Below are 57,671 nucleotides of genomic sequence, written 5' to 3'. Positions count from 1 at the left end.
AAAAATTGTCTGCCTTACCGCCTACGATGCCACCTTTGCCCACGTAGAGAGTGTTGCCGGCGTTGAAGTGATGCTGGTGGGCGACTCCCTCGGCATGGTGCTGCAAGGACACGACAGTACGCTACCCGTCAGTGTTGACGATATGGCCTATCACACCCAGGCCGTCAAACGCGGTAACCGTGGCGCGCTGATCATGGCTGACTTGCCCTTTATGGCCTACGCCACCCTGCAAGACGCCTTACGCAACAGTGCCCAGCTGATGCAGGCCGGCGCGCATATGGTCAAGCTCGAGGGCGCAGGCTGGCTCGCCGAGAACGTCAGTATGCTCAGCCGCAACGGCATCCCTGTTTGTGCGCATTTGGGGCTGACCCCACAAACCGTCAACATTCTCGGCGGTTATAAGGTGCAGGGGCGTGAAGAGGCTCAGGCCAAAGCCTTGCTGGATGATGCGGTGGCGTTGGAAGCAGCCGGCGCCAGCATGCTATTGCTTGAATGTGTCCCTTCCGCGCTGGCCAATCAGATTACCGCCGCCGTCAAGGTGCCGGTGATTGGCATTGGCGCTGGCAGCGGAACTGACGGCCAGGTGCTGGTAGTACACGATATGCTTGGCCTGTCGATCAGCGGGCGCTTGCCACGTTTTGTGAAAAACTTCATGATCGGGCAGACAGACATAGCCGGCGCAATCAGCGCCTATGTCACAGCCGTCAAACAGGTTGAATTCCCAGCAGCTGAACACGAGTTCTGAATCAATGAACACACTGCACACCATTGCGCAGCTGCGTGCTGCGGTCAGTCGTGCCCGCCAGGAAGGCAAGCGCATAGGTCTGGTTCCCACCATGGGGAATCTGCACGCCGGTCATATCGCGCTAGTCGAGAAAGCGCTGCAACGCACCGATTACGTGGTAGTCAGCATTTTCGTCAATCCACTGCAGTTCGGGGCCGGCGAAGACCTAGACAGCTATCCCCGGACGCTGCCAGAAGATCAAGCCAAGCTGCACGAGATCGGCACTCACATGATTTTCGCGCCCAGCGTCAGTGATATATACCCCGAAGGCATGGAAGGCCACACCCGGGTCGCCGTGCCCGTGGTTTCCGAAGGACTATGCGGCTCCAGCCGTCCCGGCCACTTCGAGGGCGTTGCCACTGTAGTCAATAAACTGCTGAACATTGTTCAGCCTGATCTGGCTATCTTCGGTCAGAAAGACTTTCAACAACTGGCAGTCATTCGCAAGATGGCACACGACCTCTGCATGCCGGTACAGATCATGGGCGAGCCCACTGTACGCGCGGCAGATGGGTTGGCCTTGTCATCGCGCAATGGCTATCTGAATGCGGAGCAACGCGCCTGCGCACCTGTGTTGTACCGGACTCTGCAGCAGATCGCCGAAAAGCTTCAGGCCGGTCGGCAAGACTTTGCGACCGTGATTGATGAGGCGCAGGCGCAACTAGTCGACGCGGGGCTAACGCCCGACTACCTTGACCTGCGCGATGCCCACAGCCTGCAACCCGTCACGACCGCAACCCGCGAGCTAGTCGCGCTGGCCGCTGCCTACCTTGGTAAAACCCGTCTTATCGACAACCTGCAATTCTCCCTCGCCTGATCTGACCTGCGCGGCGCTGCCCATGGCAACGCCGCGCAGGCTGTTTTGAGTCCGTTACCCAGTCGCGCGTTCCCCAGCCCCTTCTCATACCAAAGAAGGGTTGAATTGGGCGCGTCGATATCCGACGCTGTATGTCATGAACTGAGCGCCTGCCTATACTTTCCAGCGGCACTCGGGTCGTGACGACGCCGTGCTTGCTCAGGGTGACTGTCGCGACCGCCCCGACTTCAATAACAACAGGGAACCACCCATGTACAAGATCGAAAACCACAAGGTATCCGCTGCCGCGCGCGTCGGTAGTCATCTGGACGAAGCTGGCTATGAACGTATGTATCGCCAGTCACTGGAGCAGCCCGATCAGTTCTGGGCAGAGCAAGCCGAGCGTTTTCTGACATGGGATCAGCCCTGGAGCAAGGTTCACCAAAGCGACTTGAGCAAGGGTGAAGCCGCCTGGTTTATTGATGGCAAGCTGAACGTTAGCGTCAATTGCATCGACCGCCACCTCGCCGAACGTGGCGATACGACCGCCATCATCTGGGAAGGCGACGACCCGCAAGACGCAACACACATCAGCTACCGCCAACTGCATGAGAAGGTCTGCCGCCTGGCCAACGTGCTCAAGGCCCGTGGGGTGAAGAAAGGCGACCGCGTATGCCTGTATATGCCGATGATTCCCGAAGCCGCCTATGCCATGCTGGCCTGCGCGCGCATCGGCGCAGTGCACTCGGTGGTGTTCGGCGGTTTCTCCCCCGATGCCGTACGTGACCGCATTCTCGACTCCGACTGTCAGGCAGTCATTACCGCCGATGAAGGTGTGCGCGGCGGTAAAGCCGTAGCGCTCAAAACCAGCGTAGAAAAAGCCCTGAAGGAATGCCCCAACGTACACACGGTGGTTACCGTACGGCGCACCGGTGCTGATATTCCCTGGACTGAAAACCGCGATATCTGGTACCACGAAGCCATCGAAGCCGTCAGTGCCGATTGCCCAGCCGAGCCCATGGATAGCGAGGATCCGCTGTTTATCCTCTACACCTCAGGCTCTACCGGCAAGCCCAAGGGCGTACTGCACACCACGGGCGGTTACTTGCTGATGGCCTCCATGACCCACCACTACGTATTCGACTATCACCCCGGTGAGGTCTACTGGTGCACTGCAGACGTCGGCTGGATTACCGGCCACTCCTACATCGTTTACGGTCCGCTGTGCAACGGCGCGACTACCTTGCTGTTTGAAGGGGTGCCAACCTACCCCGATGCGTCGCGCTGCTGGCAAGTGATCGACAAGCATCAGGTAAACATCTTCTACACCGCCCCTACTGCCCTGCGCGCGCTTATGGCCAAGGGCAACAAACCGGTAGAAAGTAGTTCACGTGCCAGTCTGAGACTGCTGGGGACTGTGGGTGAACCGATCAACCCGGAGGCCTGGGAGTGGTATTTCCACGTTGTCGGCGAGAGCCGCTGCCCCATCGTCGATACCTGGTGGCAGACCGAAACAGGCGCCGCCATGATCACCCCCCTGCCCGGCTGCACTGATCTGAAACCCGGCTCTGCAACTCGCCCGTTCTTCGGCGTGGAACCGGCGCTGTATGACCCCGAAGGCAATGAACTGGAAGGTGCCGCCAGCGGCAACCTGGTCATCAAGCGCTCATGGCCGAGCCAGATCCGCACCGTCTACGGCGATCATCAGCGCCTGATCGACACCTACTTCAGTACCTACAAGAACGTCTACTTCACCGGCGACGGCGCACGCCGCGACGAGGATGGCTATTACTGGATTACCGGCCGCGTGGACGACGTACTCAACGTCTCCGGCCACCGCATCGGCACAGCCGAGGTCGAAAGCGCCTTGGTGCTGCATGATGCGGTTGCAGAGGCTGCGGTAGTCGGCTGTCCGCACGATATCAAGGGCCAGTGCCTGTATGTCTATGTTTCCCCCATGAACGGTATTACACCCTCGGATGAGCTGGTGACCGAGCTAAAGAGCTTTGTCGCCGATCAGGTAGGTGCGTTTGCCCGTCCGGAATACATCCAGTGGGCTCCCGGACTGCCCAAGACGCGCTCCGGCAAGATCATGCGCCGTATCTTGCGCAAGATTGCCTGCGACGAGCTGGATACTCTGGGTGACACCTCGACCCTGGCCGATCCATCGGTAGTGGATGAACTTATCGCTAACCGATTGAATCAAGCCTGAGACAACTTGTCCTGAACACGAGGCGCCTCTATGCTTGTGCACTCAAAAAAGTGCCGCATAGAGGAGTTCGTTCATGCAAGAGGTCGTGATTGTCGCCGCCACCCGTACTGCCGTTGGCAGCTTTGGGGGCCAGTTCGCCCATGTTCCCGCCCACGAACTGGGTGCGACTGTGATCCGCGCGCTACTGGATCAAACCAAAATTGACCCCGCCATCGTCGACGAAGTCATCCTCGGCCAGGTACTTACCGCCGGTTGCGGCCAAAACCCGGCGCGTCAGGCAGCAATTCACGGCGGCCTGCCGCACGCGGTCCCTGCACTGACGCTGAACAAGGTCTGTGGCTCAGGCCTCAAAGCCTTGCACCTGGCTGCTCAAGCCATTCGCTGCGGCGATGCCGAGGTTATGATTGCCGGTGGCCAGGAGTCCATGAGCCTGTCACCGCACCTGATTCCGACCTCCCGTACCGGCCAGCGTATGGGCCACGGCAAGATGATCGACAGCATGATTCAGGACGGTCTGTGGGATGCCTTCAACGACTATCACATGGGCATCACCGCCGAGAATCTGGTCGACAAATACAACATCAGCCGTGAGGAGCAGGATGCCTTCTCCGCTGGCTCACAGCAGAAAGCCGTCGCCGCGCAGAAAGCCGGCCGCTTCCAGCGTGAAATCACCCCAGTGAGTATCGCGCAGCGCAAAGGCGACCCGATTATCGTCAGCGAGGACGAGCAACCCCGCGATGGCACCACCACAGAGAGCCTCAGTCGCCTCAAGCCCGCGTTCAAGAAAGAGGGTTCGGTCACTGCCGGTAACGCCTCCAGCCTGAACGACGGCGCTGCTGCTGTCATGCTGATGAGCGCAGACAAGGCCAAGGCGCTGGGCTTACCCGTACTCGCCAAGATCGCAGCCTACGCCAATGCCGGGGTGGATCCGGCCATTATGGGTATTGCTCCGGTATCGGCTACCCGCAATTGTCTGGCCAAGGCCAACTGGCAAATCGCCGATCTGGACCTGATCGAAGCCAACGAAGCCTTTGCCGCACAGGCGCTGGCCGTCAGCAAAGAACTGCAGTGGGATATGGATAAGGTTAACGTCAACGGTGGCGCCATCGCCCTTGGCCATCCGATCGGCGCCTCCGGCTGCCGGGTCCTGGTGACCCTGCTGTACAGCATGCTGGAGCGCGATGCCAAGAAAGGTCTGGCGACCCTCTGCATCGGCGGCGGTCAGGGTGTGGCACTGGCGCTGGAACGCGACTGACAGGTTGCTGCAGTCCTGGGGCGCTGAACAAAGTGCCCCAGGACTGCAAGCCAATCGCCTGAGCATTCATCTCATTTTACCCCTATCTGCAACCGCCCCCCACGCAGTGAACTGAACCCCGCCGATCCTGTCCTATGCTTGATCAAAGCGCAGCCGCGAGGCCAGCGCTATATTCCTACTCTGTGAATCATCAAGACAAGGGCTCCTCATGGATAGCCAGCCGCCTTCTATCGCTCCCAGCCACCAGCCGGTCTATATCGTTGACGGTGCCCGTACGCCCTTTCTCAAAGCACGCGGAAAACCCGGTCCGTTCACCCCGGTAGATCTCGCAGTGCAGTGCGGCCGTCCGCTGCTGATGCGTCAGGGACTGGCGCCGGACGCCTTCGATCAGGTGATTCTTGGCTGCGTCAACGTAGTCTCGGACGAAATGAACCCGGCGCGCGTCGCCGCTCTGCGCCTCGGCATGGGCGCAGAGATGCCCGCCTTCAGCGTACAAATCAACTGCGGCTCGGGCATGCAATCGATCGATACCGGTTACCGCTATATTCGTGACGGCGGCGCCGACTTGATTCTGGCCGGCGGCGCCGAAGCGCTAAGCCATGCTCCCTTGCTGTTCAAGCAGAGCGCCGTTAACTGGTTTGCCCAACTCAATCAGGCGCGAAGCCTGCCAGCCAAGCTCAAAGCACTCAGCCGCTTTCGACCTAGCCTGTTCAAGCCAGTGATCGGCCTGCAACGCGGCCTGACTGACCCGATCGCCGGCCTCAACATGGGACAAACCGCCGAACTGGTGGCGCAGCTGTTCGATATTCAACGTGAATCCGCCGACGCCTACGCGCTGATGAGTCATCAGCGCCTGGCCGCTGCCCAGGAAGGCGGCTGGCTGAAGGACGAAGTGATACCGCTATTTGATCGGCACGGGAAGCAGTACGGTCAGGACGACGGCGTGCGCCCGGATAATTCGATCGAGGCCCTGAGCCAGCTGAAGCCGGTGTTTGAAAAGCCCTACGGTCAGGTCACCGCTGGCAACAGCTCGCAGATTACCGATGGCGCCAGCTGGGTAATCCTCGCCTCTGAGCAGGCGCTGATCAAGCATAACCTCACCCCGCTGGCCGTTATTGTCGACAGCCAGTGGTCAGCCCTGGAACCCGAGATAATGGGGCTGGGGCCCGTGCTCAGCAGCACCGCGTTGCTGCAGCGCCAAGGCCATCAGCTAGCCGACATTGACCTCTGGGAGATCAACGAGGCCTTTGCTGCCCAGGTACTCGCCTGCCTTGAAGCCTGGCAGGATGCAGCGTTTTGCAAACAGGTGCTGGGGCTCGACCATCCACTGGGGAGGCTGGACCCTGCCCGCCTGAATATCGATGGCGGCGCCATCAGCCTCGGCCATCCGGTCGGTACCAGTGGTAACCGTATCGTGCTGCATTTGGTCAAGGCGCTGCAGCGCCACGGCCTGCGTCGCGGGATCGCCACGGAATGCATTGGCGGCGGCCAGTCGGGCGCCATGCTGATTGAAACACTTTAGGGAGACTGACCCGATGACCGCCTCCGTCCTTTCTGCTCTGGCAGCCCGGCGCATGGAAATAGGCCCCTTCAGCCCAGCCGAGCTTAAGGTCAGCCCACGCCGCTGGCAGCATTGGCACCTGAAACGTGACGAGCAAAACGTCGCCTGGTTACTGATGGACAAGGCCGACAGCAGCGCCAACGTGCTTTCCGAATCGGTACTGCGTGAATTCAGCGAAATTATCGCCGCGCTCAAGAGTGACATGCCCAGCGCACTGGTCATCCGCTCGGCCAAACCCGGCAGCTTTTGCGTAGGCGCCGACATCAGCGAGTTCCGTGAGCTGCACACCGAACCCGACGTCATCAACAAGCTGGTCGAGGCACATTTGCTGGCTCAGCACCTGGTTGATCTGAGCTGTCCAACCATCGCCATCATCCACGGCGCAGCGCTCGGCGGCGGGCTGGAACTGGCGTTGTGCTGCGACTACCGGCTGGCGGTCAAAGGAGCCACCTTTGGCGTACCTGAAGTGCTGCTGGGGCTGCACCCCGGTCTCGGCGGAACCGCGCGTTTACCGGATTTGATTGATCCGTTGGTGGCCATGGACATGATGCTTACCGGTCGCACTATTCACGACGCGCAGGCCAGCCAGCTCGGGCTGATCGATCAGCTGCTGGAAGAACGCCACATAGGCAAGGCGGTCACCGCAGTGCTGGATAAGCAGATAACGGTCGACAGACGCAACCTGCGCGCGCGCCCCTTCCGCCTTGACTGGGTTCGACGCCTGGCGGCCTGGCGCATGCGCAAACAGGCAGACGCCAAGGTCGCGCCCCAGCAATACCCGGCACCGCAGGCACTGATCAAGCTCTGGGAACGCCACGGCAATAGTCCGGATCAGGTATTACACCGCGAGATCTATTCGTTCGCCCATCTGCTGAATACACCCAGCTCACGTAACCTGGTACGCGTATTCTTTCTGCGCGAACAGCTCAAGGCGCTGGGCGATCCAGGCAAGGGCAGGCACAAACCCGCACCGGTCCAGCATGTGCATGTTATCGGTGCCGGTGCCATGGGCGGCGATATTGCCGGCTGGTGCGCACTACAGGGGCTGCGCGTCAGCCTGTTTGATACCGAACCTAAAGCCATTGGCAAAGCGCTCAGCAACCTGACTGAACTCTGCCGCAAGAAGCACCGCAGCGCGGCACAAACCCGCGATATCCTCGACCGCCTGATTCCCGATCCGGACAATAGCGGCGTGGCAGTAGCTGATCTGGTGCTGGAAGCGGTACCCGAAGATCTGCAGCTAAAGCGGCAGGTGTATGCCGAGATAGAGCCGCGCATGAAACCGGATGCGATTCTGGCGACTAACACCTCAAGTATCGCCCTGGACAAGCTGCGCAGCGGGCTGGCTGATGCGGGCCGACTGGTCGGCATTCACTTTTTCAATCCGGTGGCGCAGATGCAACTGGTAGAGGTAGTTGCCCACTCTACCGCGCGCAGCAGTGCACTGGAGCGCGCCAGCACCTTTGTTGGCCAGATCAACCGCCTGCCAGCCCCGGTTAGCAGCGATCCCGGCTTTCTGGTCAACCGCGCCCTCACACCTTATCTGGTAGAAGCCATCGGCCTGCTGGATGAGGGACTGAGCGCCGAAGCTATTGACCAGGTAGCTATCGATTTTGGTATGCCGATGGGGCCGCTAGAGCTGGCCGACCAGGTTGGGCTGGATATCTGCCTGGGGGTGGCCGATATGTTGCGCGAGCAACTCGACAGCAACCTGCCCGAAGCACCTGAGTGGCTGCGCAGCAAAGTGAGCAAAGGCGAGTTGGGCCGCAAGACCGGTAAAGGCATATACCGCTGGAAACACGGCAAAGTGCAGAAAAAATACCGCCGTAAGCAGGCCCCGCGCGGCACCCAGGAGCGCCTGCTGCTACCCATGCTCAATGCATGCATGGCCTGCCTGCGCGAAAAGGTAATTGACGATGCCGACCAGCTCGACGGAGCGATGATCTTCGCCACCGGCTTCCCTCCCTTCCGCGGCGGCCCCATGCAGTACGCCGAGCAGTTGGGCTTTGATACCATTGAGCAGCAATTGCAGCAGTTAAGTGAAAAACACGGCCCCCGCTTCACGCCAGACGCAGGCTGGACTGCTCCGGGCTGGACGGCCGCACCGGATGAGTGAAGTGCCGCAGCGCTTTGACAAAGCCGAAGCGCTGGTCGATGAAATCCTCAAGCGCCTCGGCAATGAGCTGGTGGTGGGCCTGCCACTCGGGCTGGGCAAAGCCAATCACCTGATCAACGCCTTGTATCATCGGGCGCGGGCCAACCCTGATATATCCCTGACCATCTGTACCGCCCTGACGCTAGAAAAACCCAGCGCCAAGAGCGAGCTGGAACAACGCTTTATCGGTCCTTTGTCTGCACGGCTGTTTGCTGGCTATCCCGATCTTGAATACGCCAGAGCGCTGCGCAGCGGGGAGCTACCCAGCAATATCACCGTCCGTGAGTTCTTTTTGCAGCCTGGCGGTTGGCTGGGCGTGCCGCTAGCGCAACAGCAATACACCAGTCTCAATTACACCCACGCGCTGGCAACGCTGCTGCGCTGGAAGGTAAACCTGATTCTGCAGCTGGTCACACCCGGTGAGACCTTAACTGACGGGCAGCCCGCTCGCTATAGTCTCAGCTGCAACCCGGACATCAGCGCCGATTTGCTCGAACAGCGCCAACGTGGCGAGCTACGCATGCTCAGCGTGGGACAGGTCAACCACGCGCTACCTTTCATGGGCGGCTCTGCCGATCGCCCTGCCAGCGACTTCGATCTACTGCTGCAGGGCGAAGAGTACGAGTTTGCGCTATTCACCCCGCCGCACAGCCCGGCAGCTACCAAGCACCACGCCATCGGCCTGCGGGTCGCTAGCCTGATCGTCGATGGCGGCACCTTGCAAATTGGCATCGGCTCGATTGGCGATGCCATCGCCTATGCCTTGCGTCTGCGCCAGCAGCAACCAGAGCGCTTCCGCGCATTACTGCAAAGACTGGAGCAACAAGACAGTCTGCAGGATCGCCACTGCCATCCCTTTGAACAGGGGCTCTATGGCGTTACCGAGATGCTGGTCGAAGGCTTTCTAACGCTTATTGAGGCAGGCGTCATCAAGCGCGAGGTAGAGGGCAAACTGATTCATGCCGGCTTTTTCATCGGCAGCCCCGTGCTCTATCAGATCCTGCAGCGCCTGCCAGCAAGTACGCGCGCCAAGATCGCCATGATGCCGGTCTCTTACACCAACAGCCTATACGGCGATGAACCTGGCAAGCGCCAGGCGCGCAAACACGCGCGCTTCATCAATAGCGCCCTGATGGTCACGCTGACCGGCTCAGTGGTATCCGACGGCCTGGCCGATGCGCAGGTGATCAGCGGTGTCGGCGGCCAATACAACTTTGTGGCCCAGGCGTTCGCATTGGACGATGCGCGCTCGATCATCACACTACCCGCAACACGTACTCAGGCCGGCAAGGTCTCCTCCAACATTTGCTGGCAGTATCCGCACACCACTATTCCACGGCACTTGCGCGACCTGGTCGTGACCGAGTACGGCGTCGCTGACCTGCGTGACAAAAGTGATGCCGAGGTAATTGATGCCATGCTGTCGATCAGCGATGCGCGTTTTCAACCGGCGTTAATGAAACAGGCTAAGCAGGCGGGCAAGCTGCCCCCAGCTTACCGATTGCCGGAGCATTACCGCCGCAATACCCCTGCGCAGCTTGAGTCCAGCTTGCGCACAATGCAGCAACCGGGTGAGCTACCCGCCTTTCCGCTGGGCAGCGGAATGAGTGTAGAAGAAGAGGATTTGGCGCAGGCACTGAGCGCATTAAAAACCCAGATCGGCAGCAAGCGAGCACTATTACAGTTAACTTGGCAAGGTTGGCGGGTCAGCGCCAGCAGCCGCCAGCAAGTGGCGCTAAAGCGTATGAAGTTGAGCAAGACTGGCGGCCTACGTGAAGGCATCTATCGGGCACTATTGCTGGCCACGCTGCCACGCTAGTGCGTTCAACGCACCAGGCGAGCAGAACTCAAAGCCCTGGCAGCTGGCCCGTCGCCTTTTCCGCCGCAGACCTGCGCTCCTCCATCTCTACTCGCATCTTTTCTGCGACAGGCGATTGTAGCACCCGCTGTACAAAGTCCAGGTTATGCCCCTTGGAATGGCAGTAGCGAAACACCTCGTTAATGGTCGGATAGATTACATCCGCCTGGATTACCGTCAGCGTTTCGCCCGCCTCAATGCTGCCCGGTTGCAACACACGCGCATAAGCCCCACAGCGCTCGGCCTTAGCGAAAGCTTTAACAAATAGCTTGTCGTCGACCCGGGCCGCCAGCGTAGAACAGGGAATACGTGGCGCGGTAATTTCCAGCAGCAACTCACCCGCCTGCAGACGGTCACCGATTCGCAGTGTTGGCCACCAATGCGAAACTGTCAGATTCTCACCAAAGAAACCCGGTTCAAGATCACGCTGCAATTGCTGCTTCCACCAGTCGATATCTTCCTGGCTATAAATATAGAGTGCCTGATCCGGGCCGCCGTGATGCTTGAGGTCGGCAATAAAGTCACCTTCGATGCCCTGTGCGCCTATAGCAACCACACCCTGCAACGGTTGCTTGAAATGACCGGTACGGGTATGCCGATTGCCTATCTGCAAAGGCTGCGCTGAGCCAGCATTGATAGAGAGCAAACGGGGTTCGTGGGTATAGGAAGACATGACAGCAGCAGACTCCGAGAAGAGAAAACAAAGTTTGTAGTCGACCGGATCAGCCTGCAGCTGTCAACTAAAGGTCAGCGCTTACGCACCAGGTAATCGCGGCCCAAAAATAGAAAATGCGCACTCCCCAGCAACGGCAGCACTACCAACATCATGGTGGCAGCCCGCGACAAGGCCATCAATTGATGAAACAACAATAGTGCTGCTATACCCAGCAGCAGGGTAATCACTATCGCCTGCGGCTTGGCCACCTGACGCTGCGGATAAGCCACCTTGAGCACCAGCTGGGTTGCTCCCCACAGGCCAATAAACCCGAGCGCCAGCATCGCTACCAGCTGCCAGGCAAACTGCGGATCGGCTCCCTCGGCAAATGCCATCGGCAATGCCACCAACCCCATCCCCAGCAACAGTACCAAGCTGCCGAAGCAGAGTACCGCCTCCAGCAGGTACACGCGGCCTCGACCGCGCAGCAAATCCATAAACCCGGCCATCAGCCAATCACCAACACCCAGGCAGCCAGCGCAGTCATCAACATGAGCACGACACAACCAAAGGTGAATAGGCGGCGGCGCAGAGGTACCTGATTGGTTCCGGTATGCACCAGGGTATGAGCGATCCGACTGAGTACAAATAACCAGGCCAGCAACTGCGTCAACCAGCCCACTGCCCCCAGGTTCAGTAGCACCAGGACCAGCACGTAGAAGAGCACCGGCGTCTCAAACTGGTTACGGATATTGTTATTGATCTTGATAACGCTGTCGGGCCATGCGTCGCTGTGTAACGCCCGCCGAACCTCGTCAACCTGACCCAAGGCCAGCGCCTTGCTTTTGGCCCGAGCCAGCGCAACATAGCTTGCCAGCGTCAGAGCGATCTGCAGCAGCACTGGCAGCAAAATGAGTTGGGCATTCATATTGTTATTCCCTTAAACCTGAAGGCACAAAGATAGCGGTACGCTGGTAGCAATGCCAAGCAGCTTGCCACCTCAATCCAGTATTTTTTGCATGCGATAACGCAGTAGCGTTACCCCTTCGCCGCGCTGCACTTCTTCCTGTGCAATCACGCTGAAGCCCTGCTGGTGAAAGAATGGCTTCGCCAGCATGCTGGCTTCGGTAAACAGCCTCGTCACGCCTTGCGCGACAAGGCGCTGCTCTGCTGCCAGGTAAAGTGTGCTGGCCACGCCACTGCGTGCAGCGCGCGGCGCGCGGCGCGCAATACAGCAGGTCGATGTGCCCATCATGGGCATAACCAATAAAGCCCAGCAGCCTCTGAGCGTCTTCGGCCAACAGCAACTCCAGACTGCCCAGGTGCTTCTGCCAGCGTGTTACATCCGGTTTAAGCGGCGCCCAGGCTTCGCATTGTTGCGGGTTATAGTGACTGGATGCCAACTGGTGCACTGCTGCGGTAAATAACGCAGCGCAGGCAGCACTATCCGCTGCGGTCCCATAACGGAGCCGCATTGACTTAGCGCTCAAGCTGATCCGCATAAAGCGCAGCCTTACCGTGCCTCGCTTCCAGCCCCAAACGCTGCGCCCGCGTCAGTCCTCGCACAACCAACGCGTAGGAATGATCAACCATGCGCTGCAACTCCCCCGCTGGAACCGAACCATCATCTCGGACCGTATTCCAGTGGCGTTTGTTCATGTGATAGCCGGGAGTAACCGCCGGAAACAGATCGCGCAGTCCGATCGCCTGTTCAGGGTCGCATTTCAGGTTGATACTGGCGACACCTGCACGCTCGACCAGCAGAGCAAACATCTTGCCCTGGATTTTGAATACCGCCGCTTCCGGGCCAAAAGGAAAGTCTTCCTGCACCTCTGGCTTGCCAAGCAAATAGTTGCGTAAATCCATGCCTTATTGGCTCACAGGTTCTGGCCTATACGCCAAAGCACACCACTAGGATCAGTCAGCGTGAAGTCAAGCATACCACAGGGCTGCTCAACCAATTCAGAGAGCTGCACATCATACCGTGCTGTCAGATCTGCCTTGTCTAAATGAATATGCCAGGCCCGTGCATCGTCAACCAACAGATGCATCATGAAATTGTCAGCCAGCGCCGGCTGGTAAAAATCCTGCAGCAGAAAGCTGCATTCGCCAAGACGAAAGTAGGCTACATCGCCCATATCAGAGGCCATTTCAAAGCCCACATCACGATAAAACGCCTTGCTTTTCACATAGTCTTGCGCGGGTACAAACGCCTTTATTTCCTTGACTGTCAATTTGCTATGCATCACCCCTCCCTGCACTAAATACACTTGCCTCGATCACGCTGGCGTCTCAATACCGGTTGAATCCGTCAAAGCCGGCATCAACACATAAAAACAGGTTCCGGCATCCGAACTGGTGAAGCCGATCTCCCCGCCCATCTGCTCTACCAGCCCGCGCGTAATAGCCAGTCCCAGCCCGGTTCCGCCCGCCCGGCGCTGCGAGCTGCTGTCAGCCTGAGTGAAACGCTCGAACACCTTATCCTGAAAGCCCAGCGGCATACCGCCGCCATGGTCTCTCACCTCTATTCGCCAGCGCGCACCATCCTCTACGCTCCTGACCTGCACCATAATGACTGCGCCTGGCGGCGAAAACTTGATAGCGTTGGATAGCAGGTTATCCAGTACCTGCTTAAACCGCGTAGGGTCAACTCGGACACGCGCATGACTAAAAGGGTTCTCGTACTGAATACTCAGATCACGCTGACGCACAACCCCGTCCAGCTCCTGGACAGCGCGCGGTAGAATCTGATCAAGCTCCAAGTCCTGCAGCTCAAGTTGCATGCTGCCAGCCACGAGTTTGTCGATATCCAGTAGATCGTTGATCAGTTTGAGCAAATGCTCGCCGTTACGTTTGGCGAGCAGCACCATGCGTTCCGCGTCTTTGGATAGCGCCCCCACGACACCGCCCTGCAGCAAGCTCAAAGTGCCAAGAATGCTCGTCAGCGGCGTACGCAACTCGTGATTAATGGTAGAGATGAATTCGCTTTTCATCTTTTCCGACTCGGCGCGCAACATTTCACGCTCGCGCCGCTGCCGAATATGAGCGGCACTGGTGTACCCCACAGCCAGCAGGATAAGCAATAGCAGCCCGTAAAAACCAATACGGTAGAGCACAGCATGTGTGCGCTCAGCGCGCAGCTGCACAATCAAACGCCAAGTGACACTCGGTAATTCGATCAACATGGCCTGCTGCGGCAAGCCCGGTATCAGATCCGCGCCCCATATACGGGTAAAGGTTTCTGCACGCCTGTCTTGCCCGCGCTGAAGCTGCACGTTGAGATCCTGCCAGCGCGGTTCGGTGTCAAGGATGCCAAGCAAAGCGGACGCATCCATCACCGTACTGACCAGCCCCCAGTAACGACCATCGAGATAGACCGGCGAGCGATACACTAACCCGCTGCCGCCCTGAACCAGATTCAGAGGTCCGGCCAGAACGGGCTTACCTGTGCGCATGATCTCTTGCACTGCACTCCACTGCGCGGGCACATCACTATAGGCAAGACCTAACGCCGCCTCATTACCCTCGCGAGGATAAATCAACTCGATGCGGTTATTCGGCGCAATACCAATATTGATCAGGTAATCGACTTCCTCCAGCATACTGGCCAGCCAGTCTTCGACGTTCTCCTGATCACGCAATCCTTGCTGACTATGCAGGAAGGACACCAGCCCTCGGGTTAAATAGATACCGTCGCGCAGCCTGGTTTCCAGCACGCTGCGCACGTCTGCGCCGCGAGACAATAGCTGCTGGGCAGACTGACTGCGGGCAGAGACATCGATCTGCCACATCAATACCTCGACCACCAGAATCCCGATCAGCAGCATCGCAAACAAAGACTGTAGCAATGAGCGGTAATAAGTCAGCATTCAACCAATCCACCAGAAAGGAGAAACCTGCTTCGAGTCTAGTGCAGTCAGCACGACAAAGCTCAGGACAAGAGCACAAGAACCAGCGCGAGTGCTGCTGGAGCCGCTTGTACATAAAGAATCTTGCGGCTAGCGGTCAGGGCACCAAATACCCCGGCGATGATTACGCAGCCAAGGCAGAACAGCTTGATGCCGTCGCCCGCCGGTCCCAGGGCCACGCCCCAAATCAGACCCGCGGCCAGAAACCCGTTATACAAGCCCTGATTTGCTGCCATCACCTTGGTCGCGGCGGCACTCTCAGGTGTTTGGCCAAAGGATTTGAGTCCCAGCGGTTTGTCCCAGAAAAACATTTCCAACAGCAGGAAGTAAGCGTGTAAAAGGGCAACCAGAAGTGTTGCTAAAGAGGCGATGGCGTACATAGGTAATCCTTGATTAACGTTACGATACTGTAACGCCATCAGTCCGTCCGCAACAGCCTGCGACGCGCACTCAAAGGCGTTTCACCACTCCAGCGACGAAACGCTCGGTTGAACGCACTTTGCTCGGAAAACCCCAGCAGCAGCGCAACATCACTGAGCAGCAAGCCAGGATCGGCCAGATATTGCTTTGCCAACTGTTGCCGCAGATCATCCAGCAACCCGCGCCAGCTCTGACCCCGCGACTCCAGGCGTCGTTGTAGATGACGAACCGACATATGCAGCTCTGCCGCCACCCGCGGCAAGTTCAAGCTACCCTCTGATAACAATCGCAGCATGCATTGCTGCAAAGCGCGAGCAAATGCATCAGATTCCGGCAGCGCCAGGAGCGCCGCCTGTGCCTGCCGGTCGAGTAGCTGGCGCACACTGGGATCGCTATGCGGTAACGTCAGCGTTAACACGCTGGACGGAAAAACCACCTCGGTGCAGGCGGCCGAAAAAAGTACAGGGCATGCGAAGAACTGCTCGTAGGCAGCAACTACCTGCGCATCACCCGGCGCTGGAAAAGCAAAACTCACTCTCAGAGGCACCGGTGGCATCGTCAGCAAATGTCGCAGCAGGCTAAGCAGAGCAGCAATGGCGACGCTGTCTGCGAGCTCGCCGGTCGAGGCGTGTGCTGGCCAGACCAGTGCCATCTCGTTAGTCGAGGCACTTACCTGCACCAGGTCTTCGCCGTAAAACAAGCGCTCATAACGCTGATAAGCAGCCACACCTTCAGCAAGATTGTTACAAGCCAGCAGCAGGTAACCCAGCACCCCTACATGCCTCGGTTTAGCCTGCGCGCCTATATTCAGCGCAACTGCTGGCTCGCTTGGTCGAAGCGCCACCGCTTGCGCCAGCATGGACTGCCACAACGGCATAGGCACCAGATCTGCACCAGTTCGACTGTCCAGCAATAGGCGCAACTCCGGCGCGGGCAGTTGCTGGGCATCGAGCCAGTCAGTCAACAGCTGCACCCAGGCACCGGTGACTCGCAATGGTGTCGCCATAATGCACCTCTACTTTTGTCGTCTAGAGTCAAAAACCCGGCATATAAAGTCAAGAGGCAAGCTCCCGTTAGGTTCAGTATTACAACTATAACCAAGCTAAAAAGCAGGGAGTAACGGCCTCATGGGCTTGTTCGAGATGATGCAACAGATGCTCGCGGACAGCGGCTTAAGCTGGCTGGCGATGGATGAGCGCCAACTGGTATTTCTGCTGGCAACACCGGTATTCATTGCCGTGTTTGCCTGGGAGTACCTGAAGATTCGTCACGACCCAGCTCTGGTTGATGGTCGTGAGGCCATACGCAACTTTGCGCTGGGCGCGGGTTATCAAACCACCGAACTACTCTTTGCCGGGCTTATCGCCTTTCCGGTTTACGCCTTGGCCTATCATCACCGGCTGCTCGACATTCCGCTGAACCTGCTCACTGCGCTGGCGCTCTGGTTGCTGACTGACTTCTGCTTTTACTGGATGCACCGCAGCTCGCACCGCGTGCGCTGGTTATGGGCTGCCCACGTAACGCACCACTCCTCCGAGCGCATGAACTTTTCGACCGCGATGCGCCAGAACGCGACCAATATCTTCAACGGCGGCTGGCTGTTTTACGTGCCACTGGCGCTGATTGGCTTCAATCCAGTGTGGATAGGCGTTTGTTACGCGCTATCCCTGGTTTACCAGTTTTTTATTCACACCACCCTGGTTGGTCGCCTGCACCCGGTTATCGAGTACATCTTCAATACCCCTAATCACCACCGGGTACATCACGCGCGTAATCCAGGCTATGTCGATACCAACTATGGCGGTGTATTTATTATCTTTGATCGCCTGTTCGGCAGCTTCACCCGCGAACGAGCGGACCAGCCCATCGAGTACGGCATTACGCGGCCGCCAGAGCACAACAATCGATTATGGATGCACTGGCTGCACGAGTATCGTGACCTGGCGCGTGATATGCGCCAGCCGGGGCCGCTGCGTCAGCGACTGGCGCATCTGTGGCGACCGCCGGAATGGAAGCGTGGCAACGATTGACCCTCGGCCTGGGCGCGGCAGGTATAATCGCCCCCATGAAACTCGATCGTTTTATCAGCAACCACACCGCCCATAGCCGGCAGGCCGCGCGTCTGCTGATCGCCAGCGGCCATGTGCAGGTAGGCGGACAACTGACCCACGATCCGCGTCACCAAGTCGATCAGTTCGTGCCCATCAGCCTGGATGGCGAGCTGCTGCAGGCCCGCGAAGCGCACTTTGTAATGCTGCACAAGCCGGTCGGTTACCTTAGTGCGACCACTGACCCACAACATCCCACCGTGATGGAACTGCTGCCCTCGCCCTTGCGTGAGGAGCTGCACATTGGCGGTCGCCTTGATCGCGGCAGCTCGGGGCTACTGATCCTCACCAACGATGGCCTCTGGTCACGACGTCTGACCGAGCCCCGCATCAAGCTGCCCAAGACCTACCGCGTCACGACCTTACGCCCGATCAGCGCGGAAACAACCGAGCGCTTTGCCAACGGCATCTATATGACCACCGAACAGCTAACTACCTCGCCCGCAGAATTGGAGCGACTGGGCCCCTGCGAAGCCCGGCTGACCATCTATGAAGGGCGCTACCATCAGGTCAAACGGATGTTCCATGCAGTCGGTAACCAGGTGGTGGCACTGCACCGTGAAAGCATGGGTGCCATCGTGCTTGACCCGGCACTGCAGCCGGGCCAGTATCGCGCTCTGACGCAGGAAGAGATCAACTCGGTCGACCAGCCTGGCTAAGACTCCAGATCCTGATAGCATTGCGGCTGAAAACGCGGTGAGCAAATAGCCAGAAACACCAACTCATCGTCGCCGGTATTACCAATACGCTGCGCGCAACCCGCCGGAATCAATACCACGTCGCCTGCCGAGACCCGCTGCGGTGCCAGCGTATCGAGATAGACCTCGCCCTGCCCCGCCTCAATCAGGTAACGCTCCACCACGCCAGTCAAGGCATGCCAGCGGGTAGTCACGCCCACCGGAACGCGCGCACGCGCGATCGACACCGCTGGATCGTGCTCAGCATTCGATAGCTCGTTGATATAGCAGCCTTCTGCAAAATAATATTCTCTCTCTGGTTCAAGGCGCTTGATCAGGGGCGTCATCAGACATCTCCACAGGCAGGGTACTGGGATAACGCGCTATTACGCGGTAACGCGAGCCATTGTCACTCGCTTCACTGGTAAACAGACATATCTCGCTTACCCTCCAGGACGGCAACTTCAGCTGTCGATGCCGCGCAAGAAAGCGGCCCGGATGACCGGCGCCGCTGCCGCAACGCGCCAGGGTCACATGTGGCACAAAGTGCTGAGAATCAGGTGCCAGCAGCGTCGCCAACAACAGGTCCAGTTTAGCTCGCAACGCATGCAGCGGGGCGTTATCGGCAACGCCAGCCCAGAGTATGCTCGGTCTTGCTGGTGGGCCGAAATACCCGACACCGCTGACCTGCACATCAAGCGCCTGCCAACAAAGAACGGACAGAGACTGCTGCACCTCGCAGCTCTGAGCGTTACTCATCTCGCCAAGAAAGCGCAGGGTCAGATGCAGTTGCGCCGGAGTTTGCCACCGCAGAGCAGGGGCGGGCTCAGCCAGTGCGGCCAAGGCATCAGCCTGCACCCTGGGCAACTCAAACCCGATGAACAATCGCGGCATCAGCCTGATCTCCGCTATGGTAACGCGCCACGTAGGTGGCCTCGGCCAACTGCCCGGGGCTCCGCCGCTATCGATTAACCGGCAGAGCGGCGGTCCAATTTGAACTGCAGCGACTTGCGCACCGACGGCCACTCGCTATCAAGAATAGAAAACACCACGGTGTCGCGTAGCGCGCCATCCGGCTCCAGTCGGTGGTTACGCAGGACGCCATCCTGCTTGGCTCCGAGCCGTGCGATGGCCGCGCGCGAGGCCTGATTGTGCCAATGGGTGCGAAACTCTACTGCGATTGCGCCCAATTGCTCGAAGGCATGAGTCAACAGCGCCAGTTTGCACTGTGTGTTGACGGCACTGCGCTGTACCCGGCTCGCGTACCAGGTGTAACCAATCTCCAACCTTCGACTCTCCGGTTCAGCATTACAGTAGCGGGTAGTGCCTATGACCTCCCCACTACTGCGCTCAACCACCACAAAAGGTAAAGCACGGCCGGCAGCCTGCTCCCGCAGGGCATACCCCACATAATCGTCAATGGTCTCGGTGCCAGGCACTTGGGTGTACCACAACTCCCAAAGTCGGCCGTCTGCTGCCGCCTTCACCAACGCAGAGCTATCCGCCGCACGCAGGGGTCTCAGCTGCACCAGATCGGTTTCCAGTATCACCTCATCAAACCAACTCATGAATGTCCCTCGGTCACAGCAGGCGAATTCACCCCGTCGCCTTTCTTCATAACACGGTAATGCAGCCGCGCGAATAGGTAATACAGCACCCACTGCAGCAAAAGAGCCATGCACAAGTACGCAAACACCAGCAAGCCCGCATAGAGCAAGCCTGTACGATCAAAGAGCGCGAGATAACCACGCAGGTCGTCGCGCAACAGCAGCAGCGCGACTATCAGCGCTACGAAAAGGAGCGTCATTAGTACCGAGCACAGCGACAGCTTGAACGCGTCAGCGCTCGTCAAAGCTGAGGCTCGCCGACGGACGACCCAAAACGCCACATAACAGCTGGCACCGGCAAGCGTAGCCAAGGTAGCAAGCGCGCCCAGGGTTAAATCAAACCATACCTGAATGAAGCCAAAGCACACCGCCAATAACAGGTAGATGGCAATGTAACGCAGCGAACACTGTAACAATGGAAGCGATGCAGCCATCCGTTTCTCCTGAATTAGCTCAGCGCAAATTGACGCGGCGACACCGGGCATTATGGGTAAATTGGCGCGCATGCCAAGACAGGCATAATGCCCGGGACTTCAACGGCGCTGGGCGAAAATCTCAACACAATGATCAATAAAAGCGCGTACTGGCGGCAACATCCCTTTGGGGGTCGTAAAGACCATATGAATATTCCCCTCAACGGCATGCCACTCTGGCAGGATATGGACCAACCTGCCCCGCTTCAGTTCAGGGCCACAGACATGCTCTGGCAGCAACACCACCCCCAAGCCGGCAACCGCGGAGTCACACAGCAACTGCATGTCGCCACAGCTGAAATGCGGCACATGCGCATGCGCGCGGGTCTCACCGTTGTCGTTGGCAAACTCCCAGCGATCACGCTCCAGCATCTCACCCACCGACAGCGTCGGAAACTGGGCCAACTCCTCCAGCTGCATAGGCTTACCACCGTGGTCCGCCAGCAGTTGGGGGCTGGCCACCAAAATCCGCGAGCTAACGCCAATTGAGCGCATCGCCAGAGACTGATCCGTATCGAAACGAGTCGCGACCCGAAAGGCGACGTCGATACGCTCCTTGATCAAATCTACCCGCTGACTGGACAGCAGTAACTGCAGACGCACCTCAGGGTAGCGCCGCATGAATTCAACCAGCGCTTCGCGTCCCAAATACTCCATCATCCCGGAAGAGCAGCTCACACGAACGATTCCGCGCACCTCATCCTTGGCCGTCATAGCCAGAGCCTCAGTCGCCTCCAGCCGATCAACAATGGCCTCACACTGGCGATACACCTCTCGTCCCATATCGGTAACCCGAAAGCTACGGGTTGAGCGTTCGATAAGGCGCGTACCAAAGTACTGCTCCAAGCGTGTCACCCGTTTACTGAGCTTGGACTTTCGCTCACCGGTAGCGCGCTCCGCTGCCGCAAAACCGCCAAAACGAACTACACGGGCAAAGCAAATAAGATCATTCAAATCCTGCACCGCGCACCTCTCGTTGCGAAAATGGAAACACTGCGTAGGGATATCCCGGGCTACCGGCACTATAACCAGGGTAATAAAATAACCACTAAAGGCCACCCAGCGCGGCTTTAAAAGAAAGCACTGCTTTTAATGCTAGTTCAGCTTTGGAAACAGTAAAGCGCACCACCTCAAGCATTTTCCGTCCTTCGCCCCACCAGGAGAAATACCATGAGAAGTTTATCCGCTTTAGTTATCGCATCCTTTATTGCCACTAGCCCGCTTGCTCTGGCAGAAGATGGCAGCGAACACTACGACCAAATGCTGCAGCGCGTAGCAGGTCAATCCAGCGCAGCAACGACTGAACATCAAGCAAAAACCGCTGCAGAAGAAGAGCGAAAAAATAGCTAATGCCACCAGAAAGGATAAAACTGTTTCCAAAAAAGAAACGGTGTGTAGCGTAAAATAGAGCTACTGCGACACTATGCCGCCCCCCTATAGTGGACATCAACGGCCTATCGAACATGGCCTTAGCGGTGAAATGACTGACAGCCCTGAATCCTATCACGGGAAACAGTTTCATAATATTTCAAGCTAGCGCCATGCTCAGAAGACGCCAACTGAAACCATTAGGAGAGCATCATGAGAAATCTTTCTGCACTGATCGTTGCGTCTTTCCTTGCTTCAAGCCCGATCGCACAAGCAGATGACAGCAAGCAGCGAACCAACAACCTGCAAGGCAGCAGCACTAGCCAGAGCAGCACCGCCAGCGCAAGTGCTGGCGAGAAAACCGAGCAGGCAAAAGACAACAAGCCAGCTTAAACAAGCCTACAGCAGCAGGCGACAACTCACATCAGAGCAGTATGCCAGCGTAAAACGCTGGCAGCTCTTGGGCAGTCTCTCACCCATACCCAGCCGCAGGTAAAGGCTTGTGTTCGCTTGCAATGAAGGGGAGAAACTAGCGCCACGCAACGTCCTCCTGCTCCAAGGCAACCAGGCAATTGTTTAGCGTAATCATCGGTCACGGCAGACACTTGGGCTGCAAAGCTAATCGCACACCCAAGGCAAAACAGCCACTACCCAATTGATCGCCTCGCGGCAATAGGAGACCAAGGGTATTCGGTCATCAGCTATACGGTCTTTTTCCTCTTCACGCGCAGCTCGATAAAACTCTCAACCTTCTTTCATCGGCAACAATGCAGCGACAAGACCCAAACTTCGAGCCGAGACATGACGCAAGCGAAGGTATCCACCCAAGAGCCAGGCCGATGATTTTTACTAGCGCCAATTACAAGGCGAACCCGAGCGCTTGGCTCCAGTTATTGAAAACCATACTTAACCGTTAAACAAAGCGCACAAAAAAACCGGCCTAAGCCGGTTTTTTTACTACTGAGAAGCTGCGCTTATACGCCGCTGGTCTCAGCAGACTCTACGTCTTTCATCGACAGCTTGATACGGCCGCGATTATCAACATCGAGCACCAGGACCTTCACTTCCTGACCTTCTTGCAGCACGTCGGTCACTTTCTCAATGCGCTCGTTGGCGATCTGAGAAATGTGCACCAAGCCGTCCTTGCCAGGCAGGATGCTGACGAAAGCGCCGAAGTCGACGATGCGCTCAACCTTACCAGTGTAGACCTTGCCGATCTCTGCTTCAGCAGTGATGCCATCAACGCGAGCCTTGGCGGCGTCTGCGGCTTCCTTGCTGGCAGCGAAGATTTTCACGGTGCCGTCGTCAGTGATATCGATAGATGCGCCAGTCTCGTCGCAGATACTGCGAATGGTCGCACCACCCTTGCCGATAACGTCGCGAATCTTGTCGGAGTCGATTTTCATGCTGATCATGGTCGGCGCGTTGGAAGAGATTTCCTTGCGCGACGCTGGCAGCACTTCGTTCATCTGCTTGAGGATGCACAGACGAGCATCGTGTGCCTGATGCAGAGCGATTTCCATGATCTCTTCGGTGATACCGTTGATCTTGATATCCATCTGCAGTGCAGTGATGCCCTTCTCGGTACCAGCGACCTTGAAGTCCATGTCGCCGAGGTGATCTTCGTCACCCAGGATATCGGTCAGAACCGCGAACTTCTCGCCTTCCTTAACCAGACCCATGGCAATACCGGCTACCGGTGCTTTCATAGGTACACCAGCGTCCATCAGTGCCAGAGAAGCACCACACACGGAAGCCATAGAGCTTGAACCGTTGGATTCAGTGATCTCGGAAACTACGCGGATGGAGTAAGGGAACTGCTCCATATCAGGCATAACTGCCTGAATACCACGACGGGCCAAACGGCCGTGACCGATTTCGCGACGACCAGTGCCGCCCATACGACCACACTCACCTACCGAGTAGGGAGGGAAGTTGTAATGGAACATGAAGGGCTCTTTACGTTCGCCTTCCAGCTGGTCAAGCAACTGCGAGTCACGTGCAGTACCCAGGGTGGTAACCACCAGGGCCTGAGTCTCACCACGGGTAAACAGCGCGGAGCCGTGAGTACGGCCCAGCACGCCCACTTCAATGTTCAGCGGACGGACGGTCTTGGTGTCACGACCGTCGATACGCGGGTTACCATCGACAATGCTTTGACGCACAGTACGGTATTCAATTTCTTTGAAGCCGTCTTTGACTTCACCGGCTGAGAACTTACCAGCTTCATCACCCGACAACGCGGCAACGGCAGCATCACGCAGCTCGCCCAAACGGTTGTAACGGGCTTGCTTGTCGGTAGTGGTATAGCCTTCGGCGATACCGGCACCAAACTGGCCTTTGATAGCGTCCAGCAGCGCGGTATTTTCCGGCTCTGGCTGCCAATCCCACTTTGGCTTGCCAGCTTCGGCAGCCAGTTCCTTGATCGCTTGAATAGCAGGCTGGAATTCCATGTGGGCAAACAAAACCGCGCCCAGCATCTGGTCTTCGGTCAGCTCTTTAGCTTCAGATTCAACCATCAGCACGGCGTCTTCAGTACCAGCGACGACCATGTCCAGGCGTGAGCCTTTCAGTTGCTCGTAGTTGGGGTTGAGTACATAACCCTTTTCATCATCGAACGCGACGCGGGCACAACCGATGGGGCCGTTGAAGGGCGCACCGGAAATGGCCAGAGCGGCGGAGGTACCCAGCATGGCAGCCATGTCAGGATCGGTAGTCTTGTCGGTAGACACTACGGTACAAACGACCTGAACTTCGTTCATGAAGCCATCCGCGAACAGCGGACGAATCGGACGGTCGATCAGACGCGAGGTCAGGGTTTCTTTTTCGGAAGGACGACCTTCGCGCTTGAAGAAACCGCCGGGAATGCGGCCGGCTGCGTAAGTCTTTTCGATGTAGTGAACAGACAGAGGGAAAAAGTCACGACCTGCGTCGGCCTGCTTGGCGGCAACGACTGTGACCAGAACGCTGACAGCATCATCGATGCTGACCAATACGGCACCAGTTGCCTGGCGGGCGATACGACCCGTTTCCAGGGTGATAGTACTGTTGCCTAATTTAAACTGTTTGATAACCGGTTTCACGGTGTCTTCTCTCTCTTTATTTGCCTTTGGGGGAAACTCTGGGCATGGCCGGGTTTCGGACCCGACCATGTCCAAACGGGGCTGGTCTTAGCGACGCAGACCCAGACTGCTGATCAAAGCGCTGTAACGAGACAGGTCTTTCGACTTCAGATAGTCCAGCAGCTTGCGACGCTGGTTAACCATACGAATCAGACCGCGACGTGAATGGTGATCCTTCTTGTTGTCCTTGAAGTGACCCTGCAGCTTGTTGATGTTTGCAGTCAACAGAGCTACCTGAACTTCAGGAGAACCGGTATCGCCTTCGGCGCGCTTGTACTCGGCAACGATTGCAGCTTTTTCTTCAACACTCAGTGACATCTCGTATTTCCTCTGAGGTAACAGGCCGGGACCAGTGTCCCGTGTTTTAAATCGAGGTATGACCGTGCCTGTTAACAGCCACCCTCGTGGTGACCCGCAATCGGGTCAACTCTTGGACTGAATCACGGCCGCAAGGTTCGCAGCGCCTGACTCAGTCATATATACGGTATTTACCTGCCAGCAGCAGGCAACGAAACATCATGCATTGAAGCGCAATAGTCGCTTGGGCGCCACCCTGGCGTCTTCGGTCATTTCGCCGATACCCAGGAAGCGGCCGCTAGCGTCACGCAACCTTACCTTGCCAAAGGCCGGGCTGCCGGGTACGCGCACCGCCTGTCCATGATTAAGGTAATAAGCGGTCTGCTCGGTCAATTCAAGAATGGGCCAATCTTGCAGACCGCTATCCATTGGTAACAGCAGGTGATCAAGCGACTCGGCACCACCCTCGGCGTGCAGCGCTTCCAGTGCTTCCAAGGTAACCGACTGGCTCAAATCAAAGGGCCCGGCCACAGTACGCCGCAGCGAAGCCACATGGGCGCCACACCCCAGCGCTGCACCAAGATCTTCGACCAGGGTACGAATATAAGTCCCCTTGCTACAGTGCACTTCCAACTGCAGGCGATCACCCTCGAGCCCCAATATCTTGAGCACAGAGATGGTCACAGCACGAGGCTTGCGTTCGACCGTCTCGCCGGCACGAGCAAGCTTGTACAGCGGCTGACCTTCGTGCTTTAGCGCCGAATACATGGGGGGGATCTGCTCGATATCACCGGTAAACTGCGCAAGATTCGCTTCCACGTCTGCCAGACTGATATTGACCGGCTTCATCTCGAGCACATCGCCTTCGGCATCGCCGGTGGTCGTCGTCATACCCAGACGCGCTTCAGTGATATAGGCCTTATCAGCATCGAGCAAGTACTGGGAGAACTTGGTCGCTTCACCCAGGCACAAGGGCAATACACCACTCGCCAGCGGATCAAGACTGCCAGTGTGGCCGCCTTTATTGGCATTAAACAGCCAACGCACCTTCTGTAGAGCCTGGTTAGAGCTCATACCCAGCGGCTTATCGAAAATCAGAATGCCGTCAATACTGCGACGTTTAATCTTGACACCTGCCACGCCTCAGACCTCTTTATCGTCGGGGTGCTGGCTATCTTCGGCCACCGCCCGCTCAATAAGCGAAGAAAGATGCGCACCACGACGAACGCTCTCGTCATAGTGAAAGTGCAGTGAGGGCACGCTGCGCAGCTTCATGGAGCGGCCTAGCAACATGCGCAGATAACCCGCTGAATCCTTGAGGATCTCCAGGTTCAGTGCGATATCCTCAGCACTATCCTTGTTCATCAGCGTAACGAACACCTTGGCGTGCGCCAGATCGCGGCTAACTTCGACCGCGGTTACCGTGACCATACCAAGACGCGGGTCGCGCACTTCACGCTGGATAAGTAGTGCCAGCTCGCGCTGCATTTGATCAGCTACTCGTTGGGTACGACTGTATTCTTTTGCCATATTACCTATCTCAAGCAACAAACTCCGGACTGCTGAGCAGGCCGGAGTTCGTCACAAATTTCAGGCGATGACCGGGCTCGGTCATCGCTATCGGATTACAGGCTACGCTGAACCTGTACACGCTCGAACACTTCGATACGGTCGCCGCTGCGAACATCGTTGTAGTTCTTCACGCCGATACCGCACTCCATGCCATTACGCACTTCAGCGATGTCATCCTTGAAGCGACGCAGGGATTCCAGCTCACCTTCATAAATGACCACGTCTTCGCGCAGTACACGGATGGGGCGGTTACGGAACACAGTCCCTTCAATCACCATACAACCAGCGATCGCACCGAACTTCGGTGAACGGAATACGTCACGCACCTCGGCAACACCGAGAATCTGCTCACGAACATCGCTACCCAACATACCGCCAAGCGCTTTCTTCACATCGTCGATGATCTCGTAGATGACGCTGTAGTAGCGCAAATCAAGACCTTCGTTTTCGATGATTTTACGCGCGGCTGCATCAGCACGAACGTTGAAGCCGAATACGACGGCGTTGGACGCGAGTGCCAGGTTGGCGTCGGTCTCGGTGATACCACCGACACCACCAGAAACGATCTTGACCTGAACTTCGTCGTTGCCCAGCTCGGTAAGCGAGGCTTGCAGCGCTTCCAGCGAGCCACGAACGTCGGCCTTGAGCACCACGTTGAGCGTCTTCTTCTCGTCCTGCCCCATGTTCTCGAACATGTTTTCCAGCTTGGCAGACTGTTGGCGCGCCAGTTTGATCTCGCGGAACTTGCCCTGACGGAAGAGAGCGATCTCGCGCGCCTTCTTCTCGTCCGGAACGACGGTGAGTTCGTCACCGGCATCAGGCGTGCCGTCCAGACCAAGAATCTCGACCGGAATCGATGGGCCCGCGCCCTTGATGGGCTTGCCGTTCTCATCCAGCATGGCGCGAACGCGACCGTAGTTGACACCGGCAAGCACGATATCGCCTTGGCGCAAGGTACCATTCTGTACCAGTACGGTTGCTACGGGACCACGCCCCTTGTCCAGGCGCGACTCAACGACAACACCACGACCGGGAGCAGAAGGCTGCGCTTTAAGCTCGAGCACTTCAGCTTGCAAAAGTACTGCTTCCAGCAGTTCTTCGACGCCCGTACCGACCTTGGCCGACACGTGCATGAACATGGTATCGCCGCCCCACTCTTCCGGAATCACATCGAGCGCCGCCAGGGCGTTCTTGATGCGGTCAGGATCAGCATCTTCCTTATCGATCTTGTTAACCGCGACAACCAAAGGCACACCGGCAGCCTTGGCGTGAGCCACGGCTTCTTCGGTCTGCGGCATCACGCCGTCATCGGCAGCCACGACCAGGATAACGATATCGGTCGCCTTGGCACCGCGTGCACGCATCGCAGTAAAGGCCGCGTGACCGGGGGTGTCGAGGAAGGTAACCATGCCACGATCGGTTTCAACGTGATAAGCACCGATGTGCTGGGTAATACCACCCGCCTCACCGGAAGCAACCTTGGCACGACGAATATAATCAAGCAGCGAGGTCTTACCGTGGTCAACGTGACCCATAACGGTAACGACTGGCGCACGGCTCATTTCTTCGCCTTCGTGCGTCATGGATTCGACCAGACTGTCTTCCAGCGCACTTTCGTTAACCTGCTTGACCTTATGCCCCATATCTTCTGCAAGAATGGTCGCGGTATCCTGGTCAAGCACCTGGTTGATCGTCACCATGTTACCGTTCTTGAACATGTACTTGATGACCTCGGCGGCCTTCACCGACATCTTCTGAGCCAGTTCGGCTACGGTGATGGTTTCGCCAATTACAACTTCTCGCACAAGCGGTCCTGTCGGCTTCTCGAAGCCGTGCTGGTTACGTTTCTTGTTGGCCTTGAGCTTGCCACCGCCACCGCGGCGACGAGAGGCCTCGTCTTCGTCATTGATACGCGGCGTGTGGCGCCCCTTATCCTTACCATGACCACCCGCACGCTTGCGACCACGCTCTTCTTCGTCTTCGCGCGCCTTACGGCGATTCTCTTCTTTCTTTTTGTGCTGCTCAGCAGGTGCCGGAGCGGGCTCAACAACAGGTGCGATCGGCTCAGCCGGAGCAACTGGCTCAGCCGGTGCTGCCGCTGGCTTAACCTCTTCAGTCGCAACCGCTTGCTCAGCAGCCTTCGCGCTCTCTTCCTGCGCTTTCTTGGCCGCTTCTTCAGCTTGACGCGCGGCTTCAGCCTCAGTGGCCTTCTGGCGCGCCTCTTCTGCCGCACGCAGCTCTTCAAGCTCGCGCTGACGCTCGGCTTCCAGATCTGCCGGTTCACGCTTAACGTAGGTACGCTTCTTGCGCACTTCAACATTGACCGTCTTGCTACCCGCTACCTTCAGGGTGCTAACTGTCTTACGCTTGAGCGTGATCTTTTTCGGCTCGGAGCCGGAATCACCATGTGAGCTCTTGAGGAACGTCAACAAGGTCTGCTTCTCGTCATCACTCACTGCCTGCTCAGCAGCGGTATGGGACAAGCCAGCTTCGCGCATCTGTTGCAACAGGCGCTCCACAGGCGTACCAACCACTTGAGCCAATTCTTTGACCGTCACTTCCGCCATTCACTTCTCTCCTCAGTCGGGTCCCTGCGTCTACGCAGGGCGGTGTTGCTTAGTCCGACCGGTTATTCAAACCAGGGGGCACGGGCAGCCATAATCAGGGTGCCGGCGCGGGCTTCGTCGATGCCTGCGATATCGAGCAGGTCGTCAACAGATTGTTCAGCCAGGTCTTCCATTGTCAGGATGCCTTTGCTCGCAAGCTGGAAAGCCAACGCGCGGTCCATACCATCCATGTTCAAAAGGTCATCAGCAGGCTGTGCTTCTTCCAGTTTCTCCTCGCTGGCGATCGCCTTGGTTAGCAAGCGATCCTTGGCTCTAGCGCGCAGCTCATTGACGATGTCTTCGTCAAAGCCGTCGATATCGAGCATTTCTTCCATCGGCACGTAGGCGATTTCTTCCAGCGTGGTGAAACCTTCCTCTACCAGCATCTGCGCGACTTCTTCCTCAACATCCAGCTCGTCAACAAAGTTACGCAAAATGTCGCCAGTCTCGGCTTCCTGCTTGGCGCGGATGTCGTCTTCAGTCATCACGTTCAAGGTCCAACCAGTCAACTGACTGGCCAAACGTACGTTCTGACCATTACGACCAATGGCTTGCGCCAGGTTGTCTTCCGCTACCGCCAAATCAATCGCATGAGTGTCTTCATCAAGAATGATGGAGGCCACTTCAGCCGGTGCCATGGCATTAATTACAAACTGCGCCAGGTTGTCGTCCCACAGAACGATGTCAACCCGCTCGCCACATAGCTCACCGGAAACTGCCTGGACGCGCGAACCACGCATACCAATACAGGCCCCTTGGGGATCTATGCGTTTATCCTTGGAGCGTACTGCGATCTTGGCGCGTGAACCCGGGTCACGGGCGGCACCCATCACTTCGATCAACTCTTCGGAGATTTCCGGCACTTCGATACGGAACAGCTCAATGATCATTTCCGGGCAGCTACGCGACAACACCAGCTGCGGACCACGGTTCTCGGTACGAATGTCTTTCAGCAGCGCCCGGATACGGGTGCCGGTACGAAACGTCTCGCGCGGAATCATCTCTTCACGCGGCAACACCGCTTCGGCATTGTTACCCAGATCGACGATGACGCTGTCGCGGGTTACTTTCTTGACCGTACCGCTGATAATGTCACCGAGCCGGTCGCGATAAGCATCAACCACCTGCGCACGCTCAGCCTCGCGCACTTTCTGCACGATAACCTGCTTGGCGATTTGCGCAGCAATGCGACCAAACTCAACTGACTCGATCTTCTCTTCGATGACGTCATCAATGGCAAGAGCCGGATCACGCGCCTGAGCCTGATCCAGCGTCAGCTGCATATCGGGCTCTTCGAAGTTGTCGTCAATCACGACGGTCCAACGACGGAAAGTTTCGTACTCGCCGGTCTGGCGATTGATCGCCACGCGGACATCCACTTCATCTTCATAACGCTTTTTGGTCGCTGTCGCCAACGCCAACTCAAGCGCTTCAAAGATCACATCGGGCGGTACGCCCTTCTCGTTGGAAACGGATTCCACAACCAGCAACACTTCTTTGCTCATCGTCTGCCTCGCCTAACGCCATCCATTGGGGCTACTGGAGCCCGAAATATGCTCAAAAACGCGGAATAATATTACTTTTATCGATCGAATCGATCGGCAAAAGGTACTCGTGATCCTCTACCTGCAGGATTACGTCTTCCCCTTCGATTCCGCGAATCACACCCTGAAAATTGCGCCGCCCATCATAAGGCACACGCAGTCTAATCTTGGCCTGCTCACCGACGTAGTCAGCGTACTGTTCAAGCCGGAACAGCGGACGATCCATACCAGGAGATGAGACTTCCAGGGTGTAATCACCGGAAATCGGATCTTCCACATCCAGTACTGCACTGGCTTGACGACTGACTGCTGCACAGGCTTCAACACTGATACCGTCGGGATGATCGATATAGACCCGCAACAAGGTATGTCGTCCTTGAGACAGATATTCAATGCCCCAGCAGTTATAGCCCAATGCCTCGATAATCGGGACCAGCAGGCTCTCCAACTCAGTCACTTTGCCGGACACGTTCACCGCCCTTATGATCCATGAATAAAAAATGGGCCTATAGCCCATGTCGTCTCTGGCCACTTCACCGAAGTAAAGTCCAGAGGTGGCGCCAACCCAGCGGTCAACGCCCTAACAAAAAGCCCCTAAAAAGGGGCCTTTGACTGGTTGCGGGGGCAGGATTTGAACCTACGACCTTCGGGTTATGAGCCCGACGAGCTACCAGACTGCTCCACCCCGCGTCGAATCTAGGGCATGAATTATACGCATGGTAGCCAAATATGACAACCAGCGCGCTCACCCCTGAAAAGAACAGGGCCTGCTGATGCAGACCCTTTTTTTGATTGGTGCGGAAGATGGGACTCGAACCCATACACCCTAAGGCACTACCCCCTCAAGATAGCGTGTCTACCAATTCCACCACTCCCGCAAAACTGTTTACCGAGGGATAACGACTAACTCACTCCGGCGCTGCTGGAACATCCTCGCCAGCCGAAGCAGGCGTGAAATCTTCTTCGATAACCGGCACATCTTCACTAACAGGCGCTTCGGGAGCTGCCTGCTCGATCTGCAACATCGGATCAGGAAGACCAGCCTCCTGCACCGCCGACGCTTTGTGGCTCGCATAATAAGCCAAACCAAGCGAAGTCAGAAAGAAAATTGTTGCCAAAATTGCAGTCAAACGGCTCAAAAACGTACCAGAGCCCTGGCTACCAAAAACAGTACCCGATGCACCAGAACCAAAAGACGCACCTGTTTCCGCACCTTTACCCTGCTGCATCAGAACAAGCCCTACCAAGCCAATAGCGACCAGCAGGTGTAGCACTACAATTACGGTCTCAATCATTACACTCGTCCCGCGGCACGTGCTATCGCGCCAAATTCATCTGCGTTGAGGGAGGCACCACCAACCAGCCCCCCATCGATATCCGGCATTGCGAATAACGCCTCAGCGTTATCAGCCTTCACACTACCGCCATAAACAATCTGCACGGTCCGTGCCTGCTCGTCGTCCAGCATGGCCAACCGAGCGCGAATCATTGCGTGTACGTCCTGAGCCTGCTCCGGAGTTGCCGTCTGACCAGTACCTATGGCCCAAACCGGCTCGTACGCCACTACACCTTCGGCCAAGCCACCAACACCAAAGGTATCCAAAATAACTTGCAGTTGCCGCCCAACCACCGAAGTAGTCTCACCGGCATCACGTTCAGCCTGCGTTTCACCAACACACAAAACCGGACGCAAACCGCACGCAAGTGCCGCGGCAAACTTACGACATACCACCTCATCGGTCTCTCCAAACAACGCACGTCGCTCTGAGTGACCAACCAGTACAAATTCACACCCCGCATCACGCAACTGAGCGGGTGATATCTCACCCGTCAAAGCTCCGAACTCCGCCTGCGTAGCGCATGCCTGGCCGGCAACACGAATAGGTGTTGCTTGCAATGCCTCGACACAGCGTTCGATGTACAGTGCAGGGGGCGCAATCATCAGCTCAACCTGCTCTGGCCAATCTTGAGCGGCTAGCTGTTGCAGCAGCGCTTCAACCGACTGCCGCGAACCATGCATTTTCCAGTTTCCGGCAACTAGCGGACGACGCATGCTAAACCTCCCAACCCAAGCGGGCGCCAATCTTAACCAAGTTGCAACAGGGACACAACCGCCTTTTTAATCGGCGAATACCTGTGCAACCACTTCAGCCAAACGCTGCGCCTCCTGCTCGACCAGCGCGGCGTCCTGCCCTTCGACCATGACCCGCACCAGCGGCTCGGTTCCCGACAGGCGCAACAGCACTCGGCCAGCCTCCCCCATGCGCGCTTCAGTCTCAGCAACGGCAGCCTGCACGGTAGGATCATCAACAGGCGAAACAGCGCCCGGCGCGTAACGCACGTTGATCAGCCGCTGAGGGCACTTGCGCATACCCTCGCACGCCTGCGACAACGTCTGCCCGGAGCGCTGCAATGCCTTTATAACCTGGAGCGCAGCGATAATGCCGTCACCCGTGGACGTGTGATTCAGGCATACCAGATGCCCCGATGACTCACCGCCCAATAACCAGTTACGCTCACGCAGTTCCGCCATCACGTAGCGATCGCCAACCTTCGCGCGAACAAAGGGGATACCCAAATTCTTGAGCGCCAACTCCAACCCAAGATTACTCATTAACGTACCGACCACGCCGCCATTCAGCAGACCACGCTGATGAAGATCAACAGCCATAATGTAAAGCAACTCATCACCATCAACCTCTTTACCCTCATGATCGACCATCAAGACACGATCACCATCACCATCAAAGGCAACGCCCATCCCGGCACCACTCGCCAGCACAGACTCACGCAAGGCGGCCATATCGGTGGAGCCCACCTTGGCATTGATATTGAGACCATCCGGTTCAGCACCTATTACCCTGACCGCTGCACCCAGCTCTCGAAAAACGCTTGGAGCGACTTTGTAAGTGGCACCATGGGCGCAATCGAGGACCAGGTTGATACCTTTGAAACTGGTGCTAGTGGGTACGCTGCTCTTGCAAAATTCGATGTAACGTCCGGGAGCGTCTTCTACCCGCGTCACCTTGCCCAGCGCCGCAGAGTCCACCACTGTCATGGGAGCATCTACCAGCCGCTCAATTTCAAGCTCCAGACTATCGGGCAGCTTGCTTCCACCGGACGAAAAAAACTTGATACCGTTGTCATAGAACGGGTTGTGTGAAGCACTGATAACAATGCCCGCGTCCGCCATAAAGGTACGTGTCAGGTAGGCGATAGCAGGGGTCGGCATAGGCCCCAGCAACTGTACATGCGCACCAGCTGCGGAAAGCCCAGCCTCAAGCGCTGACTCGAACATGTAGCCTGAGATCCGCGTATCCTTGCCGATCAGCACACGACAACCGCCATGATGCTTGAACGCCATCCCCACAGCCCAGCCTAACTTGAGCATGAACTCCGGAGTGATTGGAGCACTGCCTACTCGCCCACGAATACCGTCGGTACCAAAATAGCGCTTACCCATTAACAAACCACCTATTGGCTTTTCTAATTACTGCGTATCGCGCGCCTGCATAACCGCACTGGCCATACGCACCGCATCCATGGTTTCTGCCACATCATGCGCCCGAATAATCCTCGCACCAGCACCAATAGCCAGCGCGGCCAATGCCAGACTGCCAGACAAACGCTGATCGACAGGGCGATCCAGCACTTGGCCAATCATACTTTTGCGCGAGACGCCCACCAGCAACGGCAAACCTGAAGGCCGGAGGTGCCCCATACCCGCAAAGAGTTGCAAATTATGCTCAAGCGATTTGCCGAACCCAAAACCAGGATCCAACAACAAGCGCGCGCGCGAGATTCCAGCCATCTCGCATGCTGCAACCCGCGCCTGCAAATAAGCACTCACTTCATCCAGTACGCTGGCATAACTGGGCGCATCCTGCATGCTGCCAGGCTCGCCCTGACGATGCATCAAGCATACCGGCAAGCCAGTAGCTGCCGCCGCCTGCAAGGCCCCTGGTCGCTCCAGCGCCCGAACATCATTAATCAGACCGGCACCCGCCTGCGCACTGGCAGTCATGACCTCAGGCGTACTGGTATCTACCGAAATCACCACGTCGAAGCGCGACGAGATAGCCTCGACCACCGGCAAGACCCGGCCGAGCTCCTCTTCAACCGACACCGGCTCAGCACCCGGGCGCGTGGACTCACCACCGACGTCAATCAAGGTGGCGCCAGCGGCGAGCATACTTTCAACATGCGCAAGCGCACGATCCAGCCGGTTGAAATAACCGCCGTCGGAAAAAGAATCAGGGGTAACGTTGAGAATGCCCATGACATGCGGGCGGGATAGATCAAGCTCCCGACTGCCACATAGCAACCGGGAGCTTTCTAGAGAGGAACTCATCGCTGAATCAATGCTCCCCGGCAGGCCCGCCAATCACACCGCTATCTTTCGGCGGCTGATCAGATTCGCTGTCGGCGGCGTCATCTGGCGTTATTACTGCGCCAGGACCAGACTTGTCGTCGCCCTGCCAGTTCTTAGGCTCGCGCGGCGGCTTACCCGACATGATGTCATCGATCTGCTTCACATCGATGGTCTCATACTTCATGAGTGCTTCAGCCATCATATCCAGCTTCTCGCGGTTTTCCTCGAGCAGCCGACGTGCGGTGGCGTAACACTCGTCAATAATGCTGCGCACTTCTTCGTCGATCAGCTTGGCCGTCTCACCCGATACGCCCGAAGACGCACCACCGCCAGAACGACCCAGATAACCCTGATCTTCATCTTCACCATAAAGCAAGGGCCCCAACTTCTCGGACAAGCCCCACTTGGTAACCATGTTTTTCGCCAACTGGGTAGCGCGCATGATGTCATTGGAGGCACCCGTCGTGACCCCATCAAAACCAAGCGTCATCTCTTCGGCAATACGGCCACCAAAGAGCGAGCAAATCTGACTTATCAAGGCCCGCTTGGAAAGACTGTAGCGATCCTCTTCGGGCAGGAACATAGTGACGCCCAGCGCCCGACCACGCGGAATGATTGTGACTTTATAGACCGGGTCATGCTCCGGCACCAAGCGTCCGACAATCGCGTGTCCCGACTCATGGTAAGCCGTATTCAGCTTTTCTTTATCCGACATCACCATGGACTTGCGCTCTGCGCCCATCATGATCTTGTCTTTGGCCATTTCAAATTCATGCATCTCGACCAGACGCTTGTTGGAACGCGCAGCAAACAACGACGCCTCGTTCACCAGATTGGCCAAGTCAGCACCGGAAAAACCAGGCGTACCACGGGCAATCAGCGCGGGGACAACATCGTCACCCATCGGCACCTTGCGCATGTGAACCTTGAGAATCTGCTCGCGGCCACGAATATCAGGCAAGCCAACCACGACCTGACGGTCAAAACGACCAGGGCGCAGTAGAGCTGGATCCAATACATCGGGGCGGTTGGTTGCAGCCACGACGATGATGCCGTCATTTGGCTCAAAACCGTCCATCTCCACCAGCAACTGGTTCAGCGTCTGTTCGCGCTCATCGTGGCCACCACCCATTCCGGAACCACGGTGACGACCGACGGCGTCAATCTCATCGATAAAGATAATGCAGGGCGCATGCTTCTTGGCCTGCTCAAACATATCGCGAACACGTGAGGCACCGACACCGACAAACATTTCGACGAAGTCAGAACCCGAAATAGTGAAGAATGGCACTTTGGCTTCGCCGGCGACCGCTTTGGCCAACAAGGTTTTACCGGTACCGGGCTGACCCACCATCAGGACGCCGCGCGGGATATGACCACCCAGGCGTTGGAACTTGCCTGGATCGCGCAGAAACTCAACCAACTCGGCGACGTCTTCCTTGGCCTCATCACAGCCTGCCACATCGGCAAAGGTGGTCTTGACCTGATCTTCGGTCAGCATGCGCGCCTTGCTTTTACCAAAGCTCATCGGGCCGCCGCGACCGCCGCCGCCGCCCTGCATCTGCCGCATAAAGAACATGAAGATGGCGATAATGATAAGGATCGGGAAGCTGGCGATCAGCAACTGAGTCCAAATGCTCTGCTGCTCAGGCTGCTTGCCTTCAATGATCACATCATTGTCAAGCAGGTCGCCAATAAGGCCGCTGTCCTGAATCGCAGGACGCACGGTTTTAAAGGTTTCACCACCACGCTCTTTACCCGTGATAATGAAGCCATCCACAGTTACGCGCTCGACCTGGCGATCCTTCACCAACTCCAGAAACTGGCTGTAGTTCAGCGCATCCGGCTCGCTGGTTTTACTGAAGTTGTTCATCACCGTGACCAGCACAGCTGCAATGATCAACCACAGGATCAGGTTCTTCGCCATATCGTTCAATTCACTACCCTCTTGCTCCACCGCCAGTGTGGCAGGAGCCTCGCTGAGTCTTGTTCCAGTTGACTACCTTACACCAGTTTAGATGATGCCGGGAGTCAGCGCTGTGTAACGCCCTGTGTCGCTCGGCCCAGAAAAGACCGCCATTCAGACCAGCAGTTCCCGACTACGAAGCGGGACCCAAACCAGTCAAGATCGCCCTTTGTAACCACGGGCCAATAGATAGGTTTCGCGTGACCGGCCACGAGAAGCATCTGGCTTGCGCGTAAGCAGCTTGTCGAACTGACCACGCATTGTCCGGAAATACTCATCAAAGCCTTCACCGTGAAATACCTTGATCAAGAAGTCGCCACCAGGGCGTAGCACTCGATCCGCCATGTCCAGCGCCAATTCGCACAGGTACATCGCGCGCGGCTGATCAACTTCAGGCGTACCACTCATGTTGGGGGCCATATCGGAAATAACAAGGTCTACCTGGGTATCGCCAATAGCCGCAAGAATATCTTCAAACACACTGTCTTCAGTGAAGTCGCCATGGACAAAGGTGACATCCGGAATACTATCCATCAGCAAAATATCAGAGGCGATGATACGCCCCTTCTCGCCGATCAAACGGCTGGCAACTTGCGACCAGCCTCCGGGAGCGGAGCCCAGGTCAAGCACGGTCATACCGGGCTTGAGGATACGATCGCGTTCTTGAATAGCGAGCAGTTTGTAGCTCGCACGGGAACGATAACCGTCCTTCTGGGCCTGCTTGACGAAGGGATCATCGAAATGTTCTTGCAGCCAACGCTTGCTGGTCTTTGATTGTGCCACGGAATACCTCGTGCAGCGGGACGCGCCGCCGGTTAAACTAGTGTCTTCACACTCATTAAATCATCATACGGACTATTATGGCGCTCAGTTCCGCACAGAAAAAAGATCTTAAACGTATCGGCCATCACCTTAAGCCGATCGTCATCATCAGTGAACAGGGAGTCAGCGAAGGCGTGCTGGCCGAACTTGATCGGGCTCTGAACGATCACGAGCTGATCAAGATCCGCGTGACAGTCAGTGACCGAGAAGCCAAACAGGCTCTTATCGGCGACGCTTGCAAGCAGAGCGGCGCTGAGCTTGTGCAGGTCATTGGCAAGATGGCGATACTGCTTCGTCGGGCCAAAAAGCCCAATGACAACCTGTCGAACCTGAAACGCTTCAAAGACTTCTGAAGCCTTGCAGTTGAGAAAGGAGCGCTTAGCGCTCCTCATCAGGCCTGGGCTGAAATATCAACATCAGCCCAGCAAAAGCGACGACCAGATAACAAAACAACGACAGAAACATCGCTTGCGGTAGAAAACGAACCGCGAAAAAACAGCCTACAGCGACCAATACGGTCAACAGCAGCTGCCCGCGCACATCCCGCCAGAAACCCGCTCCCCGCTTACCTACCAGTACCAACAGCTGCAGAACCACGCATACTGCTGCGAAGCCAAGCATGATAGGGCGCACCAGATTACTCACATCGTCGACCAACAAGGGCGCAAGGCCTATGTGGGTGAGCGCTGGCAACAACACAAAGTGGGCAGCCCATACACCACCCACCCAAAGCGTCAACGCCAGCTGCCAAACCACCCGACCGCTGCGGCCCGCTGGCGCCGATGTCACTTGTGACTCACCTCAACAATTTCGTATTCAACGACACCGCCAGGCGTTCTTACCGCAACGACCTCACCCTCTTCCTTGCCGATCAAGGCGCGAGCGATAGGCGAGCTGACCGATATCTTGCGCTGCTTGATATCCGCCTCGTCGTCACCAACGATTTGATAAACCACTTCCTCGTCGGTATCAACATTGGCGATGGTAACGGTAGTGCCGAAGATCACTTTGCCGGTAGGCGCAATCGTAGTTACATCAATCACTTGGGCATTCGACAAGCGACCTTCGATATCCCGGATACGAGCCTCGACCATACCCTGCTGCTCACGAGCAGCATGGTATTCAGCGTTTTCCTTCAGATCGCCCAGCTCGCGCGCTTCTGCGATGGCCTGAGTAATCTGCGGACGCAACTCGGTTTTAAGATGCTTGAGTTCGACTTCCAGGGCTTCGGCGCCCTGCTTGGTCATGGGGTATTTCATCGATCAAATTCCTTTGTGCAGATCCTGGAGACGACGCACTGCGCGCTCCGGGCCAAATTTCAGTGCTGTACAAACCGCAGCGCCACCCGCCAGCGTGGTGGTGGAATACACCTTGTGCTGCAGAGCATTACGGCGAATAGAGTAAGAGTCGGCGATCGACTGACGACCTTCAGTGGTGTTGATCACCAGGTCAATCTCGTCATTTTTGATCATGTCGACAATATGCGGACGCCCTTCGGTCACCTTGTTCACGCGGCGCACAGGCAAGCCGGCAGCGGCAACCACTTTGGCCGTTCCACTGGTGGCAACCACTTCAAAGCCCAGTTCGATCAGATCACGCGCCACGTCGACCACAAACGGCTTGTCGTCATCGCGCACACTGATGAAGACGCTACCGCTGGTCGGCAACACTTCACCCGAGCCCAGCTGGGACTTGGCAAAGGCCTCGCCGAAGCTGTCACCGACACCCATAACCTCGCCAGTCGACTTCATTTCCGGCCCAAGAATCGGGTCAACACCCGGGAACTTGGCGAACGGGAAAACGGCTTCCTTGACGCTGAAGTAGGTGGGCACCACCTCTTCAGTAAAGCCAACCTCTTCCAGCGTCTTGCCAGCCATGACTCGCGCAGCGATTTTGGCTAGCGACTGACCAATGCACTTGGACACAAAAGGCACGGTACGTGATGCACGAGGATTGACCTCGATCACGTAGATGCGGTCGCCCTGCAACGCCAACTGCACGTTCATCAAGCCGATGACGCCCAACTCCAGCGCCATGCGCTTGACCTGCTCACGCATCTCGTCCTGAACATGAGCCGGCAACGAGTACGGCGGCAAGGAACAGGCCGAGTCACCGGAGTGAACACCCGCTTGTTCGATATGCTGCATGATCGCACCGATCACAACCTGCTTGCCGTCGGAGACTGCGTCGATATCCACTTCGATGGCGCAATTAAGGAAGTGATCCAACAATACCGGGCTGTCGTTGGAGACTTTCACCGCATCACGCAGGTAGCGCTTGAGCTCGTCTTCCTGGTAAACAATCTCCATTGCCCGACCGCCCAACACGTAAGAAGGACGAACCACCAACGGATAACCGATCTTATTGGCCGCACGAATCGCTTCCTCTTCACTGCGTACGGTCGCATTCGGCGGCTGCAGCAAATTGAGGCGCTCAACCATCTGCTGGAAGCGCTCACGATCTTCCGCACGGTCGATGGATTCAGGGCTGGTGCCGATAATAGGCACACCCGCTTCTTCCAGAGCGCGCGCGAGTTTCAATGGCGTCTGACCACCGTACTGCACGATCACACCCTTGGGCTGCTCGACACGGACGATTTCCAGTACATCTTCCAGGGTAACCGGCTCGAAATACAGGCGATCAGAAGTATCGTAATCGGTTGATACGGTTTCCGGGTTGCAGTTGACCATGATGGTTTCATAGCCGTCTTCGCGCATCGCCAGAGCCGCGTGTACACAGCAATAGTCAAACTCGATACCCTGACCAATGCGGTTGGGACCGCCACCCAGGATCATGATCTTGTCACGCCCGGACGGATTGGCCTCGCACTCTTCCTCATAGGTCGAGTACATATAAGCCGTATCGGTCGCAAACTCGGCCGCACAGGTATCCACCCGCTTGTAGACCGGGAAAATATTCAGCTTGTGGCGCTGACGACGCAGACTCTTCTCACTGACGGCCAGCAGCTGGGCCAGACGGGTATCAGAAAAGCCCTTGCGCTTGAGGCGGTACATCAGGCTGTAGTCGACATCAGCCAGGCCCAACGTCTTGATCTTCTCTTCTTCGTTAATCAGATCTTCGATCTGCACCAGGAACCAGGGATCAATTTTGGTGAGCTCGAAAATCTGCTGCATGCTCATACCGGCACGGAAGGCATCAGCCAGATACCAGATGCGGTCAGCGCCCGGAACAGTGAGTTCGCGAGTCAGATCGGTCTGCGCATCGGCTGCGGCCAGATCAACCTTGGGGTCGAAACCGCAGGCACCCACTTCCAAGCCACGCAGCGCTTTTTGCATGGACTCCTGGAACGTACGACCAATCGCCATCACCTCACCCACCGACTTCATTTGCGTCGTCAGGCGAGCATCAGCGTTGGGGAACTTTTCGAAGGCAAAACGTGGAATCTTGGTAACAACATAGTCGATTGCCGGCTCAAAGGAAGCAGGCGTGCGGCCACCAGTAATATCGTTTTGCAGCTCATCCAGGGTGTAACCCACAGCGAGCTTGGCGGCGATCTTGGCAATCGGAAAGCCCGTCGCTTTGGAAGCCAGTGCCGAGGAGCGAGATACCCGGGGGTTCATTTCGATCACGACCATACGGCCGGTATCAGGACAGATACCAAACTGGACGTTGGAACCACCGGTTTCCACACCAATCTCACGCAATACCGCCAAGGAGGCGTTACGCATGATCTGGTATTCCTTATCGGTCAGCGTCTGGGCTGGCGCGACAGTAATGGAGTCACCGGTGTGCACACCCATAGGATCGAAGTTCTCGATCGAGCAGACGATAATGCAGTTGTCCTTTTTATCGCGGACCACTTCCATCTCGTACTCTTTCCAGCCAATCAGCGACTCATCAATCAGCAGCTCATTGGTAGGCGAAAGATCGAGACCGCGAGTACAGATCTCTTCAAACTCTTCGCGGTTGTAAGCAATACCGCCACCCGTGCCGCCCATGGTGAAAGAGGGACGAATAATGCACGGAAAGCCGACCTGATCCAGCACACCGTAGGCCTCAGCCATGCTGTGGGCGATACCGGAACGCGGGCAATCCAGGCCGATGGACTTCATCGCCTTGTCAAAGCGCGAACGGTCTTCAGCCTTGTCGATAGTGTCGGCATTGGCACCGACCATTTCGACGTTGAATTTTTCCAGTACGCCGTGCTTTTCCAGGTCCAGGGCACAGTTCAGTGCCGTCTGCCCACCCATCGTCGGCAACAACGCATCAGGACGCTCTTTTTCGATGATCTTGGCAACCGTTTGCCACTTGATCGGCTCAATGTAGGTCGCGTCAGCCATCGACGGATCGGTCATGATCGTCGCCGGGTTGGAGTTAACCAGAATCACCCGGAAACCCTCTTCCTGCAGCGCTTTACAAGCCTGCGCGCCGGAGTAATCAAATTCACAGGCCTGACCGATCACGATTGGGCCAGCGCCGAGGATCAGAATGCTTTTGATATCAGTACGTTTTGGCATAGTCTTTTCAACAAATCCTTGGGTGTTCCGGGGCTCAGGCGCGCTTGCTCATGGCATCGATAAAACGGTCGAACAGGGGGGCGACGTCATGCGGCCCGGGGCTCGCTTCAGGGTGTCCCTGAAAGCTGAATGCCGCCTTGTCGGTCCGCTCGATACCCTGCAAGGTGCCATCGAACAATGATTTGTGAGTCAGGCGAAGATTCGCTGGGAGCGTAGTCTCATCAACCGCGAAGCCGTGATTCTGACTGGTGATCATGACCACACCGCTATCGAGATCCTGCACCGGGTGGTTGGCACCATGATGGCCGTGCCCCATCTTCACCGTCTTGGCTCCAGAGGCCAGTGCCAGCAACTGATGACCCAGGCAGATACCAAAAACCGGAATATCGGTTTCCAGAATGTCCTGAATGGCCTTGATGGCATAGTCGCAGGGCTCAGGGTCACCAGGGCCGTTCGACAGGAAGATGCCATCCGGTTTCATGGCCAACACCTCAGCGGCAGGCGTTTGCGCGGGCACTACCGTCAAGCGGCAGCCGCGTGCAACCAGCATACGCAGGATGTTGAACTTAACGCCGTAGTCAAACGCCACAACGTGGTAAGGCAAATCAGCATCGGCTATTTCCGCATGACTGTCAGTCGCCAGATCCCAGACAGTGGAGCGCCACTGGTAAGACTGCTTGACCGATACTTCTTTAGCCAGGTCCATACCCTTCAGACCCGGGAAGCCGCGAGCCAACTCGAGCGCTTGCTCATCAGAAATATCATCACCGGCTAACAGGCAGCCATTCTGCGATCCTTTTTCGCGCAGGATACGCGTCAGGCGACGGGTATCAATACCCGCAATAGCCACAATACCGTTGTCTTTTAGGTACTCATCCAACGACTGCTTGGAGCGCCAGTTACTGGCCAGCAGCGGTAGATCACGGATCACCAGACCGGCAGCTTGCACCTTGCCTGACTCGACATCTTCAGGGGTAACACCGGTGTTACCAATATGCGGATAGGTCAGAGTGACAATTTGGCGCGCATAGGAGGGATCAGTAAGTATCTCCTGGTAACCGGTCATAGCCGTATTGAAAACGACCTCACCGACGCTGGAGCCGTCGGCGCCGATGGACTCACCGCGAAAAATACTACCGTCGGCGAGTGCGAGAATGGCTGGCTTGGACAAGAAAACCTCCGAAAGGACTGACACGTTTCACCAAACGCGGGCTGCACAAAAGCGGGAATGAAGTGTGTAAAACACAACATCCCGCTCATAAAGGCTTTGTCAGATACGCGCTGAATAGACAGATTAGCGCATTAGTTTAACGACTTGCCCCCAAAATATCCAGACCACAGACCGCCTTCGGCGCAATGGATGTCGCCCGGCGACAGCCCATAACGTGATTTCATTCTCATTCACTTCTGTGTTAAAACACGCATTGGAACATTCGTAGCAGGGCAATAGCCCAACATAGACGGCGACAGATCGTCTTTCAGGCCGGGCAACCAAATGCCTGAGCTACATAACAATAACAAAATGGACTCGGGGATTTTCCACCATGGTAACGCACTTGAAACGCCTGCTTGTGTTGGCATTGCTGTGCATGGCACCGTTCGCTCACGCTGACATTCAACGATTACAGCAGCTGCATGAGCTGCGCAGTCAGGGATTTCTCGCAGGCACCTATCTGCTAATCGACAACAACCTGTTTGAGCGCGTTCGCGAGCCCGGAAATCGCGAGATTTATCGCGGCGCCATGGGGCAAATGGATCGCCTGCTAAAGCAGCTAGGAAGTACCGGCGAACTGCGCCCCCTTTATAACGACTTTGCCGCACTGGTCACCGAGCTCGAGCAACTACCCGAAGGTGAACAAGCCTACTACGGCCTGGCTACGGTAAACCGCATCATGATGGCGCACGGCAAGTTTGAAAAAGCCGCTGGCGAACTCTACGCAGCCGAAACAGCCGACGCGCCAACAGAACTGGTCGCCTTGCACGCACAAAGCATAGAAACCAGCCGCATTCTGTTGCTATACGAGAACAATATGTTCAGCTCGGTCGGCGTCTACTTCATCCAGACCCAGGAAGGTATTTTTGAAGACCTGGACGCACAGATCGCAGAAGGCTCGGCAAAACTCAAAAGCCTATTGCCGGATCATCAGGACACGCTGCGACAGCTGGACCAGCAGTACGAGTTCATTCGCCCGCGGCTAATCAACCATCACACTGACTGGGTGCCCACCATTGCCGCGTTCTACCTGCGCAAAAATATCGAAATCCTGGACAACCTCTCCAGCGAGCAAGCCCTCCTTGGCGCCAATACTGCCAGCTAACAGCGAAGCATAAAAAAGGCGCGTACCGCAAAAGCAGTACGCGCCTTTTTTGTTACGCAGCGAACTACTCGTTTAGACCGAGCACATCCTGCATATCAAACAACCCGGCATCATGCCCGGACAGCCAGAGAGCCGAACGCACCGCACCCTTGGCAAAGGTCATACGACTGGAGGCCTTGTGAGTAATCTCAACCCGCTCACCCTCAGTAGCAAACAACACCGTATGATCCCCGACCACATCACCGGCACGAACGGTGGCAAAGCCGATAGTCTCTGGCTTGCGCGCACCCGTCTGACCTTCGCGGCCGTAAACCGCCACCTCAGCCAAATCACGATCAAGCGCATTAGCCACTACCTCACCCATACGCAAGGCGGTGCCCGATGGCGCATCAACCTTGTGCCTGTGATGTGCTTCGATGATTTCGATGTCGGCGTCATCACCCATGACCCGCGCTGCCATATCCAGCAGCTTGAGACACAGATTCACACCCACACTGAAGTTTGGCGCAAACACGATAGGAATCCGCTTGCCGGCCTCGGCCAGTTGCGCTTTCTCATCCTCGCTAAACCCGGTTGTCCCTATGACCATCGCCTTACCGGCAGCAAGACAGTGCTGCAAATTAACCAGCGTGGTGGTCGGATGCGTGAAATCAATCAACACATCAAAATCATCAAGCACCTGCTGCAAGCCGCCGCTAATAAGCACATCGAGTCGCCCAACACCGGCCAACTCGCCAGCATCGGCACCCACCAACGAGCTATCAGGACGTTCAATGGCAGCAGTCAGCGCAGCGCCATCAGTCTGAGCAATCGCCTCTATCAGGGTTTTACCCATTCGACCCGCTGCACCAATTACCGCTATCCGTCTCATATAGCGCTCCCGCCTCAGAATTTCATGTCTTCGAAGAAGTTTTTCACTCCATCAAACCAGCTTTTGGCTCGAGGAGACTGACTGGAACCTTCTTCTTCCAAGGTTTCGCGCAACTCTTCGAGCAGCTCACGCTGACGCTTGGTCAGATTGACCGGCGTCTCCACCGCGATACGGCAAAGAAGATCGCCCGCAGAGCCGCCACGAACGGGGGTAACACCCTTGCCTCGCAAACGGAACAGCTTGCCGGTTTGCGCACCATCAGGAATTTTCAGCTTCACCCGTCCATCGAGCGTAGGCACTTCCAGCTCACCACCCAATGCAGCATCAACAAAGCTGATCGGCACTTCGCAATACAGGTTTTTGCCGTCGCGCTGGAAGATCTTGTGCTCGCGCACCGAGACCACTACATACAGATCACCCGCCGGACCACCATTAACACCTGCTTCGCCCTCACCGGCCAGGCGAATACGGTCACCAGTATCAACACCGGCAGGCACCTTGACGGAGAGATTCTTCTGCTTCTCAACACGCCCATCGCCATGACAGTCCTTGCAAGGATCAGTGATCATCTTGCCGGTACCATGACAGCGCGGACAGGTTTGCTGAACAGAGAAGAAACCCTGCTGCATACGCACCTGGCCAATACCGCCGCAGGTGGTACAAGTGCTTGGCGACGTGCCTTTCTTGGCACCAGAACCATCGCAGGTTTCGCAGCCGACAAGCGTTGGCACACGAATGGTCACGGACGTGCCGCGCACCGCTTCTTCCAGATCGAGCTCAAGCGTATAGCGCAGATCACTACCACGCTGGACACTGGAGCGACCACGACCACCACCGCCGCCACCAAATATATCGCCAAATACATCGCCGAAAATATCGGAGAAATTGCCGCCACCAAAACCACCGGCACCACCAGCGCCCATGCTCGGATCTACACCGGCGTGGCCATACTGATCATAAGCAGCGCGTTTGTTGGCGTCAGTCAGAATTTCGTAGGCTTCAGTCGCTTCCCTGAATTTCTCATCGGCCTTCTCATCATCAGGATTACGATCCGGATGGAACTTCATCGCCAAGCGGCGATAAGCCTTTTTCAGCTCGGCTTCACTGGCGCCCTTCTCGACACCCAGCACTTCATAATAATCACGCTTGGACATTTTACTCGGCTTCCTTCACGTTCACTCGGCACAAACGGCAACGCGGGAGAAGCTCCCGCGTTGCCTGGCAGAGTCGGTCTTCAGCGCCACTACATCACTGCACAGGCGCCCAAGAACCGCGGTTCATCAAGGACTTATTTGTTGTCCTTGACCTCTTCGAACTCAGCATCGACTACGTCGTCGCCATCATTCCCGGCTTCAGCTTCAGCACTCTGGGCGTCAGCCTGACCTGCCTGCGCCTGCTCAGCGTACATCTTCTGAACCAGCGGACCGGATGCCTCGGACAGCGCGTTGATTTTGGCTTCAATCGCATCCTTGTCATCGCTCTTGATGGCCGCTTCCAGATCAGTCAGCGCTGCTTCGATCGCCGTCTTCTCTTCTTCGGTCGCCTTGTCACCAGCCTCAGTCAGGGTTTTACGCGTCGCGTGTACCAACTGATCGGCCTGGTTGCGAGTCGTGACCAGCTCTTCAAACTTGCGATCTTCCTCGGCGTTAGCCTCGGCATCACGCACCATTTGATCGATCTCTTCATCGGACAGACCAGAAGAAGCCTTGATCACAATCGACTGCTCTTTACCGGTAGCCTTGTCCTTAGCAGACACGTTCAGAATACCGTTGGCATCGATGTCAAAGCTGACCTCGATCTGCGGCACACCGCGCTGTGCTGGCGGAATATCGGCCAGGTCAAAACGACCCAGTGACTTGTTCTGACCAGCTTGCTTACGCTCACCCTGCAGCACGTGAATGGTCACGGCAGTCTGGTTATCGTCAGCAGTCGAAAACACCTGCGACTTCTTGGTCGGGATAGTGGTGTTCTTCTCGATCAGCGCCGTCATCACGCCGCCCATGGTTTCGATACCCAGAGACAGAGGAGTCACGTCCAGCAGCAGAACGTCTTTCACATCACCGGCCAATACCGCACCTTGAATAGAGGCGCCAATGGCAACCGCTTCATCAGGGTTAACGTCTTTGCGCGGCTCTTTGTTAAAGAACTCGGACACTGTCTTCTGCACCAGCGGCATGCGCGTCTGACCACCAACCAGAATGACATCGTTGATCTCGGAAATATCCAGACCAGCATCTTTCATGGCTACACGGCAAGGCTCGATACTGCGCTTGATCAGCTCTTCAACCAGCGACTCCAACTTGGCGCGAGTCACTTTAACATTCAAGTGCTTCGGACCAGACGCATCTGCGGTGATGTACGGCAGATTCACATCAGTCTGCTGACTGGAAGACAGCTCGATCTTGGCTTTCTCTGCTGCCTCTTTAAGACGCTGCAGGGCCAGCGGATCGTTGTGCAGATCAACGCCGTTTTCCTTTTTGAACTCATCGGCCAGATAGTCGATCAGGCGCATATCGAAGTCTTCGCCACCCAGGAAGGTGTCGCCATTGGTGGCCAACACTTCAAACTGGTGCTCGCCGTCAACTTCGGCAATTTCAATCACAGACACGTCGAAGGTACCGCCACCCAGGTCATAGACCACGATGGTGGAATCGCCACGCGCCTTGTCCATACCGTAAGCCAACGCTGCTGCGGTAGGCTCGTTAATGATGCGCTTGACGTCCAGACCAGCAATACGGCCAGCATCCTTGGTTGCCTGACGCTGACTGTCGTTAAAGTACGCAGGCACCGTAATAACAGCTTCGGTCACCGGCTCGCCAAGATAGTCTTCGGCGGTCTTCTTCATTTTCTTCAGCACTTCTGCCGACACCTGCGGCGGCGCCATTTTCTCATCGTTAACCTGAACCCAGGCATCGCCATTGTCGGCTTTAACGATTTTGTAAGGCACCAGCTTGATGTCTTTCTGAACGACGTCTTCTTCAAAACGACGACCGATCAGACGCTTCACCGCGTACAGAGTGTTATGCGGATTGGTCACAGACTGGCGCTTGGCAGACTGACCTACCAGCGTCTCGCCGTCTTTGGTGTAGGCGACGATAGAGGGTGTAGTACGACCGCCCTCAGCATTCTCAATAACTTTGGCTGTGCCATTTTCCATAATGGAGACGCAGGAGTTGGTGGTCCCCAGGTCAATACCGATAATCTTGCCCATGTTTAATTCTCCAAGTCATGCTGCCGCGTCTAACCAGCGGCGAGGTTTATTCTGCGTATGAACCCTAAATGGGGTCACCGAAATTTATTTCAAGCCTGCTCATCAATAGAGGGAGCGGGCTCTACCGGCGGTTTGCTGACCACCACCATAGCGGGGCGCAACAAACGGCCGCTTAACGTGTAACCTTTCTGGAACACCTTGAGCACAGTATTTGGCTCAACATTAGCGCTTTCTTCCATTGCCATCGCCTGATGGAACTCCGGATTAAAGGGCTCACCTTCAGGCACAACCGGGACGATTTGAAAACGACCCAAGGTGTCAGCAAACATCTTCAGCGTCAGCTCAATACCTTCGCGCATCGGCTTGATCGCCGGATCGTCCGGATTGGACAACTCCAAACCACGCTCCAGACTATCGAGTACCGGCAGCAGGTCACCGGCAAAGCGCTCCAGCGCAAACTTGTGCGCCTTCTCAACTTCCTGCTCCGCCCGACGCCGCGCATTCTGCACATCCGCAGCTGCGCGAATGGCCTGATCCTGAGCTGTCGCCAGCTGCTCTTCCAGACTGGCAATGCGTGCCGCAAGATCACCTTCAGGCGTATCCAGGGTCTCGTCTACCAGGCCGTCCTGATCCTGCAGATCGGGTCTCTGTTCATCTGCCATCTGTTTCTCCTGTCATGCAAAAAAAAAGGGGCGTACGGCAAACACCGATAAAACCGCGGAGCCGCCCTGCCCAGATCAATATAAGCCTTGCTGCCAACCTATATGGGGTCGCAATTCAGCGCTTCAAGGGGAATTAGGCAAGTCATGCCAATTTTAAGGCGGCACTTGTCGACACAAAGCAAACTACTGTATAAATAACCAGAACACTTACCAAGGGAGCGCGAGTCATGCTGGTACACCTTGCGGTCAATAATTACGCCATTGTCGACCATCTTGAGCTGGAGCTGCGCGGCGGCATGAGCGTTATATCCGGCGAAACCGGCGCCGGCAAATCGATCATGCTCGACGCGCTGGCACTGACCCTGGGTGGCCGTGCGGATAGCGGCACCGTGCGCCCCGGAACTGACAAAGCCGACATACTCGCTACCTTCGATGTTGGCGAAATAGCCGAAGCACAGGAGTGGCTGAAAAACCGCGACCTGCAGCAGGACGATCACCAGGTGATCCTGCGCCGCGTGATTACCGCCGAAGGTCGTTCGCGTGGCTACATCAACGGCTCTCCATGCCCACAGCAGGACTTGCGTGCACTGGGCGAAATGCTGATCGATATCCACAGCCAGCATGAACACCAATCGCTACTCAAGACCGATACCCACCGCCGTCTACTGGACGAGTTTGCCGGCGCCGGTGATCTGGCACGACAGGTTCAGCTGGCCGCGCAGCGTTGCAAGCAAACCGAGAAAACGCTCAACCAACTCAGTCAGCAGGGTGACGAGCAGCTTGCCCGTCAGCAGTTGCTAGCCTACCAATTGGATGAACTGGAAAACCTCAGCCTGCAAGAAGGCGAACTTGAAGCGCTGGAAAACGAGCAACGCCAGCTCGCCAGCGCCGACCAGATCCAGCACTCCTGCCAACACGTCATCAATGTCTGCAGCGAAAACGACGCCGGCAGCGTGCTGGAAGCCCTGACCTCCTGCCTGCAACGCCTGGATAGCTTCAAGGCGCACAACGCACACCTGCGCGACGCCAACGACTTGATCGCCAGTGCGCAGATACAGATTGAAGAGGCGGTGGGCGAGCTGACCCGTTACCTGGATCACTTCGAAGCCGATCCGGAAAGACAGCAACACGTAGAAGAACGCATGAGCGCCATTTTTGAGCTGGCGCGCAAGCATCGCATCACTCCGCAAGAGTTGCCTGCGCTGCAACAACAGCTAATCGATGAACTTGAAGCGCAACAACAAAGAGGCGCCGACGCAGAGCAACTGCAAGAAGAGTTGCAGGCCTATCAAGAACATTACCAAAAACTGGCCGAAAAGCTCTCCGCCAGTCGCAAGAAAGAAGCAGTACGCCTGAGCAAGGCTGTGAGCAAAGAAATACAGCAACTTGGCATGCCCGGCGGCCGAGTTGAGCTACAACTAACGGCGTTAGACGCGGCGGGCTATCCGGTTACCGGGCTTGAGACCGTTGAGTTTCTGGTTAGCGCCAACCCTGGCCAACCAGCCAAGTCATTGGCCAAGGTCGCCTCCGGCGGCGAACTCTCGCGTATCAGCCTGGGGATTCAGGTAATTACCGCGCAAACCTCTCGCGTACCCACGCTGGTATTTGATGAGGTTGATGTAGGTATTGGTGGCCCCACCGCCGAAATCGTCGGCCAGCTTCTGCGCCAGCTCGGCGCACGCGGCCAGGTACTGACAGTAACCCACCTGCCGCAAGTCGCCGCACAAGGTCATCAACACCTGTTTGTGCGCAAGCAACAAAGCAAGAATGAGACTCGCACCTGCATTGATCAGCTGGACGAGCACGGCAGAGTAAAGGAGGTCGCGCGCATGCTGGGCGGCATCGACATGACAGACGAATCGCTTGCTCACGCGCGCAAGCTGTTATCTGCCGTCAGCTAACGCCGTGAGGCAAAAACGACAAAGCCAGACCGCAGGGTCTGGCTTTGTGCTGAGCACCAACAAACTACTTACTTGTCGGCAGACGATTTCTTCACATATAGCACGAGGTTGTGATCAACCAGTTCAAAGCCATTCTCTTTGACGATCTCGCGCTGGCGGCGCTCAATCTCCGGGTCAAAGAATTCAATCACTTCACCGGTATCAACACAGACCATATGATCGTGATGCTCACCATCAGCCAATTCGAATACGGCGTGACCACCATCAAAATTGTGGCGGACAACCAGACCGGCTGCTTCAAACTGGGTCAATACACGGTATACCGTCGCCAGGCCGACATCTTCACCAGCCTCCATTAGCGCCTTATAAACATCCTCGGCACTCATGTGACGCTCTTGTGAGCCGTCGAGCATTTGCAGAATTTTAACCCGAGGTAAGGTCACCTTCAGGCCAGCTTTGCGGAGTTCTTGATTTTCTACCATGGTTACTTTCTCGTTCAGCGCTTCGCAGGGCGGGATCAGTCGGGTATGATTCAAGGCCATTCAGCCATTCAAAGATAGTGGATGTTACCACGTGACGCCAAAAAGCATTAATCAAATACTCCTTATGCTGCTATGCACTGTCTCTATCACCCTCAGCGGATGCGGCATTATCCCCGGGGTATATAAAATCGACGTACAGCAAGGCAACGTCGTGACGCAAGACATGGTAGATCAACTTCGCCCCGGCATGACTCAACGGCAGGTACGCTTTATCATGGGTACTCCCCTGATACAGGATACTTTCCATCCAGAGCGCTGGGATTATCTGTATAGCTTGAAGTCAGGCCGCAGCGACCGCGTGCAAGAGCGCATCAGCCTGAATTTTGACGACAACCGACTGGTTGGCCTGTCTGGTGACTTTGTTCCCGGCGCCAGCACCGACGAAGAGATCATGGGCGGTCAGCAGAATAGCGAGACCGAAAGTTACCCCGTAGATCTCGGCGCACCGCTGGGCACTGGCGAGTAACAAGGTTTTTCAACAAGGGCGCCGCGAGCGCCCTTGCGCCAGCCCCATCGGTTACGCGCTATCTTCCTTTGCCGCCTTGGCCTTGGCCGCACGCTGCTTACGCACCTCCTTGGGGTCCGCGATCAAGGGGCGATACATTTCAACCCGCTCCCCCGGCTGCAACACTCGCTCTGCTGGCTTGGCCACTGTCTTGCCAAAAATCCCCAGCGGGCAGCTTTCCACATCAAGCTCAGGAAAGTGATCACCCATACGCGATAGCGCTACCGCCTCGCTCATGTTGGTACCTTCGGGCACACTTAAGCTGATGATCTTTTGCTTGTGCGGCAAAGCATAAGCCACCTCAACCACCATAGTTTTATCAGCCACCGTGCAACTCCTTGGCCCGCTGACAGAAGGCATCAACCAGGGTATTAGCCGCCTGATTGAACAACGGACCCAGCGTAGCCTTGACCAACGGCCCCGAGTAATCGAATTTCAGATCCAGGGTGATCTTGCACGCATTCTCGCCCAGGGCTTTGAACTCCCAAACACCCTGCAGATCGCTGAACGGACCATCAACCAGGTGCAGCGCAATGCGCTCACCGGGAATAAGCGTGTTGCGTGTCGTAAACGACTGAGAAAACCCGGCTTTGGCGACCGTCAATTCAGCGCACATTTCAATGTCACTCTCACTGATCACCTTGCCTTCGGAACACCAGGGCAGGAACTCAGGATAGCGCTCCACCCGATTAACCAACTCATAAAGGTGAGCTGCCGGATAAGGCAGCAGGGCCGAACGTTGAATATGCGTCATGCGGTTATCACTTAATCAGTTCCGTAAGAAAGATAATCAGAATACCTGTCGGAGCAACATAGCGTAACAACGAATATATCACCGGAAACAGGCGAGGATACGTCAACGCCAGCTCAGCACGGAACACATCGCGGTCCAGTACCCAGCCCGCAAAGAGCACGAAGCAGAGCCCGCCCAAAGGCAGGAATATGCGACTGGTCAAATAGTCGATACTCTCGAAAAAGGTCTTACCGCCCTCTTCGGTCCAAAGGAAGAAATGCCAGCCATCGGCGTTAGAAACAAAGAAACGTGCATCCGCCAGCAGGTTGAACGAAAACACCGTACCCAGGCCCACCAGCCAACAAAATAACGCCATCAATGCGGTTATTTTGGGTCGGCTTTTACCACTGCGCTCCACCCAATAGGCGACGGCAGGTTCCAGCATGGATATCGCCGAACTCCAGGCCGCAACCGCAACCAAAATAAAGAACACCACACCAAACACGGTGCCCATGCCGATATTGCCAAAGGCGATAGGCAAGGTAACAAACATCAGACCCGGGCCAGCACCTGGCGTCTGCCCTGCGGCAAACACGATAGGGAAAAGCGCCATACCAGCGGTCAATGCAACCACGGTATCCAATATGCCCACCGTGATAATGGTTGACCCTAGCGACGCCTTGCGCGGCATGTAGGCGCCAAACACCATAATTGACCCCACGCCCACGCTCAGCGTGAAGAAGGCATGCCCCATCGCCGCCAGAATGCCCTCCGGCACCTTGGCAAGATCAAAGTGAAACAAGAAGTGCACGCCTTCCATAAAGTGCCCGGTGGTCAGGCTGTAACCTAGCAACAGAACCAGGAGCACGAACAGCAAAGGCATCAGAATACGCAGACCACGCTCAAGACCGGCAACGACGCCCTTGGCAATAATAAAAGCGGTCAGCAGCATAAACAGCGTGTGCCAGATAGTTAGACGCAGAGGATCAGCCGTCAGCGCATCGAACTTGGCCCCTGCTCCGGCCCCGTCGATACCCGTGAACTCACCACGCGCCATGGCAATAATGTAATCCAGCGCCCAGCCCGCCACGACACTGTAGAAGGACAGAATCAGAAGAGCCGCGAGCATGCCCATCATGGCCGCCCAGGACCAGCGCTCGGAGGCACCAGACTGACGCGCAAGGCTGCGCAGCGTATTCACCGGACTCTGCCGCCCACGCCGCCCCAGCAGCGTCTCCGCCAGCATCACCGGCAAACCGATCAGCGCAATGCAGCACAAATACACCAGAACGAAGGCCCCACCGCCGTAGGTACCGGCCATATAGGGAAACTTCCAGATATTGCCAAGACCCACCGCCGAACCAGTTGCCGCCAGAATGAAAACCCAACGACTTGCCCAGATCCCGTGAATCGATACCTTCTCGTCGCTCATTTCCGTTCCCGGCCTGTGCTGAAAAAAAGAACGGCATTGTCCAGATTTTGATCAGCCGCCACAAGTAAGTCTATGCGATCACTAGACCATAGAGCGCGAAACGGGCACTTTATGCCGTTCAAACAGTCAGTGAAACAGCAAAGCAACACATGTTTTACCCGCAAATACAGGTATAATGCGCCGCCTATGAGCAAGCAAAAAAACGCCAAGGCCAACAGCGGCACCATCGCGCTGAACAAAAAGGCCAAACACGACTACTTCGTTGAAGATCGCTTCGAGGCGGGCCTCGCCCTGACCGGGTGGGAAGTCAAAAGCCTGCGCGAAGGAAAAGTGCAACTCGTCGACAGCTATGTACTGCTGAAAAATAACGAAGCCTTCCTGCTGGGTGCACACGTCACGCCGCTGATGACAGCCAGCACCCACGTGGTCGCAGATCCAACCCGCACGCGCAAGCTGCTACTGCACGCCCGTGAACTGGACAAGCTGATTACCGGCGTCCAGCAGAAGGGCTTTGCCTGCGTCCCCCTAGCGCTTTACTGGAAGGGGCATCTGGTTAAATGCGAAATCGCGCTGGTCCGCGGCAAGAAAGATTTCGATAAACGCCAGACCCTGAAAGAGCGCGATTGGGATCGAGAGAAGCAGCGCGTCGTTCGCGATAACCAGCGCTGAAATTTTTTTTCACTTTTTTTTGAACCAATCGAAAATCACCTCGTCACAGTATTAACAGGGCTGGTCCGCTCCACCAGTCCGGTTTATGGTTTAAAGCAAGCAACACCCTATACCCTGCCCGTCAGGGTATTTTTTTGCCTGCATTTCCCATAAAGCACAAACGCCAGACGCGAGCGCCCTATGACGCTTGGAACCTTTAGCGTACAATCGCGTCTCAGTAGTACACCTGAAAGATTTGGGGCCGATTTGGATTCGACGACGGTTACAAAACTGGAGGGGCATGCCGAGTTGGTAACAGAACTCGTAAATCCACTGTTGCAAAACTATATAATTGCCAATGACGACAATTATGGTGCTCAACTAGCTGCGTAAGCAGCCTAGATAGCACTTCTGGTAGCTTCGGCTCCAGCGATCATTAGAGGATGCCTGTAAACTCGAAGTGATTGTCAGATAGAACAGGATCGCCGCCTAGTACGTTGTGGACAACGCGGCTAAACATTACACAACTCGCTCCAAGCACCCTGCCACTCGGGCGGTGAGGAGTTAACTCAGTAGAGATGGCTAAGCATGTAGAACCGATAGCGGCGGACTGGCGGACGGGGGTTCAAATCCCCCCGGCTCCACCAAATATACATCTAAAGACGTCCCCGGACGTCTTTTTTTGTGCCTGATGCATATGCAAATCAATAACTTACGCTCCATTAGCGTCCATAGACGTCCACCAGCAGCCAGCACTTCTGGTATTCCAAATGGTATTCCAAGCATTCACATGGTATTTTTGGAATACCAAAGACGCCGCTGGAATACCAAAATGTCAGGCAAAGCCATACGTCTCACCGAAGCCAAGGTGAAGAATGCCGTCCCCGCAAAGACGGATTACGTCTTAGGTGATGGCGACGGCCTTCAAATGCGAGTGAGAAGCAATGGCTCTAAGCTCTGGAATTTCAACTACTACCACCCGGTGACCAAAAAGCGTCTCAACATGGGACTTGGAACCTATCCCGAAATCACACTCTCACAGGCTCGCAAGCTCACCATCGATGCAAGACAGCTGATTTCTCAGGGAACCGATCCTAAGGAACAGCGAGATAACACCCGCCAGCAGCAAAAAGCTGCCAGCGAGCACACCTTGAGAAAAGTTGCCGAAGCCTGGTTTGATCTGAAGAAAACAGACGTCACACCAGCCTATGCCGAAGACATTTGGCGGTCACTGACGCTGCATGTCTTCCCGGATCTTGGAGATACCCAGGTATCTAGCATTACAGCGCCGAAAGTCATCGAGCTTCTTCGCCCCATTGAAGCTAAAGGCAGTTTGGAAACAGTGAAGCGCCTTTCTCAGCGGCTGAACGAAATCATGACCTATGCAGTCAATTCAGGCCTTGTACTCGCCAATCCACTCAGCGGCATAAGAGCCGTCTTCAAAAAGCCTAAGAAACAGAACATGGCATCCTTAAGTCCTGACGAGCTTCCTGAGCTTATGATCGCCATCTCCAATGCCAGCATCAAACGTACTACCCGCGCCTTGATCGAATGGCAACTACACACAATGACCAGACCCGTTGAAGCAGCCACAACGCGATGGGCCGATATCGACTTCGAAAAGCAAATCTGGACCATCCCTGCTGAACGAATGAAAAAGCGCCGCCCACATATAGTGCCATTGACTGATCATGGATTGGCAATCCTTGAAGCTGTTAAGCCTTATAGTGGACACAGGGAGTTCGTTTTCCCTGCGGATCGAAATCCGCGTACCCATTGCAACAGCCAGACCGCTAACATGGCCCTTAAGCGCATGGGCTTTGCTGGCCGACTGGTCAGTCACGGCATGCGCTCTATTGCTAGCACCGTTCTCAATGAGCATGGATTTGACCCTGAACTGATTGAAGTAGCCCTGGCGCACGTAGACAAAAACGAAGTCAGAAGCGCCTACAACCGTGCTGACTACATTGAACGTCGCCGGCCAATGATGGAGTGGTGGAGCAAGCATATTGATCAGGCCGCCACTGGAAGCCTTTCTGTCGCATCTGTTAACCCAGAAAATGCGAGAAAGGTTGTACCCATTCGATAAAGAAATGGCTGCTTTCGGCCCAGAGTGTGTAAAAACGCCAGGACAAACCCTTGCTATAGTTTCTAAGAATTTCATTGCAAGGGAATCCCATGAAACGGTTTATCCAGGGTGAACACCGAGGTCAAAGCACCTTGCTTCCCGAA

At 56.3% G+C, this 57,671-nt stretch carries 56 protein-coding genes, 2 tRNA genes and 1 other RNA gene (1 of these 59 running past the window's edge); 18 read left to right on the top strand and 41 right to left on the bottom strand.

The genetic code is table 11. The features are described from left to right. The 7 genes from panB to EF096_RS12415 all read left to right on the top strand — a co-directional run. Window positions 1–745 carry the 3' portion of a 3-methyl-2-oxobutanoate hydroxymethyltransferase gene (panB, locus tag EF096_RS12445; RefSeq protein WP_123889959.1) on the top strand. 50 nt of this gene lie to the left of the window's left edge, so the window shows 745 of its 795 coding nt (coding positions 51–795); its start codon lies off the left edge, out of view; its stop codon occupies window positions 743–745. Window positions 746–749: 4 nt separating this feature from the next. Continuing rightward, complete coding sequence (gene panC, locus EF096_RS12440; protein ID WP_123889958.1) at window positions 750–1,601, top strand: pantoate--beta-alanine ligase; 852 nt, start codon at window positions 750–752, stop codon at window positions 1,599–1,601. A gap of 250 nt (window positions 1,602–1,851) precedes the next feature. Further along, the gene (gene acs / locus EF096_RS12435) at window positions 1,852–3,792 is read left to right on the top strand and encodes an acetate--CoA ligase (RefSeq protein WP_123889957.1); all 1,941 of its coding nucleotides are present in this window, start codon (window positions 1,852–1,854) and stop codon (window positions 3,790–3,792) included. Window positions 3,793–3,865: 73 nt separating this feature from the next. Further along, a complete protein-coding gene (locus EF096_RS12430) occupies window positions 3,866–5,047 on the top strand; it encodes an acetyl-CoA C-acetyltransferase (RefSeq protein WP_123889956.1) in 1,182 nt (393 codons plus the stop codon). 208 nt (window positions 5,048–5,255) lie between these two features. Further along, the gene (locus tag EF096_RS12425) at window positions 5,256–6,569 is read left to right on the top strand and encodes an acetyl-CoA C-acetyltransferase (protein WP_123889955.1); all 1,314 of its coding nucleotides are present in this window, start codon (window positions 5,256–5,258) and stop codon (window positions 6,567–6,569) included. A 13-nt stretch (window positions 6,570–6,582) separates the two neighbouring features. Next, entirely contained in the window at window positions 6,583–8,724 is a 2,142-nt protein-coding gene (locus tag EF096_RS12420; protein ID WP_123889954.1) for a 3-hydroxyacyl-CoA dehydrogenase NAD-binding domain-containing protein, read from the top strand. Then, entirely contained in the window at window positions 8,717–10,582 is a 1,866-nt protein-coding gene (locus tag EF096_RS12415; RefSeq protein ID WP_218565769.1) for an acetyl-CoA hydrolase/transferase C-terminal domain-containing protein, read from the top strand. The genes EF096_RS12420 and EF096_RS12415 overlap by 8 nt, the downstream gene beginning before the upstream one ends. Before the next feature lie 28 nt (window positions 10,583–10,610). On the opposite strand, the gene EF096_RS12410 is transcribed toward EF096_RS12415, so the two are convergent. The 9 genes from EF096_RS12410 to EF096_RS12370 all read right to left on the bottom strand — a co-directional run bounded on the left by EF096_RS12410 (window position 10,611) and on the right by EF096_RS12370 (window position 16,610). After that, window positions 10,611–11,294 (bottom strand): MOSC domain-containing protein, encoded by a 684-nt coding sequence (locus EF096_RS12410; RefSeq protein WP_123889953.1) that lies wholly within the window; start codon window positions 11,292–11,294, stop codon window positions 10,611–10,613. 74 nt (window positions 11,295–11,368) lie between these two features. Further along, window positions 11,369–11,785 (bottom strand): hypothetical protein, encoded by a 417-nt coding sequence (locus EF096_RS12405; protein WP_123889952.1) that lies wholly within the window; start codon window positions 11,783–11,785, stop codon window positions 11,369–11,371. Then, the gene (locus EF096_RS12400) at window positions 11,785–12,204 is read right to left on the bottom strand and encodes an MAPEG family protein (protein ID WP_123889951.1); all 420 of its coding nucleotides are present in this window, start codon (window positions 12,202–12,204) and stop codon (window positions 11,785–11,787) included. Before EF096_RS12400 ends, EF096_RS12405 begins: the two co-directional genes overlap by 1 nt. A gap of 72 nt (window positions 12,205–12,276) precedes the next feature. Further along, window positions 12,277–12,531 carry a GNAT family N-acetyltransferase gene (locus tag EF096_RS12395; protein ID WP_158611275.1) on the bottom strand — a complete coding sequence of 85 codons (255 nt, stop codon included), beginning with the start codon at window positions 12,529–12,531 and terminating at the stop codon, window positions 12,277–12,279. A 224-nt stretch (window positions 12,532–12,755) separates the two neighbouring features. Continuing rightward, the gene (locus EF096_RS12390; protein WP_123889949.1) at window positions 12,756–13,142 is read right to left on the bottom strand and encodes an MmcQ/YjbR family DNA-binding protein; all 387 of its coding nucleotides are present in this window, start codon (window positions 13,140–13,142) and stop codon (window positions 12,756–12,758) included. A gap of 11 nt (window positions 13,143–13,153) precedes the next feature. Then, window positions 13,154–13,522: a VOC family protein gene (locus EF096_RS12385; protein ID WP_123889948.1), complete on the bottom strand. Its 369-nt coding sequence runs from the start codon at window positions 13,520–13,522 to the stop codon at window positions 13,154–13,156. A gap of 33 nt (window positions 13,523–13,555) precedes the next feature. After that, window positions 13,556–15,145, bottom strand: a complete 1,590-nt coding sequence (locus EF096_RS12380; RefSeq protein WP_123889947.1) for a sensor histidine kinase — start codon at window positions 15,143–15,145, stop codon at window positions 13,556–13,558. Window positions 15,146–15,207: 62 nt separating this feature from the next. Continuing rightward, on the bottom strand, window positions 15,208–15,564 hold the full coding sequence (locus EF096_RS12375) for a DUF1304 domain-containing protein (protein WP_123889946.1): 357 nt from the start codon (window positions 15,562–15,564) through the stop codon (window positions 15,208–15,210). A 38-nt stretch (window positions 15,565–15,602) separates the two neighbouring features. Continuing rightward, window positions 15,603–16,610 carry an AraC family transcriptional regulator gene (locus tag EF096_RS12370; protein ID WP_123889945.1) on the bottom strand — a complete coding sequence of 336 codons (1,008 nt, stop codon included), beginning with the start codon at window positions 16,608–16,610 and terminating at the stop codon, window positions 15,603–15,605. Window positions 16,611–16,731: 121 nt separating this feature from the next. On the opposite strand from EF096_RS12370, the gene EF096_RS12365 reads away from it, so the two are divergent. Next, window positions 16,732–17,634, top strand: a complete 903-nt coding sequence (locus tag EF096_RS12365) for a sterol desaturase family protein (protein WP_123889944.1) — start codon at window positions 16,732–16,734, stop codon at window positions 17,632–17,634. Window positions 17,635–17,669: 35 nt separating this feature from the next. After that, complete coding sequence (locus EF096_RS12360; RefSeq protein ID WP_123889943.1) at window positions 17,670–18,371, top strand: pseudouridine synthase; 702 nt, start codon at window positions 17,670–17,672, stop codon at window positions 18,369–18,371. Here EF096_RS12360 and EF096_RS12355 read toward each other — a convergent pair. The 5 genes from EF096_RS12355 to EF096_RS12335 all read right to left on the bottom strand — a co-directional run bounded on the left by EF096_RS12355 (window position 18,368) and on the right by EF096_RS12335 (window position 21,423). Further along, window positions 18,368–18,736 (bottom strand): cupin domain-containing protein, encoded by a 369-nt coding sequence (locus EF096_RS12355; RefSeq protein ID WP_123889942.1) that lies wholly within the window; start codon window positions 18,734–18,736, stop codon window positions 18,368–18,370. The genes EF096_RS12360 and EF096_RS12355 overlap by 4 nt on opposite strands. Next, a complete protein-coding gene (gene thpR, locus EF096_RS12350; RefSeq protein WP_123889941.1) occupies window positions 18,711–19,283 on the bottom strand; it encodes an RNA 2',3'-cyclic phosphodiesterase in 573 nt (190 codons plus the stop codon). The genes EF096_RS12355 and thpR overlap by 26 nt, the downstream gene beginning before the upstream one ends. Before the next feature lie 74 nt (window positions 19,284–19,357). Next, window positions 19,358–19,957 carry a GNAT family N-acetyltransferase gene (locus tag EF096_RS12345; RefSeq protein WP_123889940.1) on the bottom strand — a complete coding sequence of 200 codons (600 nt, stop codon included), beginning with the start codon at window positions 19,955–19,957 and terminating at the stop codon, window positions 19,358–19,360. Further along, window positions 19,954–20,430 carry an ABZJ_00895 family protein gene (locus EF096_RS12340; protein ID WP_123889939.1) on the bottom strand — a complete coding sequence of 159 codons (477 nt, stop codon included), beginning with the start codon at window positions 20,428–20,430 and terminating at the stop codon, window positions 19,954–19,956. The genes EF096_RS12345 and EF096_RS12340 overlap by 4 nt, the downstream gene beginning before the upstream one ends. Window positions 20,431–20,529: 99 nt before the next feature. Beyond that, a complete protein-coding gene (locus EF096_RS12335) occupies window positions 20,530–21,423 on the bottom strand; it encodes a LysR family transcriptional regulator (RefSeq protein ID WP_218565768.1) in 894 nt (297 codons plus the stop codon). 216 nt (window positions 21,424–21,639) lie between these two features. On the opposite strand from EF096_RS12335, the gene EF096_RS12330 reads away from it, so the two are divergent. Together EF096_RS12330 and EF096_RS12325 are read left to right on the top strand one after the other, a co-directional pair. Then, on the top strand, window positions 21,640–21,819 hold the full coding sequence (locus EF096_RS12330; RefSeq protein WP_123889937.1) for a hypothetical protein: 180 nt from the start codon (window positions 21,640–21,642) through the stop codon (window positions 21,817–21,819). A gap of 231 nt (window positions 21,820–22,050) precedes the next feature. After that, window positions 22,051–22,230 carry a hypothetical protein gene (locus EF096_RS12325; RefSeq protein ID WP_123889936.1) on the top strand — a complete coding sequence of 60 codons (180 nt, stop codon included), beginning with the start codon at window positions 22,051–22,053 and terminating at the stop codon, window positions 22,228–22,230. Between the two features lie 581 nt (window positions 22,231–22,811). On the opposite strand, the gene pnp is transcribed toward EF096_RS12325, so the two are convergent. The 15 genes from pnp to rlmE all read right to left on the bottom strand — a co-directional run bounded on the left by pnp (window position 22,812) and on the right by rlmE (window position 38,099). After that, window positions 22,812–24,920: a polyribonucleotide nucleotidyltransferase gene (pnp, locus tag EF096_RS12320; protein WP_123889935.1), complete on the bottom strand. Its 2,109-nt coding sequence runs from the start codon at window positions 24,918–24,920 to the stop codon at window positions 22,812–22,814. 87 nt (window positions 24,921–25,007) lie between these two features. Next, window positions 25,008–25,277 (bottom strand): 30S ribosomal protein S15, encoded by a 270-nt coding sequence (gene rpsO, locus EF096_RS12315; RefSeq protein ID WP_123889934.1) that lies wholly within the window; start codon window positions 25,275–25,277, stop codon window positions 25,008–25,010. A gap of 198 nt (window positions 25,278–25,475) precedes the next feature. Further along, entirely contained in the window at window positions 25,476–26,396 is a 921-nt protein-coding gene (gene truB / locus EF096_RS12310) for a tRNA pseudouridine(55) synthase TruB (protein ID WP_123889933.1), read from the bottom strand. 3 nt (window positions 26,397–26,399) lie between these two features. Then, window positions 26,400–26,786 (bottom strand): 30S ribosome-binding factor RbfA, encoded by a 387-nt coding sequence (gene rbfA, locus EF096_RS12305; RefSeq protein WP_123889932.1) that lies wholly within the window; start codon window positions 26,784–26,786, stop codon window positions 26,400–26,402. 95 nt (window positions 26,787–26,881) lie between these two features. Further along, the gene (gene infB, locus EF096_RS12300) at window positions 26,882–29,395 is read right to left on the bottom strand and encodes a translation initiation factor IF-2 (protein WP_123889931.1); all 2,514 of its coding nucleotides are present in this window, start codon (window positions 29,393–29,395) and stop codon (window positions 26,882–26,884) included. Window positions 29,396–29,457: 62 nt separating this feature from the next. Then, window positions 29,458–30,939, bottom strand: coding sequence for a transcription termination factor NusA (gene nusA / locus EF096_RS12295; RefSeq protein WP_123889930.1), 1,482 nt, complete (start codon window positions 30,937–30,939; stop codon window positions 29,458–29,460). Between the two features lie 52 nt (window positions 30,940–30,991). Then, complete coding sequence (gene rimP, locus EF096_RS12290; RefSeq protein ID WP_123889929.1) at window positions 30,992–31,447, bottom strand: ribosome maturation factor RimP; 456 nt, start codon at window positions 31,445–31,447, stop codon at window positions 30,992–30,994. Between the two features lie 144 nt (window positions 31,448–31,591). Further along, window positions 31,592–31,668: transfer RNA gene (locus tag EF096_RS12285), tRNA-Met, on the bottom strand. 103 nt (window positions 31,669–31,771) lie between these two features. Further along, window positions 31,772–31,856: transfer RNA gene (locus EF096_RS12280), tRNA-Leu, on the bottom strand. Window positions 31,857–31,886: 30 nt separating this feature from the next. Beyond that, window positions 31,887–32,273, bottom strand: a complete 387-nt coding sequence (secG, locus tag EF096_RS12275) for a preprotein translocase subunit SecG (RefSeq protein WP_123889928.1) — start codon at window positions 32,271–32,273, stop codon at window positions 31,887–31,889. Next, window positions 32,273–33,031, bottom strand: coding sequence for a triose-phosphate isomerase (tpiA, locus tag EF096_RS12270; RefSeq protein ID WP_123889927.1), 759 nt, complete (start codon window positions 33,029–33,031; stop codon window positions 32,273–32,275). The genes secG and tpiA overlap by 1 nt, the downstream gene beginning before the upstream one ends. A 66-nt stretch (window positions 33,032–33,097) precedes the next feature. After that, window positions 33,098–34,441, bottom strand: a complete 1,344-nt coding sequence (gene glmM, locus EF096_RS12265; protein ID WP_123889926.1) for a phosphoglucosamine mutase — start codon at window positions 34,439–34,441, stop codon at window positions 33,098–33,100. Window positions 34,442–34,468: 27 nt separating this feature from the next. Continuing rightward, window positions 34,469–35,329 (bottom strand): dihydropteroate synthase, encoded by an 861-nt coding sequence (folP, locus tag EF096_RS12260; protein ID WP_123889925.1) that lies wholly within the window; start codon window positions 35,327–35,329, stop codon window positions 34,469–34,471. A gap of 7 nt (window positions 35,330–35,336) precedes the next feature. After that, window positions 35,337–37,277: an ATP-dependent zinc metalloprotease FtsH gene (gene ftsH, locus EF096_RS12255; protein WP_123889924.1), complete on the bottom strand. Its 1,941-nt coding sequence runs from the start codon at window positions 37,275–37,277 to the stop codon at window positions 35,337–35,339. Between the two features lie 195 nt (window positions 37,278–37,472). Next, window positions 37,473–38,099: a 23S rRNA (uridine(2552)-2'-O)-methyltransferase RlmE gene (rlmE, locus tag EF096_RS12250; RefSeq protein ID WP_123889923.1), complete on the bottom strand. Its 627-nt coding sequence runs from the start codon at window positions 38,097–38,099 to the stop codon at window positions 37,473–37,475. Between the two features lie 77 nt (window positions 38,100–38,176). Between rlmE and yhbY the strand changes: the two genes are divergently transcribed. Continuing rightward, window positions 38,177–38,491 carry a ribosome assembly RNA-binding protein YhbY gene (gene yhbY / locus EF096_RS12245; RefSeq protein WP_123889922.1) on the top strand — a complete coding sequence of 105 codons (315 nt, stop codon included), beginning with the start codon at window positions 38,177–38,179 and terminating at the stop codon, window positions 38,489–38,491. A gap of 25 nt (window positions 38,492–38,516) precedes the next feature. Here yhbY and EF096_RS12240 read toward each other — a convergent pair whose 3' ends face one another. The 4 genes from EF096_RS12240 to carA are packed head-to-tail and all read right to left on the bottom strand — an operon-like array spanning window position 38,517 to window position 43,787. Next, the gene (locus EF096_RS12240; RefSeq protein ID WP_123890004.1) at window positions 38,517–38,894 is read right to left on the bottom strand and encodes a hypothetical protein; all 378 of its coding nucleotides are present in this window, start codon (window positions 38,892–38,894) and stop codon (window positions 38,517–38,519) included. A gap of 29 nt (window positions 38,895–38,923) precedes the next feature. After that, a complete protein-coding gene (gene greA, locus EF096_RS12235) occupies window positions 38,924–39,397 on the bottom strand; it encodes a transcription elongation factor GreA (protein ID WP_123889921.1) in 474 nt (157 codons plus the stop codon). Window positions 39,398–39,400: 3 nt separating this feature from the next. Then, window positions 39,401–42,616 carry a carbamoyl-phosphate synthase large subunit gene (gene carB, locus EF096_RS12230; protein ID WP_123889920.1) on the bottom strand — a complete coding sequence of 1,072 codons (3,216 nt, stop codon included), beginning with the start codon at window positions 42,614–42,616 and terminating at the stop codon, window positions 39,401–39,403. A gap of 34 nt (window positions 42,617–42,650) precedes the next feature. Next, on the bottom strand, window positions 42,651–43,787 hold the full coding sequence (carA, locus tag EF096_RS12225) for a glutamine-hydrolyzing carbamoyl-phosphate synthase small subunit (RefSeq protein WP_123889919.1): 1,137 nt from the start codon (window positions 43,785–43,787) through the stop codon (window positions 42,651–42,653). Window positions 43,788–44,160: 373 nt separating this feature from the next. Between carA and EF096_RS12220 the strand changes: the two genes are divergently transcribed. After that, the gene (locus tag EF096_RS12220; protein WP_123889918.1) at window positions 44,161–44,934 is read left to right on the top strand and encodes a hypothetical protein; all 774 of its coding nucleotides are present in this window, start codon (window positions 44,161–44,163) and stop codon (window positions 44,932–44,934) included. A gap of 64 nt (window positions 44,935–44,998) precedes the next feature. Here EF096_RS12220 and dapB read toward each other — a convergent pair whose 3' ends face one another. The 4 genes from dapB to grpE all read right to left on the bottom strand — a co-directional run bounded on the left by dapB (window position 44,999) and on the right by grpE (window position 49,678). Next, a complete protein-coding gene (gene dapB, locus EF096_RS12215; RefSeq protein WP_123889917.1) occupies window positions 44,999–45,805 on the bottom strand; it encodes a 4-hydroxy-tetrahydrodipicolinate reductase in 807 nt (268 codons plus the stop codon). Between the two features lie 14 nt (window positions 45,806–45,819). Then, window positions 45,820–46,959 carry a molecular chaperone DnaJ gene (gene dnaJ / locus EF096_RS12210; protein ID WP_123889916.1) on the bottom strand — a complete coding sequence of 380 codons (1,140 nt, stop codon included), beginning with the start codon at window positions 46,957–46,959 and terminating at the stop codon, window positions 45,820–45,822. Window positions 46,960–47,093: 134 nt separating this feature from the next. Further along, the gene (gene dnaK / locus EF096_RS12205) at window positions 47,094–49,016 is read right to left on the bottom strand and encodes a molecular chaperone DnaK (RefSeq protein WP_123889915.1); all 1,923 of its coding nucleotides are present in this window, start codon (window positions 49,014–49,016) and stop codon (window positions 47,094–47,096) included. 89 nt (window positions 49,017–49,105) lie between these two features. Beyond that, complete coding sequence (grpE, locus tag EF096_RS12200; protein WP_123889914.1) at window positions 49,106–49,678, bottom strand: nucleotide exchange factor GrpE; 573 nt, start codon at window positions 49,676–49,678, stop codon at window positions 49,106–49,108. Window positions 49,679–49,905: 227 nt separating this feature from the next. On the opposite strand from grpE, the gene recN reads away from it, so the two are divergent. Further along, a complete protein-coding gene (recN, locus tag EF096_RS12195; protein ID WP_123889913.1) occupies window positions 49,906–51,579 on the top strand; it encodes a DNA repair protein RecN in 1,674 nt (557 codons plus the stop codon). 68 nt (window positions 51,580–51,647) lie between these two features. On the opposite strand, the gene fur is transcribed toward recN, so the two are convergent. Continuing rightward, a complete protein-coding gene (gene fur, locus EF096_RS12190; protein ID WP_123890002.1) occupies window positions 51,648–52,061 on the bottom strand; it encodes a ferric iron uptake transcriptional regulator in 414 nt (137 codons plus the stop codon). A 124-nt stretch (window positions 52,062–52,185) separates the two neighbouring features. On the opposite strand from fur, the gene EF096_RS12185 reads away from it, so the two are divergent. Next, window positions 52,186–52,587, top strand: a complete 402-nt coding sequence (locus EF096_RS12185) for an outer membrane protein assembly factor BamE (RefSeq protein ID WP_123890000.1) — start codon at window positions 52,186–52,188, stop codon at window positions 52,585–52,587. A gap of 51 nt (window positions 52,588–52,638) precedes the next feature. Here the strand turns inward: EF096_RS12185 and EF096_RS12180 are convergent, their stop codons facing one another. From EF096_RS12180 to EF096_RS12170, 3 genes are read right to left on the bottom strand one after another with little or no spacing between them, the layout of a single operon-like run. Continuing rightward, on the bottom strand, window positions 52,639–52,938 hold the full coding sequence (locus EF096_RS12180) for an RnfH family protein (protein WP_235869730.1): 300 nt from the start codon (window positions 52,936–52,938) through the stop codon (window positions 52,639–52,641). 7 nt (window positions 52,939–52,945) lie between these two features. Continuing rightward, a complete protein-coding gene (locus EF096_RS12175) occupies window positions 52,946–53,380 on the bottom strand; it encodes a type II toxin-antitoxin system RatA family toxin (RefSeq protein WP_123889911.1) in 435 nt (144 codons plus the stop codon). A gap of 7 nt (window positions 53,381–53,387) precedes the next feature. After that, complete coding sequence (locus EF096_RS12170; protein WP_123889910.1) at window positions 53,388–54,791, bottom strand: sodium-dependent transporter; 1,404 nt, start codon at window positions 54,789–54,791, stop codon at window positions 53,388–53,390. 186 nt (window positions 54,792–54,977) lie between these two features. On the opposite strand from EF096_RS12170, the gene smpB reads away from it, so the two are divergent. The 3 genes from smpB (at window position 54,978) to EF096_RS12155 (ending at window position 57,528) form a co-directional block, all read left to right on the top strand. Continuing rightward, on the top strand, window positions 54,978–55,460 hold the full coding sequence (gene smpB / locus EF096_RS12165) for an SsrA-binding protein SmpB (protein WP_123889909.1): 483 nt from the start codon (window positions 54,978–54,980) through the stop codon (window positions 55,458–55,460). Between the two features lie 237 nt (window positions 55,461–55,697). Further along, window positions 55,698–56,086: a transfer-messenger RNA gene (ssrA, locus tag EF096_RS12160) on the top strand. Window positions 56,087–56,271: 185 nt separating this feature from the next. Beyond that, on the top strand, window positions 56,272–57,528 hold the full coding sequence (locus tag EF096_RS12155; protein ID WP_123889908.1) for an integrase domain-containing protein: 1,257 nt from the start codon (window positions 56,272–56,274) through the stop codon (window positions 57,526–57,528). Window positions 57,529–57,671 lie beyond the last annotated feature (143 nt).

The organism is Pseudomonas neustonica (genome assembly GCF_003797945.1).
In the GTDB taxonomy this organism is placed as follows: domain Bacteria; phylum Pseudomonadota; class Gammaproteobacteria; order Pseudomonadales; family Pseudomonadaceae; genus Halopseudomonas; species Halopseudomonas neustonica.
Note: the sequence above shows the minus strand (reverse complement) of the source record. Positions and strands in the feature narration are given on the sequence as shown.

Coding starts and splice junctions, on each gene's coding strand:
- grpE (WP_123889914.1), bottom strand. CDS start 49,678: ATGGCAGATGAACAGAGACCCGATCTGCAGGATCAGGACGGCCTGGTA.
- recN (WP_123889913.1), top strand. CDS start 49,906: ATGCTGGTACACCTTGCGGTCAATAATTACGCCATTGTCGACCATCTT.
- EF096_RS12380 (WP_123889947.1), bottom strand. CDS start 15,145: ATGCTGACTTATTACCGCTCATTGCTACAGTCTTTGTTTGCGATGCTG.
- dapB (WP_123889917.1), bottom strand. CDS start 45,805: ATGAGACGGATAGCGGTAATTGGTGCAGCGGGTCGAATGGGTAAAACC.
- EF096_RS12330 (WP_123889937.1), top strand. CDS start 21,640: ATGAGAAGTTTATCCGCTTTAGTTATCGCATCCTTTATTGCCACTAGC.
- EF096_RS12375 (WP_123889946.1), bottom strand. CDS start 15,564: ATGTACGCCATCGCCTCTTTAGCAACACTTCTGGTTGCCCTTTTACAC.
- EF096_RS12355 (WP_123889942.1), bottom strand. CDS start 18,736: ATGACGCCCCTGATCAAGCGCCTTGAACCAGAGAGAGAATATTATTTT.
- EF096_RS12180 (WP_235869730.1), bottom strand. CDS start 52,938: ATGGTGGTTGAGGTGGCTTATGCTTTGCCGCACAAGCAAAAGATCATC.
- EF096_RS12220 (WP_123889918.1), top strand. CDS start 44,161: ATGGTAACGCACTTGAAACGCCTGCTTGTGTTGGCATTGCTGTGCATG.
- EF096_RS12175 (WP_123889911.1), bottom strand. CDS start 53,380: ATGACGCATATTCAACGTTCGGCCCTGCTGCCTTATCCGGCAGCTCAC.
- EF096_RS12420 (WP_123889954.1), top strand. CDS start 6,583: ATGACCGCCTCCGTCCTTTCTGCTCTGGCAGCCCGGCGCATGGAAATA.
- EF096_RS12325 (WP_123889936.1), top strand. CDS start 22,051: ATGAGAAATCTTTCTGCACTGATCGTTGCGTCTTTCCTTGCTTCAAGC.
- fur (WP_123890002.1), bottom strand. CDS start 52,061: ATGGTAGAAAATCAAGAACTCCGCAAAGCTGGCCTGAAGGTGACCTTA.
- EF096_RS12430 (WP_123889956.1), top strand. CDS start 3,866: ATGCAAGAGGTCGTGATTGTCGCCGCCACCCGTACTGCCGTTGGCAGC.
- tpiA (WP_123889927.1), bottom strand. CDS start 33,031: ATGCGTCGTCCGCTAGTTGCCGGAAACTGGAAAATGCATGGTTCGCGG.
- secG (WP_123889928.1), bottom strand. CDS start 32,273: ATGATTGAGACCGTAATTGTAGTGCTACACCTGCTGGTCGCTATTGGC.
- EF096_RS12390 (WP_123889949.1), bottom strand. CDS start 13,142: ATGGATTTACGCAACTATTTGCTTGGCAAGCCAGAGGTGCAGGAAGAC.
- acs (WP_123889957.1), top strand. CDS start 1,852: ATGTACAAGATCGAAAACCACAAGGTATCCGCTGCCGCGCGCGTCGGT.
- thpR (WP_123889941.1), bottom strand. CDS start 19,283: ATGCCGCGATTGTTCATCGGGTTTGAGTTGCCCAGGGTGCAGGCTGAT.
- infB (WP_123889931.1), bottom strand. CDS start 29,395: ATGGCGGAAGTGACGGTCAAAGAATTGGCTCAAGTGGTTGGTACGCCT.
- carB (WP_123889920.1), bottom strand. CDS start 42,616: ATGCCAAAACGTACTGATATCAAAAGCATTCTGATCCTCGGCGCTGGC.
- dnaJ (WP_123889916.1), bottom strand. CDS start 46,959: ATGTCCAAGCGTGATTATTATGAAGTGCTGGGTGTCGAGAAGGGCGCC.
- ftsH (WP_123889924.1), bottom strand. CDS start 37,277: ATGGCGAAGAACCTGATCCTGTGGTTGATCATTGCAGCTGTGCTGGTC.
- dnaK (WP_123889915.1), bottom strand. CDS start 49,016: ATGGGCAAGATTATCGGTATTGACCTGGGGACCACCAACTCCTGCGTC.
- EF096_RS12415 (WP_218565769.1), top strand. CDS start 8,717: ATGAGTGAAGTGCCGCAGCGCTTTGACAAAGCCGAAGCGCTGGTCGAT.
- EF096_RS12365 (WP_123889944.1), top strand. CDS start 16,732: ATGGGCTTGTTCGAGATGATGCAACAGATGCTCGCGGACAGCGGCTTA.
- EF096_RS12345 (WP_123889940.1), bottom strand. CDS start 19,957: ATGAGTTGGTTTGATGAGGTGATACTGGAAACCGATCTGGTGCAGCTG.
- yhbY (WP_123889922.1), top strand. CDS start 38,177: ATGGCGCTCAGTTCCGCACAGAAAAAAGATCTTAAACGTATCGGCCAT.
- panC (WP_123889958.1), top strand. CDS start 750: ATGAACACACTGCACACCATTGCGCAGCTGCGTGCTGCGGTCAGTCGT.
- EF096_RS12360 (WP_123889943.1), top strand. CDS start 17,670: ATGAAACTCGATCGTTTTATCAGCAACCACACCGCCCATAGCCGGCAG.
- EF096_RS12405 (WP_123889952.1), bottom strand. CDS start 11,785: ATGGCCGGGTTTATGGATTTGCTGCGCGGTCGAGGCCGCGTGTACCTG.
- glmM (WP_123889926.1), bottom strand. CDS start 34,441: ATGGGTAAGCGCTATTTTGGTACCGACGGTATTCGTGGGCGAGTAGGC.
- EF096_RS12170 (WP_123889910.1), bottom strand. CDS start 54,791: ATGAGCGACGAGAAGGTATCGATTCACGGGATCTGGGCAAGTCGTTGG.
- smpB (WP_123889909.1), top strand. CDS start 54,978: ATGAGCAAGCAAAAAAACGCCAAGGCCAACAGCGGCACCATCGCGCTG.
- greA (WP_123889921.1), bottom strand. CDS start 39,397: ATGAAATACCCCATGACCAAGCAGGGCGCCGAAGCCCTGGAAGTCGAA.
- EF096_RS12185 (WP_123890000.1), top strand. CDS start 52,186: ATGCTGCTATGCACTGTCTCTATCACCCTCAGCGGATGCGGCATTATC.
- EF096_RS12155 (WP_123889908.1), top strand. CDS start 56,272: ATGTCAGGCAAAGCCATACGTCTCACCGAAGCCAAGGTGAAGAATGCC.
- EF096_RS12385 (WP_123889948.1), bottom strand. CDS start 13,522: ATGCATAGCAAATTGACAGTCAAGGAAATAAAGGCGTTTGTACCCGCG.
- EF096_RS12395 (WP_158611275.1), bottom strand. CDS start 12,531: ATGATGGGCACATCGACCTGCTGTATTGCGCGCCGCGCGCCGCGCGCT.
- folP (WP_123889925.1), bottom strand. CDS start 35,329: ATGAGTTCCTCTCTAGAAAGCTCCCGGTTGCTATGTGGCAGTCGGGAG.
- rpsO (WP_123889934.1), bottom strand. CDS start 25,277: ATGTCACTGAGTGTTGAAGAAAAAGCTGCAATCGTTGCCGAGTACAAG.
- EF096_RS12425 (WP_123889955.1), top strand. CDS start 5,256: ATGGATAGCCAGCCGCCTTCTATCGCTCCCAGCCACCAGCCGGTCTAT.
- EF096_RS12340 (WP_123889939.1), bottom strand. CDS start 20,430: ATGGCTGCATCGCTTCCATTGTTACAGTGTTCGCTGCGTTACATTGCC.
- rbfA (WP_123889932.1), bottom strand. CDS start 26,786: ATGGCAAAAGAATACAGTCGTACCCAACGAGTAGCTGATCAAATGCAG.
- EF096_RS12370 (WP_123889945.1), bottom strand. CDS start 16,610: ATGGCGACACCATTGCGAGTCACCGGTGCCTGGGTGCAGCTGTTGACT.
- EF096_RS12410 (WP_123889953.1), bottom strand. CDS start 11,294: ATGTCTTCCTATACCCACGAACCCCGTTTGCTCTCTATCAATGCTGGC.
- EF096_RS12400 (WP_123889951.1), bottom strand. CDS start 12,204: ATGAATGCCCAACTCATTTTGCTGCCAGTGCTGCTGCAGATCGCTCTG.
- nusA (WP_123889930.1), bottom strand. CDS start 30,939: ATGAGCAAAGAAGTGTTGCTGGTTGTGGAATCCGTTTCCAACGAGAAG.